The 57,671-nt window shown below is 49.9% G+C and carries 52 protein-coding genes and 2 tRNA genes (2 of these 54 running past the window's edge); 17 read left to right on the top strand and 37 right to left on the bottom strand.

What is annotated here, in order from left to right; all coding sequences use genetic code 11:
* Positions 1–302, bottom strand: partial view of a DNA polymerase IV gene (gene dinB / locus HMPREF0044_RS03910; RefSeq protein ID WP_006546813.1) — the 5' end (the start) only. The gene continues 910 nt to the left of window position 1, outside the view; only the first 302 of its 1,212 coding nucleotides appear in the window; its start codon is at positions 300–302; its stop codon lies beyond the left edge, outside the window.
* Between dinB and HMPREF0044_RS03905 the strand changes: the two genes are divergently transcribed.
* Positions 237–1,163: a spermidine synthase gene (locus tag HMPREF0044_RS03905; protein ID WP_169302911.1), complete on the top strand. Its 927-nt coding sequence runs from the start codon at positions 237–239 to the stop codon at positions 1,161–1,163. The two genes, dinB and HMPREF0044_RS03905, sit on opposite strands and share 66 nt — an antisense overlap.
* Position 1,164: 1 nt before the next feature.
* Here HMPREF0044_RS03905 and HMPREF0044_RS03900 read toward each other — a convergent pair whose 3' ends face one another.
* Positions 1,165–2,076: a PAC2 family protein gene (locus tag HMPREF0044_RS03900; RefSeq protein WP_050754347.1), complete on the bottom strand. Its 912-nt coding sequence runs from the start codon at positions 2,074–2,076 to the stop codon at positions 1,165–1,167.
* A gap of 184 nt (positions 2,077–2,260) precedes the next feature.
* On the opposite strand from HMPREF0044_RS03900, the gene HMPREF0044_RS03895 reads away from it, so the two are divergent.
* Together HMPREF0044_RS03895 and HMPREF0044_RS03890 are read left to right on the top strand one after the other, a co-directional pair.
* Entirely contained in the window at positions 2,261–4,492 is a 2,232-nt protein-coding gene (locus HMPREF0044_RS03895; protein WP_006546810.1) for a HelD family protein, read from the top strand.
* 35 nt (positions 4,493–4,527) lie between these two features.
* Positions 4,528–6,492, top strand: a complete 1,965-nt coding sequence (locus tag HMPREF0044_RS03890) for an AMP-binding protein (RefSeq protein ID WP_006546809.1) — start codon at positions 4,528–4,530, stop codon at positions 6,490–6,492.
* Positions 6,493–6,615: 123 nt separating this feature from the next.
* Here HMPREF0044_RS03890 and nrdR read toward each other — a convergent pair whose 3' ends face one another.
* Both nrdR and HMPREF0044_RS03880 read right to left on the bottom strand, forming a co-directional pair.
* Complete coding sequence (gene nrdR, locus HMPREF0044_RS03885; RefSeq protein WP_006546808.1) at positions 6,616–7,083, bottom strand: transcriptional regulator NrdR; 468 nt, start codon at positions 7,081–7,083, stop codon at positions 6,616–6,618.
* 78 nt (positions 7,084–7,161) lie between these two features.
* A complete protein-coding gene (locus HMPREF0044_RS03880) occupies positions 7,162–7,692 on the bottom strand; it encodes a LysM peptidoglycan-binding domain-containing protein (RefSeq protein WP_158027166.1) in 531 nt (176 codons plus the stop codon).
* Between the two features lie 208 nt (positions 7,693–7,900).
* On the opposite strand from HMPREF0044_RS03880, the gene lexA reads away from it, so the two are divergent.
* Together lexA and HMPREF0044_RS03870 are read left to right on the top strand one after the other, a co-directional pair.
* Positions 7,901–8,620 carry a transcriptional repressor LexA gene (gene lexA / locus HMPREF0044_RS03875; protein WP_006546806.1) on the top strand — a complete coding sequence of 240 codons (720 nt, stop codon included), beginning with the start codon at positions 7,901–7,903 and terminating at the stop codon, positions 8,618–8,620.
* A gap of 95 nt (positions 8,621–8,715) precedes the next feature.
* On the top strand, positions 8,716–9,708 hold the full coding sequence (locus HMPREF0044_RS03870; protein ID WP_006546805.1) for an L-lactate dehydrogenase: 993 nt from the start codon (positions 8,716–8,718) through the stop codon (positions 9,706–9,708).
* Between the two features lie 76 nt (positions 9,709–9,784).
* On the opposite strand, the gene HMPREF0044_RS03865 is transcribed toward HMPREF0044_RS03870, so the two are convergent.
* On the bottom strand, positions 9,785–11,707 hold the full coding sequence (locus HMPREF0044_RS03865; protein WP_006546804.1) for an ATP-dependent DNA helicase: 1,923 nt from the start codon (positions 11,705–11,707) through the stop codon (positions 9,785–9,787).
* On the bottom strand, positions 11,704–13,161 hold the full coding sequence (gene hflX / locus HMPREF0044_RS03860) for a GTPase HflX (protein ID WP_141553841.1): 1,458 nt from the start codon (positions 13,159–13,161) through the stop codon (positions 11,704–11,706). The genes HMPREF0044_RS03865 and hflX overlap by 4 nt, the downstream gene beginning before the upstream one ends.
* Before the next feature lie 278 nt (positions 13,162–13,439).
* Between hflX and HMPREF0044_RS03855 the strand changes: the two genes are divergently transcribed.
* Together HMPREF0044_RS03855 and HMPREF0044_RS03850 are read left to right on the top strand one after the other, a co-directional pair.
* Positions 13,440–14,096, top strand: a complete 657-nt coding sequence (locus HMPREF0044_RS03855) for a class I SAM-dependent methyltransferase (protein WP_006546802.1) — start codon at positions 13,440–13,442, stop codon at positions 14,094–14,096.
* Between the two features lie 40 nt (positions 14,097–14,136).
* Positions 14,137–14,676 carry a hypothetical protein gene (locus HMPREF0044_RS03850; RefSeq protein ID WP_040312786.1) on the top strand — a complete coding sequence of 180 codons (540 nt, stop codon included), beginning with the start codon at positions 14,137–14,139 and terminating at the stop codon, positions 14,674–14,676.
* On the opposite strand, the gene miaA is transcribed toward HMPREF0044_RS03850, so the two are convergent.
* Positions 14,664–15,572 (bottom strand): tRNA (adenosine(37)-N6)-dimethylallyltransferase MiaA, encoded by a 909-nt coding sequence (gene miaA / locus HMPREF0044_RS03845; RefSeq protein ID WP_006546799.1) that lies wholly within the window; start codon positions 15,570–15,572, stop codon positions 14,664–14,666. The genes HMPREF0044_RS03850 and miaA overlap by 13 nt on opposite strands.
* A 53-nt stretch (positions 15,573–15,625) precedes the next feature.
* On the opposite strand from miaA, the gene HMPREF0044_RS03840 reads away from it, so the two are divergent.
* Both HMPREF0044_RS03840 and HMPREF0044_RS03835 read left to right on the top strand, forming a co-directional pair.
* A complete protein-coding gene (locus HMPREF0044_RS03840; RefSeq protein ID WP_006546798.1) occupies positions 15,626–16,105 on the top strand; it encodes a hypothetical protein in 480 nt (159 codons plus the stop codon).
* Complete coding sequence (locus tag HMPREF0044_RS03835) at positions 16,098–16,652, top strand: YbjN domain-containing protein (protein ID WP_006546797.1); 555 nt, start codon at positions 16,098–16,100, stop codon at positions 16,650–16,652. Before HMPREF0044_RS03840 ends, HMPREF0044_RS03835 begins: the two co-directional genes overlap by 8 nt.
* Positions 16,653–16,717: 65 nt before the next feature.
* On the opposite strand, the gene miaB is transcribed toward HMPREF0044_RS03835, so the two are convergent.
* The 13 genes from miaB to HMPREF0044_RS03770 form a co-directional block, all read right to left on the bottom strand.
* Positions 16,718–18,232 carry a tRNA (N6-isopentenyl adenosine(37)-C2)-methylthiotransferase MiaB gene (gene miaB / locus HMPREF0044_RS03830; RefSeq protein ID WP_040312785.1) on the bottom strand — a complete coding sequence of 505 codons (1,515 nt, stop codon included), beginning with the start codon at positions 18,230–18,232 and terminating at the stop codon, positions 16,718–16,720.
* 27 nt (positions 18,233–18,259) lie between these two features.
* Entirely contained in the window at positions 18,260–18,751 is a 492-nt protein-coding gene (locus tag HMPREF0044_RS03825; RefSeq protein ID WP_050754346.1) for a CinA family protein, read from the bottom strand.
* Positions 18,729–19,343 (bottom strand): regulatory protein RecX, encoded by a 615-nt coding sequence (locus HMPREF0044_RS03820; protein WP_006546794.1) that lies wholly within the window; start codon positions 19,341–19,343, stop codon positions 18,729–18,731. Before HMPREF0044_RS03820 ends, HMPREF0044_RS03825 begins: the two co-directional genes overlap by 23 nt.
* Positions 19,343–20,455 (bottom strand): recombinase RecA, encoded by a 1,113-nt coding sequence (gene recA, locus HMPREF0044_RS03815; RefSeq protein WP_006546793.1) that lies wholly within the window; start codon positions 20,453–20,455, stop codon positions 19,343–19,345. Before recA ends, HMPREF0044_RS03820 begins: the two co-directional genes overlap by 1 nt.
* 227 nt (positions 20,456–20,682) lie before the next feature.
* Positions 20,683–21,741 (bottom strand): diacylglycerol/lipid kinase family protein, encoded by a 1,059-nt coding sequence (locus HMPREF0044_RS03810; protein WP_006546792.1) that lies wholly within the window; start codon positions 21,739–21,741, stop codon positions 20,683–20,685.
* Positions 21,742–21,756: 15 nt separating this feature from the next.
* Positions 21,757–21,981 carry a DUF3046 domain-containing protein gene (locus tag HMPREF0044_RS03805; RefSeq protein WP_040312783.1) on the bottom strand — a complete coding sequence of 75 codons (225 nt, stop codon included), beginning with the start codon at positions 21,979–21,981 and terminating at the stop codon, positions 21,757–21,759.
* Between the two features lie 15 nt (positions 21,982–21,996).
* The gene (locus HMPREF0044_RS03800) at positions 21,997–22,326 is read right to left on the bottom strand and encodes a helix-turn-helix domain-containing protein (RefSeq protein WP_006546790.1); all 330 of its coding nucleotides are present in this window, start codon (positions 22,324–22,326) and stop codon (positions 21,997–21,999) included.
* 152 nt (positions 22,327–22,478) lie between these two features.
* Positions 22,479–23,081 carry a CDP-diacylglycerol--glycerol-3-phosphate 3-phosphatidyltransferase gene (pgsA, locus tag HMPREF0044_RS03795; protein ID WP_006546789.1) on the bottom strand — a complete coding sequence of 201 codons (603 nt, stop codon included), beginning with the start codon at positions 23,079–23,081 and terminating at the stop codon, positions 22,479–22,481.
* Between the two features lie 43 nt (positions 23,082–23,124).
* Positions 23,125–25,758, bottom strand: coding sequence for a DNA translocase FtsK (locus HMPREF0044_RS03790; RefSeq protein ID WP_006546788.1), 2,634 nt, complete (start codon positions 25,756–25,758; stop codon positions 23,125–23,127).
* A gap of 95 nt (positions 25,759–25,853) precedes the next feature.
* A complete protein-coding gene (locus tag HMPREF0044_RS03785; RefSeq protein WP_040312782.1) occupies positions 25,854–26,777 on the bottom strand; it encodes a PfkB family carbohydrate kinase in 924 nt (307 codons plus the stop codon).
* A gap of 12 nt (positions 26,778–26,789) precedes the next feature.
* Positions 26,790–28,490 (bottom strand): ribonuclease J, encoded by a 1,701-nt coding sequence (locus tag HMPREF0044_RS03780; protein ID WP_006546786.1) that lies wholly within the window; start codon positions 28,488–28,490, stop codon positions 26,790–26,792.
* A gap of 114 nt (positions 28,491–28,604) precedes the next feature.
* The gene (locus HMPREF0044_RS03775; protein ID WP_006546785.1) at positions 28,605–29,156 is read right to left on the bottom strand and encodes a GNAT family N-acetyltransferase; all 552 of its coding nucleotides are present in this window, start codon (positions 29,154–29,156) and stop codon (positions 28,605–28,607) included.
* Positions 29,153–30,478 carry a M16 family metallopeptidase gene (locus tag HMPREF0044_RS03770; protein WP_006546784.1) on the bottom strand — a complete coding sequence of 442 codons (1,326 nt, stop codon included), beginning with the start codon at positions 30,476–30,478 and terminating at the stop codon, positions 29,153–29,155. Before HMPREF0044_RS03770 ends, HMPREF0044_RS03775 begins: the two co-directional genes overlap by 4 nt.
* A gap of 127 nt (positions 30,479–30,605) precedes the next feature.
* Here HMPREF0044_RS03770 and HMPREF0044_RS03765 point away from each other — a divergent pair, with 127 nt between their 5' ends.
* Positions 30,606–31,016 (top strand): rhodanese-like domain-containing protein, encoded by a 411-nt coding sequence (locus HMPREF0044_RS03765; RefSeq protein ID WP_006546783.1) that lies wholly within the window; start codon positions 30,606–30,608, stop codon positions 31,014–31,016.
* A 37-nt stretch (positions 31,017–31,053) separates the two neighbouring features.
* Positions 31,054–31,587 (top strand): GNAT family N-acetyltransferase, encoded by a 534-nt coding sequence (locus tag HMPREF0044_RS03760; protein WP_040312907.1) that lies wholly within the window; start codon positions 31,054–31,056, stop codon positions 31,585–31,587.
* 180 nt (positions 31,588–31,767) lie between these two features.
* Here HMPREF0044_RS03760 and HMPREF0044_RS03755 read toward each other — a convergent pair whose 3' ends face one another.
* The 10 genes from HMPREF0044_RS03755 to HMPREF0044_RS03710 all read right to left on the bottom strand — a co-directional run bounded on the left by HMPREF0044_RS03755 (position 31,768) and on the right by HMPREF0044_RS03710 (position 42,652).
* Positions 31,768–34,116, bottom strand: a complete 2,349-nt coding sequence (locus tag HMPREF0044_RS03755; RefSeq protein ID WP_006546781.1) for a polyribonucleotide nucleotidyltransferase — start codon at positions 34,114–34,116, stop codon at positions 31,768–31,770.
* 193 nt (positions 34,117–34,309) lie between these two features.
* Positions 34,310–34,579 (bottom strand): 30S ribosomal protein S15, encoded by a 270-nt coding sequence (gene rpsO / locus HMPREF0044_RS03750; protein ID WP_006546780.1) that lies wholly within the window; start codon positions 34,577–34,579, stop codon positions 34,310–34,312.
* 197 nt (positions 34,580–34,776) lie between these two features.
* Positions 34,777–35,757 (bottom strand): bifunctional riboflavin kinase/FAD synthetase, encoded by a 981-nt coding sequence (locus HMPREF0044_RS03745; protein ID WP_006546779.1) that lies wholly within the window; start codon positions 35,755–35,757, stop codon positions 34,777–34,779.
* Between the two features lie 8 nt (positions 35,758–35,765).
* Positions 35,766–36,044 carry a hypothetical protein gene (locus HMPREF0044_RS03740; protein WP_006546778.1) on the bottom strand — a complete coding sequence of 93 codons (279 nt, stop codon included), beginning with the start codon at positions 36,042–36,044 and terminating at the stop codon, positions 35,766–35,768.
* A gap of 74 nt (positions 36,045–36,118) precedes the next feature.
* Positions 36,119–37,138 (bottom strand): tRNA pseudouridine(55) synthase TruB, encoded by a 1,020-nt coding sequence (gene truB / locus HMPREF0044_RS03735; protein WP_006546777.1) that lies wholly within the window; start codon positions 37,136–37,138, stop codon positions 36,119–36,121.
* The gene (rbfA, locus tag HMPREF0044_RS03730) at positions 37,135–37,605 is read right to left on the bottom strand and encodes a 30S ribosome-binding factor RbfA (RefSeq protein WP_006546776.1); all 471 of its coding nucleotides are present in this window, start codon (positions 37,603–37,605) and stop codon (positions 37,135–37,137) included. The genes truB and rbfA overlap by 4 nt, the downstream gene beginning before the upstream one ends.
* 219 nt (positions 37,606–37,824) lie before the next feature.
* On the bottom strand, positions 37,825–40,608 hold the full coding sequence (gene infB / locus HMPREF0044_RS03725; RefSeq protein ID WP_006546775.1) for a translation initiation factor IF-2: 2,784 nt from the start codon (positions 40,606–40,608) through the stop codon (positions 37,825–37,827).
* 108 nt (positions 40,609–40,716) lie between these two features.
* Positions 40,717–41,025 carry a YlxR family protein gene (locus HMPREF0044_RS07860; RefSeq protein WP_006546774.1) on the bottom strand — a complete coding sequence of 103 codons (309 nt, stop codon included), beginning with the start codon at positions 41,023–41,025 and terminating at the stop codon, positions 40,717–40,719.
* Between the two features lie 68 nt (positions 41,026–41,093).
* Complete coding sequence (gene nusA / locus HMPREF0044_RS03715; RefSeq protein WP_040312780.1) at positions 41,094–42,137, bottom strand: transcription termination factor NusA; 1,044 nt, start codon at positions 42,135–42,137, stop codon at positions 41,094–41,096.
* Between the two features lie 8 nt (positions 42,138–42,145).
* The gene (locus HMPREF0044_RS03710) at positions 42,146–42,652 is read right to left on the bottom strand and encodes a ribosome maturation factor RimP (RefSeq protein WP_006546772.1); all 507 of its coding nucleotides are present in this window, start codon (positions 42,650–42,652) and stop codon (positions 42,146–42,148) included.
* Between the two features lie 70 nt (positions 42,653–42,722).
* Between HMPREF0044_RS03710 and HMPREF0044_RS07855 the strand changes: the two genes are divergently transcribed.
* Positions 42,723–43,793, top strand: a complete 1,071-nt coding sequence (locus tag HMPREF0044_RS07855; protein ID WP_141553827.1) for a hypothetical protein — start codon at positions 42,723–42,725, stop codon at positions 43,791–43,793.
* A 684-nt stretch (positions 43,794–44,477) separates the two neighbouring features.
* On the opposite strand, the gene HMPREF0044_RS03705 is transcribed toward HMPREF0044_RS07855, so the two are convergent.
* Together HMPREF0044_RS03705 and HMPREF0044_RS07850 are read right to left on the bottom strand one after the other, a co-directional pair.
* Positions 44,478–44,549, bottom strand: a tRNA-Asn gene (locus tag HMPREF0044_RS03705).
* Between the two features lie 150 nt (positions 44,550–44,699).
* A complete protein-coding gene (locus HMPREF0044_RS07850; protein WP_006546769.1) occupies positions 44,700–45,236 on the bottom strand; it encodes a hypothetical protein in 537 nt (178 codons plus the stop codon).
* Positions 45,237–45,315: 79 nt separating this feature from the next.
* Between HMPREF0044_RS07850 and HMPREF0044_RS03695 the strand changes: the two genes are divergently transcribed.
* Positions 45,316–45,389, top strand: a tRNA-Ile gene (locus HMPREF0044_RS03695).
* 99 nt (positions 45,390–45,488) lie between these two features.
* Positions 45,489–47,240, top strand: coding sequence for a TIGR03773 family transporter-associated surface protein (locus HMPREF0044_RS07845; protein ID WP_006546768.1), 1,752 nt, complete (start codon positions 45,489–45,491; stop codon positions 47,238–47,240).
* A gap of 102 nt (positions 47,241–47,342) precedes the next feature.
* Here HMPREF0044_RS07845 and dnaG read toward each other — a convergent pair whose 3' ends face one another.
* Both dnaG and HMPREF0044_RS03680 read right to left on the bottom strand, forming a co-directional pair.
* Entirely contained in the window at positions 47,343–49,334 is a 1,992-nt protein-coding gene (dnaG, locus tag HMPREF0044_RS03685) for a DNA primase (protein WP_006546767.1), read from the bottom strand.
* Between the two features lie 33 nt (positions 49,335–49,367).
* Positions 49,368–50,693, bottom strand: coding sequence for a deoxyguanosinetriphosphate triphosphohydrolase (locus HMPREF0044_RS03680; RefSeq protein ID WP_006546766.1), 1,326 nt, complete (start codon positions 50,691–50,693; stop codon positions 49,368–49,370).
* 70 nt (positions 50,694–50,763) lie between these two features.
* On the opposite strand from HMPREF0044_RS03680, the gene HMPREF0044_RS03675 reads away from it, so the two are divergent.
* Positions 50,764–52,059 carry an alpha-amylase family protein gene (locus HMPREF0044_RS03675; RefSeq protein WP_006546765.1) on the top strand — a complete coding sequence of 432 codons (1,296 nt, stop codon included), beginning with the start codon at positions 50,764–50,766 and terminating at the stop codon, positions 52,057–52,059.
* Positions 52,060–52,210: 151 nt separating this feature from the next.
* Here HMPREF0044_RS03675 and HMPREF0044_RS03670 read toward each other — a convergent pair whose 3' ends face one another.
* Genes HMPREF0044_RS03670 through HMPREF0044_RS03660 form a run of 3 tightly spaced genes read right to left on the bottom strand, consistent with a single transcriptional unit; the run spans position 52,211 to position 55,695 of the window.
* A complete protein-coding gene (locus HMPREF0044_RS03670) occupies positions 52,211–53,041 on the bottom strand; it encodes a type I 3-dehydroquinate dehydratase (RefSeq protein WP_006546764.1) in 831 nt (276 codons plus the stop codon).
* 3 nt (positions 53,042–53,044) lie between these two features.
* Positions 53,045–54,277, bottom strand: coding sequence for a tRNA dihydrouridine synthase DusB (gene dusB, locus HMPREF0044_RS03665; RefSeq protein ID WP_006546763.1), 1,233 nt, complete (start codon positions 54,275–54,277; stop codon positions 53,045–53,047).
* Positions 54,278–54,303: 26 nt separating this feature from the next.
* Positions 54,304–55,695 (bottom strand): glycine--tRNA ligase, encoded by a 1,392-nt coding sequence (locus HMPREF0044_RS03660; RefSeq protein ID WP_040312778.1) that lies wholly within the window; start codon positions 55,693–55,695, stop codon positions 54,304–54,306.
* A 264-nt stretch (positions 55,696–55,959) separates the two neighbouring features.
* On the opposite strand from HMPREF0044_RS03660, the gene HMPREF0044_RS03655 reads away from it, so the two are divergent.
* Positions 55,960–57,021: a metal ABC transporter substrate-binding protein gene (locus tag HMPREF0044_RS03655; protein WP_040312896.1), complete on the top strand. Its 1,062-nt coding sequence runs from the start codon at positions 55,960–55,962 to the stop codon at positions 57,019–57,021.
* Positions 57,009–57,671, top strand: the 5' portion of a protein-coding gene (locus tag HMPREF0044_RS03650) for a metal ABC transporter ATP-binding protein (protein ID WP_006546760.1). 33 nt of this gene lie beyond the right edge of the window; 663 of the gene's 696 nt are visible here — the first part of the coding sequence; it begins with the start codon at positions 57,009–57,011; the stop codon falls past the right edge of the window. The genes HMPREF0044_RS03655 and HMPREF0044_RS03650 overlap by 13 nt, the downstream gene beginning before the upstream one ends.

Here is a 57,671-nt window from a genome sequence, read left to right as displayed (position 1 = left end):
GAATATTTTAGGTAGGTACTGCGAGGGCTAGCACTGATAATCGCATGCGGGGCGATTCGTTTCGCCTGCTGTACGGGCATGCCTGCATAGATTCCCCGCACTTTCAGATCATAGGTAGCGGCAGTAACCACTGAACGTGGGGCATCATGACCAACGATGAGTGGTTTGCCACGGTATTGGGGGTTTTCAGCGATTTCTACCTGCGCGTAAAAAGAGTCCATATCAACGTGCAGAATATGGCAGTTTGTGTCATCGTCGCCCCAGTCGCGTTTGATTTGCTGGGCTCGCGGTGCGTTAGACATATTCTGACCTGTTTCTTCGGTAACGTCGTGACTATGGCTCGTAAAAACCGTGAGAAAAATACTGATACTACTCCTACTTTAGCGGATGGCTTCACCACTGTGGTGGGCGATGTAGAGTTTCGCCTGCGCGTCGACAACCAGCGAGTGACAGTATTTTTAGATGGTTTGGAATCCTCAGCTCTGAACTTGGTAGATGCTTCCGAATTAGAATTTGAGTACATGCAATACATGACTTGCGTGCTAAATGCATTCTATCCAGTACCTGCGCCTATTTCTGCCCTACATTTAGGTGCTTGTGCATGCGCACTGCCACGCGCCTGGCACGCGTTACGCCCTGGGTCCACGCAAACAGCAGTAGATTTGAATGCGCCTATGTTGGATTTAGTGCGTTCTCTTTTTGATTTACCGAAGTCTCCGGCGCTGCGTCTGCGTCACCAGGATGCGTGTGAATCATTAGCCGGGGTGAAGCCAGGTAAGTTTAATGTGATTGTGCGTGATGTTTTCGCCCAGGGCGTTACCCCTGCTCCATTACGTTCCCCCGGATTCTACGAACAAGCTGCTAACGCCTTAGAAGCCGGCGGAATATTACTGGTTAACTGTGGTCACGGAGATGGTGTGGATGCGCGGGAAGAAGTGCGTTACGCCCTCGAAAAATTCCCGCAAGTTAGGGTGATTGCGGAAGGCAAAACTTTAGCTGGAGGGCGACGTGGCAATGTGGTTTTGGCTGCGCGTTTCCCTTTTGCTTCCGAGGACGCAACCCAAACCGCCGCGTATTGGGATGAAGTCAGCCGCGGTTTACGCCGTTTGGCTTTCCCCGCCCGTTTCTTAGATGAGGCGGATACTAAGCGCTGGGCAAAGTAATTTAGTTTTCTTCTTCCTCAGCACGTTCTAAGAATTTCTCAATAGTTTCTGCCAGTGCGTCAACGTCAATGTCTTGTTCGTGTAAGAAAGTATCTGAGAGGCTAGCTAGAGTATCCGGGTTATCGAGCATGGCTGGGAAAACTTGCTCATCGTAGTGCTGTTCTAAAGAACGCAGAAGGGTAGCTAGTTCTTCTGTTTCAACGACGTTGCCGGGGATTTCTGCAATCGGGACGTCGTTGACTTCTTCTAAGTTACCGATTGGCAGTCGCACATCTAAAAGTTGCGCAACTCGATTAAGTAGTGCCAAACCGCCCTGCGTGTAGGTGGCTGCAGACAGATAGAACGGTACGGTCACTAAAAAACTTATGCTTTCAATCCCCTCCTGGTTCAATGCGTACGCTAAAAACGTGTTCATTGAAGCAGGGAAATCCATGGGACGTCCCATGGGTGGCTGATTTTTAACCAGTTCCGGGTCGGAGGCTTGTAAATGTACAAGTGGACCACGCGTGTGTGGAATCGAAGCTGGCATTCCTTTCATGGAAATAACCAGTTCTACTCCCGCGTTCTTAGCTAAGGCGGTAACTTCTTTAGTGAAAGTTTTCCACTTTAAGCTCGGTTCTGGACCGTGCAAAATCAGGATCGGTGTGCCTGAGTCATCGTGGATTAAGTCTAATACGATTTCTGGAGAGGAAACTTCCACAACTTGCCATTCGTCAATGGTGACTGTGGGACGTTGCGTGGAATAGTCGAGGAGCTCATCCGTGTTGAACGTGGCGATGCGTTTGCCCGGTAGGGATGCCAAAAGCTGGTCGATTGCGATGGAACCAGCTTTTCCGGCGTCAGTTCCGCCTACAAAATGAGTAATGAGGAGCGGAGCTTTTACCTCAGTTTCGGCTTCAAAGCTGTACAGCATTGTGTCTCCCCCTCCCAGTTTGTAGATTCTCCTCATTTAAGGTTAGCAATTTGAATGGGTTTTTTCTCTAGGGGGGGATGGAAGTCCATTATTCGGTTTTTAGAGACAACAGATGTCTAGGTTGGCATAATTGATAACTGGCTTCTCTGCTTCTCAGAGTTGTTTTCCTTAGAAAGGCACTTACTTGAACGAATCGCGTCAGCCGGTAAATAACAGCCGTGAAGCTGAAATTGCCCGCGAGCAGGTTTTCGTAGACTCCGCCTATTCCGTCTTAGAGAAACTGCGCGTCCTCTACCGTGAAAATCAACGTAGTGCTGAAGCTTCAGCCTGGCGTAATACACCCCAAGCATTGACTGAACGTGACGCCTTTGCAGCTCACTGGGGTGATGAAGCCAGCCGTTTAGAAAACGTTGGTGACCGCTTAGTTTTTGGTCGCCTGGATACGGTAGATGCAAAGACTATTTACATTGGTCGTATTGGGTTACGTACTGAAGCTGGCGATCAGATGCTAGTTGACTGGCGAGCTCCCGCGTCTCGTTCTTTCTACCAGGCTACGGGTGCGAACCCTCAGGGGGTTGTGCGTCGCCGGCATATTCAAACCCGCTTGCAGAAGGTAGTGGGTATTGAAGACGAAGTACTTGACACTCAGGAAGCATCTTCAGGCAAGTTAGTGTTCCAGGGCGAAGGCGCCTTAATGGAAGCACTCACTAAAGCCCGAGATGGTCACATGAGTGATATTGTGGCAACCATTCAGGCTGAACAGGATGAGATTATTCGTCGCGACGGCGATGGCCTGTTGGTTATCCAGGGAGGTCCAGGCACTGGTAAAACCGCGGTCGCGCTGCATCGAGCAGCTTTCTTGCTTTACGCTGAGCGAGCTCGTTTAGAAAACTCCGGGGTGCTGATTATCGGCCCTTCCCCTGTTTTCTTGAACTATATTGATAAAGTTTTACCTTCCTTGGGTGAAACTGGCGTAGTGTCTGCGACCATGGCAACGCTTTTACCAGGAGTGAAAGCTCATGGACGTGATTCTGAAGCTGTACGTGAAATCAAGGGACGTTTAGACTGGCTGCAGATTTGTGAAAATGCGGTGCGTTCATTCGAGCGGGTTCCGGATGACACGGATTTGAATATCGCTTCTTACCGAGTGAAATTATTTTCCGAGGACGTGCGAGTAGCGCGTAATAACGCCCGCCGTTCAGGCTTGCCTCATAATGAAGCGTGGGAAGGGTTTGCTCTGGAGTTGATGGGCAAACTGGCTGTGCAGATGCATCAGCAGAGCCAGTCTATGGGAGAAGACTTAGAGTGGTACCACGACTACATTCGTGGTTCTTTGCCGGCACAGCGTGCGATTAATCTCGCGTGGCTACCAATGAGTGGTATCCAGGTTCTTGAGAAACTATTTGTGAACCCGCAGTTCTTAGCTGAGTGCGCGCCTATGCTCACCGACGCTGAACGTAAGTTACTGTGGCGTCCACGTGGCAGTGCGCTCACTGAATCCGATGTGCCGATTCTAGATGAGCTAGAGGAACTTTTAGGAACTTTACCGGCACGTACTTCTTCTGCCCGTGATCGAGCGCATGCTCGCGAGCAAGAACTTGCCCGGGCAGGTGAAGCTATTGCCTCAATGGAACTCGGTGGGGGGATTGTTTCTGCCTCCATGCTGGCTAGTCGCGCGAACGCACAGGTAGAAGTTGAGTCTCTGGCACAGCGGGCTTCTAATGACCGTCAGTGGACTTACGGCCACATCATTGTTGACGAAGCCCAGGAGCTTAACCCACTTGCCTGGCATTCACTTTTGCGCCGTTGTCCAGCACGTTCATTCACTGTGACTGGTGACCTTGACCAGCGTTCCACTACCGCCCGCCCTCGGTCTTGGAAAGAACTTTTAGGACCAGCTGCACGTGCGCTGGTAGGTGAGGAAGTACTCCGTATCTCCTACCGAACTCCTGCAACTGTACTGAATCGTGCCAACGCTCTGATGGACGAACTCGGCTACCCAGCGGCTTTCCCGGTAGTTGCTGCCCGCGATTTAGAAAACTGCTATGCACTAACTTTCCTACCAGAAAACGCCAGTGCAACAGAAGCTTTAGAAACCGTAAAAACTGTTCTCACGAGCGAAGCAAAGTATTTAGATGACTTCGCGGGAGCTGGCAACGGACGAATCGCTGTCATTACTTCTTCTGAAAAAACATCCTACTGGCAACAGCAACTGGGGCTGAACTCTTCCTTAGAGGAACGTGTCTGCGTTATCAGTGTAATTCAGTCTAAAGGCTTGGAATTCGACTCAGTTATCGTGGTAGAACCGACCGAGTTAATTGCCCAAAACCCTGGTGATATATACGTTGCTATGACTCGTCCTACTCAGCGACTACACCTTATTTCCGGCACAGAACTACCTGCTGCGTTAAACTAGAATCACCTAAAATTTTATGAGAAAGCTGATGCCACTTGTCTGCTGAGTACACTGCCCTAACAGAGAAGCTACGCGCCTCCTATGCACCTGGAGTGCCCTACACTGTCTCTGTCGAAACGCTGCCTTTACCAACCGTATTCTTCCAAGTAGCCCAGCGTTATCCGCAACGCATCGCCTTAGATTTCATGGGGCAGCAAACCTCCTATAGTCAGCTGGCTCGTCAAATCAAACAAGCGGCGCGAGTACTCCACCAAGCAGGCGTTAAACCCGGTGACCGCGTTGGTTTGACTCTTCCCAACTGCCCACAGCATATCGTCGCCCTCTACGCAATCATGCAAGTTGGCGCAATCGCGGTGGAAACCAACCCACTTTCTCCACGTACGGAGCTCTCTGAAGAACTCAAACGCGCAGGGGCTAAAGTTTTAATCGTCTGGGAAAAGTCTCTTGATTCCATTGATCGTGAGCTTGTGGCCGCAGAAACGATTTTCTCTGTAGACCTAACTAAGGCGCTCCCCTGGTCTTCGCAGTTCATGCTGAACCTACCTATCCCACCGGCGCGGCAGAAGAAAGCCCAGCTACGTTCCCCACGACCAAAGTGGGCGCGCTCTTGGGACCGCGCAGTTGCAGCCTCCTCTCTCTGGCGTGGCACCTGCCCAGCTAATGCTGATGATGTCGCGATTTTACTCCATACGGGTGGTACTACAGGCACACCGAAAGGAGTTATGCTTACCCACGCAAACCTCGGTTCTAACGTGAATATGTCTGTTGCATGGGTTAATGAGCTACATGCCGGTGCAGAAACTTTCTACACAGTTTTGCCTCTCTTCCACGCTTTCGGCATGACTACTGCTCTTACTGCTGGTTTTAAACTCGGTGCTACGCTGGTGCTCTTCCCGAAGTTTGATGTGCCAATGATTCTGGCTGCGCAAAAACGCATCCCTTGTACGTTCTTTCCAGGCGTTGCTCCCATGTTCGATCGTATTTTGAAAGCAGTTACTGCTGAGGATGATCTTTCTTCGATTCGTTTCTCTCTGTCTGGCGCAATGCCACTTTCTGCTGAAATCGCAGCAAAATGGGAAGCAGCTACGGGCGGTTTACTTATTGAAGGCTACGGTATGACTGAAGCCTCTCCTGTTATCTTAGGGTCTCCGCTCTCGGAAAAGCGTCGACCCGGGACTCTGGGTTTGCCATTCCCCTCCGTTGATATCCGCATTGCTAACCCGGATGATTTAGATACAGACATGCCAGAGGGGGAAATTGGAGAGCTCCTTGCCAAAGGCCCAAATGTTTTCAAAGGATACTGGGATAATCCGAAAGAAACCGCTGAAGCATTCCATAATGGTTGGTTGCGAACCGGTGACTTAGTCCAGGTAGTAGGTGGCTTCGTGGTGATGGCTGACCGACGCAAAGAACTCATTATTTCTGGCGGTTTCAATATTTACCCAAGCCAAGTTGAAGATGCAGTGCGCTCTATGCCTGGGGTTACTGATGTTGCTGTGGTTGGACTTCCTGAGGACGTACGAGGCGAAGACGTAGTTGCGGCTCTTACCCTTGAAGCTGGAGCATCCGTAACTTTAGAAGAAGTCCGTGCTTGGGCAGAGAAATCGATTTCTCACTACGCTTTGCCACGCCAGATCTTTATTTTGCAAGACTTACCGCGTTCTCAGATTGGTAAGGTCATGCGCCGTAAAGTGCGTGATTCAATCATGGGAATTTCTGAGTCTTCAAGTGGTTTGCGCGATCAACTACGGGTAGCTTCCGAAAATGCTTTAGAACATTTAAAGGCTAGCTCTGAAGCTGCTAAAGAACAGTTGAAAGAACTTTCTGAGCAAGTCGGCGAAAAGACTGCTGCAGCAACTGCACAAGCGCAAGAAATGTTTAAGGAATTCCAGGCACGTCATGCGCGTGCTGGTGAAGAGACCGCCGGTGATTGCGCAGAATCAGAGCTTCCTGTAGAAACGGCTTGTGATACTTGTGAGCCAGTTGTAGAAGAGAAGTAGGCTTTGAAATTATTATCCCGGTGAGTGGTTTTAAAACTACTCACCGGGATTTTTATAAAGTTTAAATTCAGGGATGCAACTATTATTATCTGCGCTCTTTATACTTTAGTTGTTTCACTAAAATCAGTCGTGGTGTTCACGTTGAGCGCGGTCTGCCCGCAAACTAGCAATGGCTTCTTCAAAATCAGATAGCGATTGGAAACCTGAATACACCGATGCGAAACGCAGGTAAGCAACTTCATCTAACTCGCGCAAGAATGGTTGAATAGCTTTCCCGACTTCATCGGTAGATACTACTGAAGTACCGGCACTGCGTAATTGTTCCTCTACACGCTGTGCTAACACTGCCAGAGAGTGATCATCAACTGGGCGTCCTTGGCAAGCCTTACGCACGCCTGAAATAACTTTATCTTTTGAGAAAGGTTCCACTACCCCAGAGCGTTTCTCAACAGAGAAGCTACTAGTCTCAATGGTGGTGAAACGGCGTTTACAACTGACGCACTCACGACGACGACGAATAGATAAACCATCATCAGAAAGTCGAGTATCAACAACTCGTGAATCGTCATGGTGACAGAATGGACAGTGCACAATAATCCTTACGTACTACGAATATATTTCGATAGTACTACAAGCATTCTGCACGTAAAACTTAATAGGAAGTCTGATTTACTTAACCGGAACCAGTAACGACTGTCCGACCTGCAGTTCAGTAGAAGAAAGGTTATTTAGCTCTTTAATTTCTGAAACTACTTCTGAGACTTCATTATCACCTGCGATCTCAGCAGCAATAGACCATAAGGATTCACCTGCAGAAACCTGCGTAGTGGTGAAAGCTACCGTAGCTTCACTTGCTTGCCAGATATTGCCTACTAAAACACCTGCCAGCACAGCCAGCATAAAAATGACTAGCACCTGCTTCCAGCTGAAGTTAAACCCGGCGCGTAAATCCATATCTGGGAAGTCAGTATCTACGGTAAGAGTCTCTGAAGTTTTCTTGACTTCCACACCCCGCACAATCTTGGGGGAACGTACACGAGGTGTGGAAGCCAAAGGCTGAGTCTTACGCTGAGGTGAAGGCGCGTAAGTATCAGGCACAACGTACAAGTGTGGTTTTACAGAAGGCATAACAGTCGCAGACTTACGCATCCCCTGGGCTTGACCAGTCCCGTAAACCGGTGGAATAGTTAGTGCGCTCATTTTCATCTCCTTATCGAACACTTGTTCGTCGAACATATGTACGATATCGCATTTAAAAGTCAAATGCAAGACTTTTTCGAACATATGTTTCATTTTTCTGTTTTTCAACGTAAACTGAATACAGATTCATTAAAAACAAGTGCACTGACACGATCTTTAAAATAAGATCTTTAAGCCACTTAATGTCTGGCATTCAAAGGAAACACTAATGGCAAAAGAAACCTCTACCTCTGCAGCAGAACCTCGTCCTGCCCTTAGTGCTCGTCAAATCGCAATCTTAGAGATCCTGCAAACTAGCATCGGGCAAAAAGGCTTCGCCCCCTCAGTTCGTGAGATTGCAGAAGCAGTTGGACTCTCTTCTTCTTCCACGATTAAGCATCACCTCGACATCCTGGAAGAAAAAGGCTACATTCGACGTACTCGGGGAATCTCACGCGCCCTCGAAATCATTAACCCAGTATCGGAAAACGATTCTTCTTCCGAAACTCCTGGCGCAACTAATCCCCTGAAGACTGACTCTTACTTCATTCCGGTATCCCAAATCTCTGACGGTCATAATACCGATGCCCCACTGGTAGGCCGTATTGCCGCTGGCACCCCAATCACTGCAGAGCAATCCATTGAAGACGTTTTCACCCTACCTCAGCGTTTTACTGGCAAAGGGCAGCTATTCGTTTTGGAAGTCTTTGGTGATTCCATGATTGATGCAGCTATCTGCGACGGTGACTACGTCGTAATCCGCCAGCAAGAATCAGCAGAAGAAGGTGAAATCGTCGCTGCCATGCTTGATGGAGAAGCCACTGTAAAAGTCCTTTCTAAGAAAGGTGGCAACGTTTGGCTACTTCCCCGCAACGAAAACTACCTACCTATTCCCGGTAATGAAGCTCAGATTCTGGGCAAAGTAGTAACTGTAATCCGTTCTTTATAACGCAAACACAACATCTGACAGCTAACCGACGCAACTGCTCTTTTTCCGGTTAAAATAAAACGATAAGACCTATACACCACTGCTGAAGGAAAATAATGGCAAACCCAAAGACCCAAACCCTGTACCCAGGTAAGGCCACTGGCCGCCCATCTAAGATTGCAATCATTGGCGCTGGCGCAGTAGGCACTGCAACCGCATACGCCTGTGCAATGCGTGGCGACGCCCGCGACATTGTCCTCTACGACATCAACGGCTCCAAGGCCTCAGCTGAAGCTCTCGACATTGCCCATGGCATTCAGTTCACTCCCTGTGGCTCCGTAGAAGGCTCTGATGACATTGAAATCATCAAGGGTGCTGACCTGGTAATCGTCACCGCAGGCGCAAAGCAAAAACCAGGCCAGTCTCGCTTGGACCTGGCAGAATCCACGATCAACTTGATGCGTAAGATTACGCCACAGATTTGTGACGTAGCCCCAGACGCATTCCAGATGTACATCACTAACCCAGTGGACGTAGTTACCTACGCAGCATTAAAAATTTCCGGCATGCCACGTAACCAGGTTTTCGGTTCCGGTACCGTGCTGGATACTTCCCGTCTGCGTTACCTGGTGTCCAAGCACACTGGCGTAGCTACCCAAAATATCCACGCTTACATTGCTGGCGAGCACGGTGACTCCGAAGTTGCCCTGTGGTCATCTGCAGTTATTGGTAACGTCCCGCTACGTCACTGGGGTCTCACCGTAGATGGCCGCCTCTTTGACGCAGAGCTACGCGATCAAATTGCCGAAGAAGTTGTAAACTCTGCGTACAAGATTATCGATGGCAAGGGCGCAACTGATAAGGCTATCGGCCTAGCAGCTTCCTCTATCGCAGGTGCTATCCTGCGTGATGAAAACCGCGTCCTATCAGTCTGCTCCCTGCTAGAAGATTGGAATGGCATCTCTGACGTAGTTATGGCAGCTCCAACTCTAGTTGACCGCAACGGTGCTGGCCGCGTACTGGAACCACCGCTGACTTTGAAGGAACGTGACGGTTTGAATGAGTCTGCTCAGCGTCTGCGCGATGCGGCTCGTGCACTCGGTCTGTAAACCCTAGTTTTAATGTGGGCGACAAGGTATTCCTTGTCGCCCACATCTTTTATAAAGAGCTAAAAGCCTTATAGCCCTAAATGCCTTCTGCTAAACGCTTCATCGCACCAACAGCAACTTCTATGCTGGTCGTTGGCCAAAGTTGCGGCAGCGACTTCCGAATAAACATTCCATACGGTTTAGTCGCCAAACGTGAATCCAACACCGCAACCATTCCCTGGTCGTCTACTGAACGTAGTAAACGGCCAGCTCCCTGCGCCATCAACAGTGAAGCATGGCTAAGTGAAACCACTTGGAATGGATTCTGCCCCTTGCGGGCAGCCTCATCATTTCTAGCCTCAATTACCGGATCAGACGGAACGGGGAACGGAATACGGTCCATAACTACCAAACGACAGTTAGGTCCCTTAATATCGATTCCTTGCCAAAGCGACATAGTGCCCACTAAGCAGGTTTGAGAATCCTCACGGAACTCCTGCACCAAGTTAGAAAGCTGGTCTTCTCCCTGTAAGAGAACTGGCAAATCAGTGCTTTCCCGCAGGTAGTCAGCTGCCTGTTGCGCAGCTCGCTTTGAAGAAAACAACCCTAACATTCCCCCGCCACTTGCTTCAGTAAGTCGCAGTAAAGTCTGTAGCTGTTCTTCACTCACCCCAGAACGCGGAGGCGCTGGAAGTTCTGCTGCGACATAGAGGATGCCTTGTTTCGCAGGATCGAACGGACTACCCACGTCAACCATTTCTAGTTCACTTTCAACCCTATAGACACCGACCTCGGAAGCTAACGGACCAAAAGAACCCCCCAACTTAAGCGTTGCCGAAGTCAACACCACAGCTTTCTCAGAAAATAAATTAAACGCAATCGGAGCAGACACGTCCAATGGCACACAGTTAAGCACCGCCGGGTCCTCATCACGCTGCGTCACCCAAGTAATCATAGACTCAACGGGGCGATCCCAAGCGTCCAAAAACTCCGCTAATTCCGCAACTACCCCAGTCGCCAACTTCTTTTCCGCAGCATCTTTATCAGATGTGTTGATACTCGAAAGCACCAACCGCACTTCAGTATCTAGCAGACGCATCGCATCCTGTAATTCCTCAGGACGAGTTCGTAACAATCCTTCAGAAAAGCCTTCTAAAACCTTTTCCAACCCTTGTAGACTAGTTTCCACCGCAGTAGTAGCCACTCCCGCTAAGCGTCCAGCCCAACGCATCTTCGTAACCGCCGCCCCCGGGTGCAAACGCAATGTCGCCTGAGAATGTACGATCCGCATCAAATCATGCGCTTCATCTACCACTAAGGCATCAAACTCACCGCACATCTTATTCTCAGAAGTAGCGTGAATACCTAAAACCGCGTGGTTTGTAATCACCACATTAGCTTCTGTAGCCCGTTCCCGCGCTAAAGCCGGGAAACACTCATCGCGAAGCGGACAAGTAGAGCCCAAACACTCATTTGAAGGCACGCTGACCTGTCGCCAAACCTGATCACTAACCCCGGGTTTTAAATCATCGCGGTCGCCAGTATCAGTCTGCTTCGCCCACTCACGCACCCGCACAATCTCTTTACCCGTCGCAGATGAAGTTTTAGGTGCGAAATCAACTAAATCAGAGGGAAATAATGCGTATTCTTCAGCGTAACCACCCTCAACTTTATGCAGGCACAGATAGTTATTCCAACCTTTCAGGGCAGCCACTTTAACAGGTTTCGGCAAATGCTCATTTACGCAGGGAGCATCCTTTTCTAAAATCTGACGTTGCAAAGCTAAAGTTGCCGTCGCTACAATCACCCGTTCTTTAGTGTTAGCAACCCGCTGCATCACCGGAACCAAATATCCAAAGGACTTACCCGTGCCGGTTCCCGCTTGAATCAGGGCAATCTTATCCTCAGCTAAAGCAGAAGCAACCGTACGTACCATCTGTTGCTGACCAGCACGCGCACTTCCCCCGAAAGAACTAACCACCTCATCTAAAAGGTCAAGTTCTGAGGTTTCCTCACTCATTCTGCATTTCCGGAATCAGTTGCCACAGCAACCCGGTTGAGATCATACGCCAATGCTTGGCTCACTAAACCAACCAGGTGAGTACCCTCAGGAAGATATTCTTCCAACTCAATCTCGCCGTCATTATGGAACCGGTGGACTAAGTCCCCGTGTGCGTAAGGCACTACCACATCAACTTTCACGGATGGACGTGGCAACATCTGGGCAATTAGTTCCTGTAAATCCCCCATACCCGCACCCGTATGAGCTGAGACAGCTACAGAGTTTGGCAGCAAGGAACGCAGCACTGCTAAATCTGCTTCAGTTGCTAAATCCGCTTTATTCAAAGCAATGATTTCTGGGATTTCCATTGCTCCGTCAATAGTTTCAAATACTGCGTGTACTGCTTTAATCTGCCCCATTGGATCTGGGTGAGCCGCGTCAACGACGTGTACGATCAAGTCCGCGTCACCGACTTCTTCCAGAGTTGAACGGAAGGCTTCGACCAGCTGGGTTGGTAGGTTACGCACGAAACCAACTGTGTCGGTGAGAGTATAGAGACGACCATCATCAGTTTTAGTTTGCCGAACGGTAGGATCCAAGGTTGCGAAAAGCGCGTTCTGCACCATCACTTCAGCCCCGGTCAGGCGGTTCAGCAACGTAGATTTGCCAGCGTTAGTGTAGCCAGCGATTGCGACGGAGGGGATTTCTCCACTGCGGCGAGACTGGCGTTGGGTGTCGCGCGCCGGTTTCATAGCGGCAATCTCATTGCGAAGCTTCGACATACGCTTGCGAATACGACGACGATCAAGTTCAATCTTAGTTTCACCCGGACCGCGGGAGCCGATACCTTCACCACCGGCGACGCGCCCGCCGGCCTGACGAGACATTGATTCACCCCAACCACGCAAACGTGGCAGTAAGTACTCAAGTTGAGCTAATTCAACCTGGGCTTTGCCCTCACGAGACTGTGCGTGTTGGGCAAAAATATCCAAAATCAAAGCAGTCCGGTCAACTACTTTAACTTTCACAGCGTCTTCTAAACCACGGCGTTGGGAAGGCGCAAGTTCACCGTCAACAATTACAGTGTCTGCCCCACAGTCAGCTACGATTTCGGCAAGCTCTTTCGCTTTGCCCTTGCCCAGATAGGTAGCTGGGTCAGGCATATCGCGGCGCTGTAGCATACCATCCAGAACTTCAGAGCCAGCGGTTTCAGCTAGTGCTGCCAGTTCGTGTAGTGAGTTTTCCGCGTCTTCTACGTCAGTGGCGTAGATTCCTACGAGAACCACTTTTTCCAAACGAATCTGGCGGTATTCAACTTCTGAAACATCTTCAAGTTCCGTGCTCATGGAGGCAACACGGCGAGTTGCCTGACGAGCTTCACGTTCCATCGCACCCGCTGAGTTTTCTACCTGCCCTTGAGTAGACTGCAGGGAGGCAGCGCGGTTAGCGAATACTCCGCCACGTTTAGGCATGACCTGTCCACCCTCGAGATTTTCCGAGTGCGTTTCTGCCAGCCCCTCAATTAATGCGGAACTATCCGCAGTGTGAACTAGCTTCTTTACCCCCTGTTTTTGACGTTCGAGGACGCGATCAACCACTGCTTTAGCTTGATCAAGGTCTGCGTGTGGGTTCAGGTTTTCAGTCAAGTTGCGGTCCTCAGTTCAGGGATTTTTCACGTATCTTCCTATTATAATGGGCATTTCATGGATTGCAGATTGTTATCCACAGTTAGATGTTTTAGGGTTAAAGGGTGAGTAATAAAGAAGCACTTTCTGCACCTAACGTTAAAGAGATTTCGAAAGTCCACTACTTCACGGACGTACCTCCAGCTACCAAAGCTGAAATGAGCACCCTGGAGTTTTCTCTCCGCGGGTTTGACCTGCAAATGCAGGTGGCGGATCAGGTTTTCTCTGCTTCGCGTTTAGACCCGGGTACGAAAGTGCTACTAAAAGAAGTTCCTGAACCTCCGGCAAGTGGACGTTTCTTAGATGTTGGTTGCGGTTGGGGCGTTATTTCCACTCTCTTAGGCAAGTTCAGTCCAGACGCAAAAATCTGGGCAGTTGATGTTAATGGACGTGCCCTGGACTTAACCAAACGCAACGCTAATGCTAATGGGTGTACGAATGTGGAAACTTACTACGCTCATGAGGCGTTAGAAAAAGCCCGTGCCGAAGGCCTGCAGTTTGATTTGATTTGGTCAAATCCACCAATTCGCGTGGGCAAAGCTGAGACGCATCAAATTTTGCTAGATTGGCTTTCTCTACTAGCTGATGAAGGCGTTGCCTGGCTGATAGTTGCCAAGAATCTGGGCGCTGATTCTTTAACTACTTGGCTTAATGACCAAGGTTTCCAAGCTGAGAAAGCTGCTTCTAAGAAAGGTTTCCGCCTGCTGCGGGTAACTCGCTGAAACTATTGACATATCTTAACTTCCAGTAGGAGCATAAGATATGGGAACTAAAAATCTTTCACTATTTTGCGGGTTAGTAGCCTTAGCATTTTTCATATCATCTTGTGCACAAACCACTGGCCCAAGCTCCGATTCTTCGGTTACTCCGGTTCCTATTAGTGAAGAACCCAGTTCCAATAGCATGGATGGAGCACCCGTGAGTTTGCAAGAGCTCTACGCAAATCTACAACCAGGTGCTTTGGAAAACTACTTGAATAAAAACCCAGGCGCTTTTCAGATTGAAACTGATCCTGGTTTTAAGTTCACCGCTATTGTGAAACCGAGTGAGGACTTTCAGGCTGACTATTCTTTAGGAGAAATTGTCAAAATCATCCCCGTCTGCAAAGGGGACAATGTTGCGGTCACCATGTTCATGAATGGTAAAGAAAGTGGGTCTGGTGAGTGTAGTACCCCGTCCATTGCATGGACGATACCGGCAGATTTCGAGTTAAAAAACCCAGTGTTTAGGTTTGAAACCCCAGGTGCTGACTACGCTGAAATCGCAATTTTTCAAAAAAGCGACGGCACCTACTGCTGGTAAGCCGCTAGAATATTTTTCGCCTCAGCAAAAATCTCCGCGTTGCTTTTGCCCGTCGCGTCAATCCAATGAATCCGTGGGTCACGTTTAAACCACTTCATCTGGCGTCGCACTAACTGACGAGTAGATTGCGCAACTGCTTCAACAGCTTCAACCTCTGTAATCTCACCCGCCAGAAGCTGAATAACCTCCCCATAGCCGGTGGCCTTTCGAGCAGTACGAGTATGTGCCAAACCCTGCTCTAAAAGTCCCTCAACCTCAGCTACGAGCCCTTCAGCAAACATCGCTTCCGTACGCTTCTGAATTCGTACGTCAATATCCTCATACTCACGACGCAAACCGATAAAAACAGTTGGAATCTCAGTTTCATAAGAAGGCAGTGTCGCAGAATACGGCTGGCCAGTGAGTTCAATAACTTCCAACGCGCGAATAACTCTACGCGCATTATTCCAATGCATATTCTGTGCAGCAACCGGATCTAACTTAGCCAAACGCCGGTAGAGTTCCAACGAACCTACTTCAGCGCATTCTGCCTCTAAACGCTCGCGGATCGTATTATCAGTTCCGGGGAAACTTATCTTGTCACACAGAGCACGCACGTAAAGACCTGAACCACCTACAGCAAAGACCGGCTTATTACGACTCTGAATATCTTTCACGGCTTCACGAGCTGCCTCCTGATAGTCGGCTACCGTGGCGCCCTCGTGAATATCCAAAATGTCAATCAAGTGATGACGTACCCGCTTCTGTTCCGCCAACGTAGGTTTTGCGGTGCCAATATCCATTCCCCGGTACAAGGCGTAGGCATCCATGTTAATAATCTCGCCGCCAGCTTCTGCAGCTAGTTCCAATGCCAGCCCAGTTTTCCCTGAAGCCGTGGGCCCAATAATCGCAATCATCACACCACAACCTTACACGCTTGTCCGCTTCCTTTTCACCTATACTTAAATGCATGAGCAAGTTAGAAGTCGAACTGCGTCCCATCACCGGGGAACGTATCGAAGCGGAACTCAAAAAATTGGGAATCCGCTTTGCGGTTAATGCCGCTGACTCTAGTATTTTGCTCCCCTACCCAAATTTCACGGCTTTTATTGCACGGATTGACGATGACCGAAATGGAAAGTGCCTGGTTTTCCTGGGGCAGTGGGGACGTCGCCTGAATGTAGCCTATATTGCGTTGGCGAAGAATATTGTGCAGTCTGCGGCTTCTTCTACTTACGCTCCGCGTATGGCGTTTAAAGTAACTGATGACGGCTACATTGTGTTCAGCACGTCGTGGCGTTTCCAGTGGGATTCCCAAAACGTCACTGACCTTCAGCTTCGTGAGGAACTGCGCATGGCAATCGCAGCGACTGCCCAGGCTATGGATCGTTTAGAACACGAGTTTGCTGATCCGTGGATGAATCCTCCAGAGGAGCCGAAAGTTGATTAAGCGTTTACTTTCTAACGTGTGGACAGCTCTGCAGCCGGAAACTTACGAAAAACCAGTTACTGAGCCAGTGGCGCCGATTGAGCATCTTTACCAGGATTTATCTGCTTCCAGATTAAAAGATTTGGCTGCGGATGCTCAGATTGAGTTGTCTGAAATTTCCGAGGGCGTTTTCCAAACTGTTTACGAAGACGTTGTCTTACGCCTATCCACTGACCCTGAACGCGTATGGCTTCTGGTTAAAGCCGAGTTTCCAGTAACTCAGCCCGGGGTTAACCCGGAAGTTCCTGCTAATGCTTTAAGCGACGAGGAAAACGATAAGGTTTTACACCTGCTAATTGACGCTACTAATGAGTGGAATGCGCGTTGGTTCTTACCAACCGCCTACGTTGATAAAGTGGACGCACAGTGGATGATTCGTTTAGACTGCACTTTCTTTGTAGCTGAGGGCGCCACGCCTTCGCAGTTTAAGACGCTGTTACATAATGCTGCCCAGGGGGTTCGCACCGCGATTCGCGAGCTTCCGAAACTTATCCCGCCTGGCTTTTAATCTGTTTAAAGTATTTGCCTGTCTAAGAATCGAGGTTCTTAGACAGGCAAATACTTTTAGCTATTTCAGCGACGGATGATTGGAATCCCAAGAGTCACCTTATTATCTGGAACTGGACAGGCTTGTTTTTCAGCCCACATATCGCCTGCACGGGTTTTACGGTGACTAAATAGACCGCCGGTAACACCAGAGTCAGCAACCAAGTGGTGAGGTGCTGCATGAGTTACTACTGCAGTAACCATGTCACCGGGGCGAATGTCTCTACCATATTCAAATCCAGCTGGTAAACCTACGTGAACCAAGCGGTTATCGCGGGCACGACCAGAAATACGACGAGTCGCTAAATCTTTTCGCCCCTCAGTTTCTGCAATCAAAACTTCCACAGTAGTGCCTTCCAGCTTCTGCATTTCCTCGAAGGAGATTTTTTCTTGCAAGGCTAACAGGCGCTTGTAGCGTTCAGCGGCTACATCGTCAGGCACTTGGTCTTCCATATCTGCTGCCGGTGTACCCGGACGTGGTGAGTACAGGAAGGTGAAGGCCGAGGCAAAACGCGCTTTTTCTACAACTTCCAAGGTTTGTTGGAAGTCTTCTTCCGTTTCTCCGGGGAAGCCCACGATAATGTCAGTGGTAATAGCCGCATCTGGGATTAGTTCGCGTACACGTTCTAAAATGCCTTCAAACTTAGCTCGTCGATATGAGCGACGCATCATGCGTAGAATCCGGTCAGATCCGGACTGCAATGGCATATGCAGGCTTGGCATCACTGTGGGGGTTTCCGCCATGGCGCGGATTACATCATCAGAGAAAGCCGCTGGGTGAGGGCTGGTAAAACGCAAGCGTTCCAAACCTTCAATATTTCCGGCAGCACGCAAAAGTTTCGCGAATGCGTCACGTTCACCGAAGCTAACTCCATACGAGTTTACGTTTTGCCCCAATAAGGTAACCTCAACAGCACCTTCAGATACTACAGCTTCAATTTCAGCAAGTACTTCACCAGGGCGACGGTCACGTTCTTTACCACGCAGGTGTGGAACGATGCAGAAAGTACAAGTGTTGTTACAGCCCACGGAAATGGAAACCCAGGCTGCGTAGGAAGAGTCGGCTTTCTTTGGCAACGTAGATGGGAATACTTTTAAGGATTCTTCGATTTCTACGGCTGCATCGCGGTTATGACGAGCACGCTTCAACAATACTGGTAGTACGTCAATATTGTGGGTACCAAATACGACGTCTACGAACGGAGCTTTCTTAACAATATCGGCACGCATCTGTTGAGCTAGACATCCACCAACTGCGATTTGCATATCCGGGCGGTTCTTTTTCACAGAGGCTAACTGTCCCAAGTTACCGAAAAGACGGTTTGCAGCATTTTCACGAACCGAACAGGTGTTAATAACTACGACGTCTGCGCCGCCGTCACCAGCTTCAGTGGCTCGAGCTGCGGCTTCTGGTACTTGTTCTACTGGGACGTAACCATCGGCGGCTAGTAACCCTGCCATACGTTCAGAGTCATGAACGTTCATCTGGCAACCGAGGGTTCGAACAAGGTAAGTGCGTGGAAGATTAGTATTAGTGCTCATCGTTAAATGATTTTAGTGGTTCAGCCTTTAGATGTCACCTGAAATAAATTCAAGTAGTAGTTTCAAGGTTTCAGACACCGTTTGAGTGCGGATTTCGTCTCTATTTCCGCTAAGGTGAAGTTGCTTAACTACCGTATCAGTTTCATTTGCAACTGCAATGTAGACTTCTCCAACAGGATGCCCATCTTGCTCGCTTGGCCCAGCAACGCCGGTAGTTGCTATCCCCCAGTCTGTGTCAAAAAGCTCTCGCACGTTCTCAGCCATTTGTTGTGCTACTTCAGGATCAACAGGACCGTAGGTTTTCAACCTCGGTAAGTCAACCGCTAATACGCTATGTTTAGTTTCTGTTGCATAGGTGGTAACTCCCCCGCGCATTACTTGGGAGGCACCGGGAACTGCAACCAGGGCGGCACTTACTAAGCCTCCTGTTAGGGACTCTGCCACGGCAACTGTTTCCGGACTACACGATAATCTATGAATAACATTTGTTGCGATTTCAAATGTCTGCATCGAAGTCATAGTCGAATTCCTCAGTTTCAGCTTGTAAAGCAGCATTTATAACTTGACTTGCTACAGCTCCAGAGTAACCTTTGCGAGCAAGCATGCCTAGTAAACGCCGGTACTTCACGTCTCGAGGTAGTGCGCGCATACTACGCATTTTCTTTTCAACTAGCCCCTGGGCTGCCTCATAAATAGTTTCACCGTCAAGCTCCCCCATCACTTGAGAAATAATCTCTGCAGAAAGCTTTTTACGAGACAGTTCTTGACGCAAAGCCTGTCCGACTAAACCACGTTCCGCGTTGCGAGTCCGAGCTAACATTTGCGCATAACGCAGATCATTTAACAGATTAACTTCTACTAAACGTGCCAGAGCAGCCTCTACTGCTTCGGGGCTAAATCCCTTTTCTAAAAGTTTTGCCCGACATTCCCCTACGGAACGATCACATCTATCTAAAAGTCGCAGAGCAGCTTCTTTCGCACGCCGCTGAGCTTCCTCAAGTTCCAGCCCGGCCGCCCATTCCTTACGTTTTTGAATTTTTGCAGCACGCGCCGCCAGATCAACCCGGCGGCGCGGCTTAAAATCAGACTCAGGGTCGAAGTACTCAACCATTAGAAGCCAGCGTCTTCAGCTGGATCAGTTGCTTTCTTCTTTCCCCGTGCAGTTGGTTTAGGCTTTTCTTCTACAGCAGGTTCTGCACCTGGCAAAGCAGGCATTTCGCTATCTTCAGCGCGGATTCCCATAGCCACCAAAATCTTATGTTCGATTTCATTAGCGAGCTCAGGATTATCCTTTAAGAAATTACGGACGTTTTCCTTACCCTGTCCTAACTGATCAGAGCCATAAGTGAACCAGGAACCCGATTTCTTAATCACATTAGTTTCCACACCCATATCGATAATGGAACCTTCACGAGAAATACCCTGGCCATAAAGAATGTCGAATTCCGCCTGCTTGAAAGGTGGAGCCATCTTATTCTTCACAACCTTAACGCGAGTACGGTTACCAACAGGGTTAGAGCCCTCTTTCAAAGTCTCAATGCGTCGTACGTCCAAACGCACAGAAGCATAGAACTTCAAAGCCTTACCGCCAGTGGTGGTTTCTGGAGAACCAAAGAAAACACCAATTTTTTCACGCAGCTGGTTAATGAAAATAGCGGTAGTACCAGTTGCAGATAGTGCGCCAGTAAGCTTACGGAGCGCTTGCGACATTAGGCGTGCTTGTAGACCCACGTGAGAGTCCCCCATATCGCCTTCAATTTCAGCCTTAGGCACCAACGCGGCAACAGAGTCAATGACGATAATGTCAATACCGCCAGAGCGAATCAGCATATCCGCGATTTCTAAAGCCTGTTCGCCAGTATCCGGCTGAGATACTAGCAGTTCATCAGTATTAACCCCCAGCTTTTTAGCATATTCTGGGTCGAGTGCGTGTTCAGCATCAATGAAGGCAGCATTTCCACCCTGGCGTTGCGCGGAAGCAACTGCATGAAGGGCTACCGTGGTCTTACCTGATGATTCTGGACCGTAAACTTCGATAATGCGCCCTCGGGGAAAACCACCAACACCAAGTGCCACGTCTAATGCCAAAGAACCCGTTGGAATAACTTGAATTGCGGGACGATTTTCGTCGCCAAGACGCATAACTGAACCTTTGCCGAACTGCTTATCAATCTGGCTAAGTGCAAGTTCAAGAGACTTATTACGATCTGGGGTTACTGCCATCAGATTCTCCTTGAGTTGGTGAGCTCTCCGCTCAATGAATAAGGCTGGTCGAAGAAAGACGTCTAACTCCCTCTCCGGGTACGTCTATAATGCTATGCCTGACCACTGACATAATTTTTCGCATAAGCAAGTTGTGGAAAACTAAGGTTTCAAAACCTGCCTGTGCACAACTCTACTACGAACAAGTGTTCGATAAAAATCGACACGCAGAAAAATCTCCACGCAACTCACAAATCCGAATAAGAAACTGCTCCCGCAGGCAAAACCACCTGTAAAACATCCGCCTGCACCTTAACCTGCAAACTGGCTGCGTGGAACACTTCCCCATCAATATTGAAAATAAAGTTATCCCCACTGGTATCCGACATAGTCAAAGAATCAGCTTGGAAAGAACGCGCATACTTCGTTGGAATCGGCTGCCCCGAACGGAACTTACCCACCACATTAGTAATATCCACGCGCGACAACGGGCGGGCTAAAACCACATCCACCTTGCCATCCGTTAAACGCCCCTGCGGATTAGGCTGAAAACCTCCCCCGTAATAGCGAGCATTCGACATCACACACAAGAAATACTCTTCATCCAAATCCTGCACCAATTCCCGTTCCAAAAACGCTTGAAAACGCATTGCAAAAGACGGAAGTTTACGCAGATTACGCAGTACTGCCAACACGTAGCTGCCCGACCCAATCCAAGGGATACAACGAATAATCCGATGCGCAGTCTTAGCCACCAGGGAATCAAACCCCACTGAAATAGCATTAAAAGCATAGCGGCTAAAATCCGGGATACTTTGATTAAAACAATCTCGTGCTCGCTGGGCATGAATCTGCACGCCATCAACACCGAAAACCTGTAGTGAACCCGTTTCCAGCGCAGAGGTTTTAAAAGCTTCTAAAACCTCACTCACCCCATGAAACTGAGGCTTCTCAGACAGTCCCAGATAAAGAGAACGCGTCAAATCATTACCAGTGCCAGCTGGAAGAACTAATAATGGCATCCCGGTATTAGCCAAACCATTCGCGGTTTCTGAAACTGTTCCATCTCCACCAGCGATAACCACAACCGCAGACCGACCGGCTGCTGAGGAAACGAAATCAGCCGCTAATTCAGTAGCGTGACCAACATATTCGGTAGCGTGCAGAATAACTTCAGCCTGCGGGAAAATCGCCTCTAAAGCTTGCTGATAGACAGTGGCTTTCTGCGCGTTCTCATGCTGACCGGAAACTGGGTTATAGAGGAAAAAGACCAGCTCAACTTCAGCTACTTTAAGTTCGTAGTTCATGCGTGCAGTATTCGCTTACTTCTTTGCAGGAGCTGGCTGGCGGTGTACCCAAAGAGCATCTTCGCCCATTTCAGTCTCAGCAATCAATTCCGCCCAAATAAGTTCAGGAGCAATCCCCTGCTTTAAAGATTGTTCAGCGGTACCACCTAGTTTTGGAAGGTATAAGTCACCTACCAGGGACCGTCCGTAGCAAGATCCAAAGACCGCTTCCAGGTTATTCCAGAAGTCTGAAATAGTCATTGCCATTCCTTAGGCTCAGCTGAGCAGAGTAATTTCGTCTTTGCCAAGCGCTTTCGCATACTGCGGAGCTTTAGAAGTTGCCATCACGTGCTCAATTTTCGCTAGACGTATGGAAACTTCGCGCAGTACCAGGGACTGTGGCACACCCAGCGCGGTGCAGATTGACAGCAGCATTTCCGAGGACGCTTCCTTCTGGCCTCTTTCAATTTCTGAGAGGTAGCCAAGGGAAACCTGGGCTTTAGCAGATACCTCTCGCAGAGTGCTTCCCTGGGCACGACGAATCTGGCGAAGGACTTCGCCAATGTGTTCGCGCACAGACATGGTAGAGGTATTCTGACTATTCATACTTCAACTGTATGGCAAAAGCAGAGTAAAGTTCTCTTTTATCCACTATTTAACCCGCCACATTTTCTCATAGGTAGCCCCTACATAATGCCAGACATCAAAAAAGTTGTGGGCAGAACACTAAGTGCTCCACCCCAACTTTAAAAGCCTATTCAGTTCTTCTTAAACAGAGGCATCAGATAACCGACGCCTGAGTACAGGGTCATAAAGAGGGTGATTCCCACTAGAGCCCAGTAGGTTACTGAATACCAAGTACCGGACACATCTGTGAATGAAGCCCATGGAACCACCAGGAAAGCAATCAACATCATTTGGAAAGTGGTCTTTAACTTTCCGCTGAAGTTAGCTGCTACGACAATCCCTCGTTCCAGTAAACGCTTACGCATATAAGTAATGCCAAACTCACGGACAGCAACGATAATGGTAAACCACCAAGGAAGCCACCCCAAGTATGAAAGAGTTGCAAAAGCACCCAAAGTTAGCGCTTTATCTGCAATCGGATCCCAGATTTTCCCGAAGTCAGTAATCAACGCCCACCGACGAGCGATTTCACCATCGACATAGTCAGTCATACTTGCTAAAGCAAATACGACGAAAGCAATCCAAAGGCTACGAGTATCGGTTTGCAAAAGGTAGTAGATGAAAACCGGAATCAGAACGAGGCGGATAATCGTTAATACGTTCGGAACATTGAAAATAACTTCCTGGGCTTTACGCTTAGAAACGTTATTGTCCATTTCTTTGATGCTTTGCATGCTCACCTCGCTCCTTCGCTTCTATTCACTGACGTTTTGAAAACTACTCTCGCCCAGTTAGTTCCCAGGCGTCTTCGCTTTCTTCTTCATCCCAGTTTCCATTGAACTCTATTCCATCATACCTGTCTGCACCAGCATTCGGCGCAGTATAGGTTCCGGAAGGCACTGCAGAGGCTGGAATCGGTTGTTCTGATGCTACCGGTGCTTCACTGATACCATCAGATTCCCCACGTAGCATCGCTAGTACCTGCGGCAGATCTTCTGGACGCACCAGCACCTGACGTGGTTTAGAACCTTCTGATGGTCCTACTACCCCGCGTGACTCCAATAGGTCCATCAAGCGCCCTGCCTTAGCGAAACCAATACGCAGTTTACGCTGCAGCATAGAAGTCGAACCCAACTGGGTAGAAACTACCTGCTCGGCAGCTTCCAACAAGTCATCCAGATCCTTACCAATATCTTCAGCTACCGCAGCTTGTGCTGCTGGAGCGGTAACATCCTCACGGTAGACAGGGTTCATCTGTGCTTTAACGTGTTCGACGATTTGATGGATTTCCGCTTCCGTCACCCAAGCACCCTGTACTCGCTGCGGCTTGCCCGCCCCTGAAGGCAGGTAGAGAGCGTCACCTTGGCCGATTAGTTTTTCTGCACCCGGGTGATCGAGGATAACTCGAGAGTCCGCTAAAGAAGACGTAGCGAATGCCAGGCGGGATGGAATATTTGACTTAATCAAACCGGTAACAACATCAACGGAAGGACGCTGGGTTGCCAGTACTAAGTGAATACCTGCTGCACGCGCCAGCTGGGTAATACGCTGAATGGAAGCTTCAACGTCACGTGGGGCGACCATCATCAAGTCTGCAAGTTCGTCGACGACTACCAACAGATAAGGGTATGGTGCTAGCACGCGGTTAGATCCCGGAGGCGCAACTAACTTACCGGAAGTAATGGCTGCGTTAAAATCATCGACGTGCTTATAGCCGAAGTTAGCCAGGTCGTCGTAGCGATTATCCATCTCTTTAACTACCCATTCCAAGGCTTCAGCAGCCTTCTTAGGGTTAGTAATGATTGGAGTAATCAAGTGTGGAATACCTTCATAGATGGTGAGTTCCACGCGCTTTGGGTCTACCAAAATCATGCGTACCTGCATTGGGGTGGCACGCATCATCACTGATGTAATCATCGAGTTCACGAATGATGACTTACCGGAACCCGTTGCACCTGCAACCAGCAGGTGTGGTGTTTTCGCAATATTAGTTACGACATAACCGCCCTCGACGTCCTTGCCGACGCCCACCAAAAGCGGGTGTGGGTTGGAAACTGCCGGTCCCGAACGTAGTACGTCACCCAACGCGACGGTTTCGCGGTCGGTATTTGGAATTTCCACGCCAATCGCAGACTTACCTGGAATTGGGGAAATAATGCGAACGTCAGCTGATTTCACCGCATAAGCGATGTTGTTAGAAAGCTGCGTAATACGTTCAACTTTAACGCCCGCGCCAAGTTGAATTTCGTAGCGGGTAACTGTTGGTCCACGCGTAAAACCGATTACTTGCGCATCGACGTTAAATTCATTCAGTACCGTCTGCAGTGCTTCAACTACTTCATCATTCGCTGCGGAACGAGTCTTATGGGGTGCTCCACGTACCAGGAGTTCTTCAGAGGGAAGCTCGTAAACGCGTTCTTCTTCACCTGGGTTTCCAGGAATGGTGGTTGGGAAAACAATCGTGTCTTCTGCGTCAGTGGTTTCTTCTTCCAGGGGTTCTGGCAAAGTTGGTAGAACAGTGGTTTCTGCTTGCGCAGCAGGGCGAGGACGCAGCGTGCGAGTTGGCATTACCGGGCGCTTTTCAACCGGTTCTGGTTCAACATCCCAGTTTTCAGGGTAGTTATTTTCTTCCTCGAGGGCGTCCCATGCAGGCTCAACTTCTTGATAAACAGGTTCAACTACCGTGGACTTTCGGTAAGGCTCATCAGCCTCATACTCATCCAAAAGTTCAGGTTTCTCTACCTGAGTTTTTGGCTCACGCTGCAGGTAACGTTGTGTGAGGGCTTCAATACGTTGTGGAATCTCGCTAATCGGAGTCCGCGTCAGAACCAGTAGTGAATACCCCAGGAGCAAAACTAAAACTACGATTGCTCCCGCTGCAGAAAGCAAAGTATGCAATGGGGATCCCAAGAGCCAGCCCAGTGCACCGCCACCTTTAAGTAACCCATCGGTGTTCTTAAAAGCTGGGTTTCCAGCAGACACATGCGCTAAGCCCGTTAAAGCAACCGCAATACCTAAGCTACCAGCAACGCGATGAGGAATCGCATAGTTGGTGCGTGCTTGGAATAGGGTTACAGCCAGTGCAAGCAAACCGATTGGGACGAGGAAAGAAAATACCCCCACCGCCCCAGCGGCGAAAAGGTGAATGTAGTCCCCTGCGGCTCCGGAAACTCCAAACCATTCTCGCAGTGCAATCACTAATGATAACGCGATTAAGAATACGGCTAAACCGTCGCGCTTCAACTGGTCATCAAGCTGGACGAATGCACGCCAAATAGCGGCAATACCCCTGCCGATGGCTTTAAAGATACTAACGAGTGGTGAAGACTGGGATTCAACTTCAGTCTGCAACTCAGCTTTTGTAGATTTCGAGCTCTTTGAAGAGCGACCTGAGGACGTAGTTTTAGCCATAATACCCACAGAATACCGCTAAAATCCGCCAAATTTTAAGCGGCGCGCCGCTTTAACAGGGCACGCCGCTTAGTTCACAAACTCTGCTTCAGCAATTACATTCCGGTCAGCAAATACAGCATCTGATCCAAACTTGGGGGTGGGAAGGAATGCGCATGGGACACCATACAGGCACCTGCTGCATTAGCAACTTTCAAAGCGTAATCAAGTTCCATTCCCTGCGCTAAAACCGCGCACATTACTGAAACGTGAGTATCTCCGACACCAGACGTATCTACGGCCTGAGTTTCAAACGGATCAACCCATTGGGAGGCAGACCCATCATGCTTCCAATACTCACAGCCAGTATCGCCACGGCGCACCACCACAGTAGATTCTGGGCGCATCAGAGACGCAAAGGTAGCGCCCTCATAAAAGTCTGCCAAGATCTGCTGCAGTAAGTTAAACTCGCGATTATTCATAGTTAAATAATCAGCTCGTTGCAAAAGTGCCTGCCAGTAAACAGGATTAACCTGATTTAAGATTGGGGACGGAGCTACCACTACCTTCACTTCGGCAGGAATCTCACTTACCCAACGTAAGTAAGCCTTCGCAACTGGTTCATTAGCAAGGCAAGAACCATGTGCTAAAACGACGTCTCCTGCGCGTAGCTCAACCTGACGGTAATGTTCCATATCAGGCTCATATTCAACTCCCGGAGATACAATCACCGTAGTGTGACCATCAGACTCCACTAGCGAAATTGCAAGCCCAATATCGCCAATAACTTCATCGGTCAAAATCTTAATATTGCGTGAAAGAATCTCACGACGCGCCACATAAGAGTTAGGGCCAGTCCCCAGTACTGAAAGCATACAGGTTTCTACACCTAGTTCAGCAGCTGCAGCCATGCCGATGAAACCACCACCCGGGTAAGACAGAATACTTTCTGCCTTAATCATTTCACCCTTTGTTGGCAGAGCATCAATTAACGTAGGGAGGTTCAAAACCACCGGCTGCGTTGAAATAAAACGACCCACAGTAACCCCAAACTATACTTCCGCAGCGTCGACAACCAGTGGCACAATCATTGGCCGACGACGGAGTTTACGAGCTACCCAGTTGCCAATAGCGCGACGCATAGCCTGTTGACAACGATAAGTATTTGGCTCATCCACGCCCAAAGACTCTAGCAACGCCGTTTCCACAGCTGGGAAGATTTCTGTAAATACTGAGTCATCTTCAGCCATACCAACTGCCTTAATGGTTGGTCCAGAAACCACCGTCTTAGATTCCAAATCAACCACGGCGTAGAGTGAAATGAAACCTTCAGAACCCAGAACCCGACGGCTTTCCAACTCATCTTCTGACAAGTCGCCCACAGACTTACCATCTACGTAAATGTAGTCGCACGGTGTTGCCCCGACGATAGTAGCTTCACCATCATACAAATCTACACTAACCCCATCAAGGGCAAGAATCACGTTGCGCTTTGGAACACCGGTGAGTTCTGCTAGCTTTCCGTTAGCTACCAGGTGACGGACTTCGCCGTGGATTGGCATCACGTTCTCAGGCTGCAAAATGTTGTAGCAGTACAGTAGCTCACCAGCAGATGCGTGGCCCGATACGTGTACCTTTGCATTCGCCTGGTGTACTACCTTAGCACCCAATAGTGTTAGCCCGTTGATTACGCGGTAAACTGAATGCTCGTTACCTGGAATCAAAGAAGAAGCAAAAATAACCGTGTCGTTTTCACCTACGGATACGAAGCGGTGTTCACCAGCTGCGATGCGTCCCAAAGCGGCCATTGGTTCGCCCTGTGAACCGGTAGCCATGAAAACACGTTGATTGTCAGGAAGCTGTATGATTTCCTTAGCCGAGACAATCACGTCCTCGGGAATATCTAAGTACCCCAATTCCTGCGCAATCCGCATATTGCGTTCCATAGAACGACCAATCAGCGCTACCTTACGCCCCGTCAGCAATGCCGCGTCAAAAACCTGCTGGACGCGGTGAACGTGGGAGGCGAATGAGGCAACCACAATCTGGCCTTGCGACTGCTGGAAGACATTATCTAAAACTGGGCCGATTTCTCGTTCCGGAGTTACAAAGCCCGGGACTTCCGCGTTAGTAGAATCAACTAGGAAAAGGTCAACGCCTTCTTCACCGAAACGCGCGAAAGCCCGCAAGTCAGTAAGACGACCGTCCAAGGGAAGCTGGTCCATCTTAAAGTCGCCGGTAATCAGCGCATTACCAGCAACAGTGCGGATGAAAATAGCCATGGCGTCAGGAATCGAGTGGGTTACGGAAACAAACTCACAATCGAAACCGCCCAGGGTAATGCGGTCACCTTCGGCAATCACATTCAAGTTAGCGTTCTTAATGCGGTGTTCATCCAACTTTGGTTCTACGAACGCGATAGTGAGTTCACAACCGTAGATTGGAATGTCCTCGCGTAGCTTCAACAAGTATGGGACTGCTCCAATGTGGTCCTCATGCCCGTGGGTAAGAATTAAGCCGACCACGTCATCTAGGCGATCTTCAATCGCCGTGAAATCAGGGAGGATTAAATCAACTCCCGGATGCTTTTCCTGTGGGAAAAGTACCCCGCAGTCAACAAGCAACAGTTGCCCGTTGATTTCAAAAACCGTCATATTACGCCCGATGTCCCCCAAGCCGCCAAGCGGGGTTACACGGAGGACATTTTTCTCGAGGGCGGGTGGTGCAGGTAATTCTGAAACGTTAGGCATCATAGTTCTAATTGTGCCACGAATAACTAGTTTTTAGGTAACGAGCCGCCATAAAAATCTGTCCGAGTTCTTAAAACTCGGACAGATGATATTTAAAACCTGCACGCGCCAAAACAATTAGTAAAGCGCCCACCACAAATGTTGAATAACAGTGTTCTCGCCTACTTGTAGACGACGTTGGATACCAGCGGGAGCAAACCCCGCGCTTTGAAAGAACCTTACGCGAGGTTTATCCCCAGGCATAATCCACGTATTCACATGATGAGCTTGCCCTTTAAAAACATCACTCAACGCCGCAAGTAAACGTGAACCATGCCCCTGCCGAGATTCCTCAGCAGACACTTCAAACCCAGCAATTTCTACACCCAACTGACTTAGGTGTTCGTGAGTATCATCTGCTTTAGACAAGATACCTAACGCATAACCACATGGTTTAGCGCCCTCGACCGCAACTAAAATCGCCACCTCAGAACGCGCCGGAGCACGCAAAGTCTCTTGCCAAGCCAACTCCACCTGCGGGTTCTCAACCAACGCGCGCACCGCAGCAGGTAGCTCAGCTTCCAAAGTTGCCTCTAAGGAAGCCATCATTCCCGCAACCTGCATCTGGGCAATAAACTCCGCGTCCCCAACTAACGCAGGACGCACTGAACGATCCGGCTGAATCATCATGCTGGTTTCACCACAGAACGACACCACGGCTGCGCTAACAGTTCAGAAGCCAACGACGCAACATCTGCAACCGTCACATCCAGCAACCGAGAAATCGTCAAATCCAAAGGAGTGAAACGCCCCTGCGAAATCTCCGCACGCCCCAAACGAGCCATCCGCGCAGCAGAATCCTCCAAGCCCAGCGCAATACCACCACGCAACTGCCCCTTAACGCGACGCAACTCAACCTCAGTAGGCCCGTTCGCAGCCAAATCTTCAAGCTCGGCCTGCATCAACGCTTCAACCTCATGCAAATGCTTAGGCGCGCAACCAGCATACATACCGAAAGAACCAGCATCCGTGTAAGCAGAATCAAAAGCATAAGTCGTATACGCCAAACCCCGCTTTTCACGAATCTCTTGGAACAAACGAGACGACATTGAACCGCCAAGAACACTCAATAACACAGACATCGCTGCACGACGCTCATCCGTAGTGTTAATACCCTTGCCACCCACAACAATATGAGCCTGCTCAGCCACTTTAAGCGTTTCTAAATCACGAGCCTCATACACAGGTAGGTCAGTCTCCCCGGCACTGACCCGCGGAGTATTCGGCACTGCTTGAGGATCTAACTGCCACTGGGCAGCATCCATTGCCTGCAGCACCATTTCACAAAGCTGCTCATGACGAACCGCACCCGCGGCTACGAAAACCAGCGTATCCGGGCGGTAGCGTTCCTGATAGTATTCAAAAACCGTGTCACGCTGCGCAGCATTAATGGAATCATAATCCCCACCGATTGGGCGCCCCAACGGGTGGTCACCAAAAACAGCTTTAGAAAATCCCTCATGAACCACGTCGGTTGGGTCATCTGCCCCCATAGCTAGTTCATCTAAAATAACGCCTCGTTCACGTTCAAACTCCAACGGATCAATTACCGAAGAAGTCACCATATCCGCAAGTACGCGCACAGCCATAGGCAAGTCTTCTTGCAGGATACGCGCCCAGTAATACGTATATTCTTTCGTAGTACCGGCATTAGATTCACCGCCGACCTCGTCAAAAGCGTTCGCAATATCCTGCGAAGAACGCGTCTTCGTTCCTTTGAAAAGTAAGTGTTCCAAGAAGTGGGTGGAACCAGCTGATTCAATATGCTCATCGCGAGAGCCCACCGGACACCAAATGGACATACTTACTGAACGTTGCGCGGGAATCTCATGAGTGAGTACCCGGATACCGCCTGGCAAAATAGTACGTTTAATAGTCGATTCGCCCTCTGAGAGGGTCATGGTTGCAAGTGCATCAGTTGAGGCAACCAGAGGAAGTGGCAAAGTATTCATCAGATACGAGTTTACTTGGTTGTATTGAAAATAGCCTAGCGGTGTTCATTTAAACTCAGCAGACTTTCAGTTTCCATTATTGATATAATAGCCAAAACCTTTTATCTTAGCCCGGAGGAAGATTACTATGAAAACTCCCCTACGCCCACTTTCCGTCATTGTTGCTGCAGCTTTCGCATTAAGCGCTTGTGGTGGAACCACTCAGCCGGCTGCTTCCACTGGTAATGAAATGAACTCTAACTCGAAAGCAAAACAATCAGTGGTGGTAGGTGACGCTACAATCATTGACGTGCGCACCCCCGAAGAATACGCCGAAGGACACGTCGATCAAGCTGTAAATATTGATGTTAAGTCCGCGGATTTCGCTCAGCAGGTTTCTGAACTAGATCCCAATGTCCAGTATTATGTGTACTGCCGTTCAGGAAACCGTTCTGCTGTCGCCGCACAGTACATGCTTGAGAATGGTTTCACAAATGTTACTGACCTGGGGTCTGTAACTGATGCAGCTGAAGCTTTGAGTCTGCCAATCGTACCGTAGATAGGTTTTAGCGAGCTTGTGCCCTAGTATGGGCAATATGCGTAATCTTAAACTCGTGAAACTATCTGCCCAGTACCAGTCTCTGCTGGTAGAGATGCTAGATGAATGGCAAGCAGATATCACTACCAATGGTGGTGACCCGTCACCGCGTATGGTTTTTCGAAACGACTGGCATGATTTTGACTCTTATCTTAAGAATCTTGAGGTGAAGCCTGGTAATCAGGATGGCTGGGTTCCGGACTCAATGTTCTTTCTCTACGATGCAGATAACGATAGGTTCTTAGGAGCAGTCAATATTCGACATGAGTTGAATGAGTTTTTAGAGTTTTCGATTGGGCATATTGGGGATGGGATTCGCCCCAGCCAACGGAGGCGTGGCTACGGCACGATTTTGGTGGGTTTAGCGTTAGAAGAGTGCCGCAAGCTGGGGATTCCGAAGGCGTTGCTTTGCTGTCGAAGTGAAAATATTGCCTCTGCGAAAACGATTGTCCGCAATGGTGGGATTTTAGAAAATGTTGTGGTTGATGGTGAGGGACGCAGTATTCAACGTTATTGGGTAGATTTAAGCTAGCTACCTGCGCGCGAGTTGCGATTCCCACGCAGCCAAAACGCGAGAACGAGAGTTCCGACGCAACCAAAACGCGGGAGCTCAAGTTCCGACGCAACCAAAACGCGCGAACGCGAGTTCGCGCGCAAATATAAAAGTGGTGGGCTGTCAATGACAGCCCACCACTTTAGTTTAAGCGATTACTCACTCTTCGCTTTCGCCGGATTCTTCCTGGCCACGACGGGAACGAGTACGCTGACGGCGTGGACGTTCGCCACGTTCACGACGTGGGCGGCGTGGACGACGTTCAGTTTCTTCGCCTTCAACTACGGTTTCTTCAACCTGAGCTTCAGCTTCTGTTGCCAGCTGTTCTTCAGTCAGAACTGCGTGTAGGCTCAGCTTGCCACGAGCGTCGATTTCAGCGATTTCAACTTCAACCTGCTGGCCAACGCCCAAAACATCTTCAACAGATTCGATGCGCTTGCCACCTACCAGACGACGTACCTGGCTGATGTGCAGCAGACCGTCCTTGCCTGGGGTGAGGGATACGAATGCGCCGAAGGAAGTAGTCTTAACAACGGTACCTACGTAGCGTTCACCAACTTCTGGAAGCTGTGGGTTAGCGATCGCATTAACCATTGCACGAGCAGCTTCTGCTGCTTCACCGGTTTCAGCACCGATGTAAACAGTACCGTCATCTTCGATGGTCAGTTCTGCGCCAGTGTCTTCCTGAATCTGGTTGATCATCTTGCCCTTTGGACCGATAACTTCACCAATCTTATCCACTGGAATCTGTACGGAGATGATGCGTGGAGCGTACTTGGACATTTCGTCTGGTTCAGAGATTGCCTGGTTAATCAGGTCCAGGATTGCGAAACGAGCGTCGCGTGCCTGTGCCAGTGCGCCAGCCAGAACTTCAGAGTCGATGCCGTCGAGCTTGGTGTCGAGCTGCAGAGCGGTGATGTATTCGCGGGTACCTGCAACCTTGAAGTCCATGTCGCCGAAGCCATCTTCGATGCCGAGGATGTCGGTCAGGGTAACTGCCTTCTGTACGCCATCAACTTCACCGGTCATCAGACCCATTGCAATGCCGGCAACTGGTGCGCGCAGTGGCACACCTGCCTGCAGCAGGGACAGAGTAGATGCACAAACGGAGCCCATGGAGGTAGAACCGTTGGAACCCAGTGCTTCAGATACCTGACGGATTGCGTATGGGAAGTCTTCGCGAGCTGGGATTACTGGTACCAGCGCGCGTTCTGCCAAGGCACCGTGACCGATTTCGCGACGCTTTGGAGAGCCTACGCGACCGGTTTCACCGGTGGAGAATGGTGGGAAGTTGTACTGGTGCATGTAACGCTTTGCAGTTACTGGAGACAGGTTGTCCAACTGCTGTTCCATGCGCAGCATGTTCAGGGTGGTTACGCCCAGAATCTGGGTTTCACCACGCTGGAACAGTGCGGAGCCGTGTACGCGTGGCAGAACTTCAACTTCTGCAGAGAGGGAACGAATATCGGTTGGTTTACGACCGTCGATACGTACGCCGTCACGCAGAACGCGGTTACGGATAAGGGACTTTTCGATGGAGCGGAATGCTGCCTTGAGGTCCTTTTCCTGTTCTGGGAATTCTTCTTCCAGGCTTGCCAGCATAGCTTCCTGGATTTCGTCGATACGAGCTTCACGAGGCAGTTTCGCTGCGATGGTGATTGCTTCAGAGAGGTCTGCGGTAACAGCCTTTTCAACTGCTGCGTACTGTTCGTCGGTGTAATCGAAGTACAGTGGGAATTCAACGGTTTCCTTAGAAGCGTGCTTTGCTACTTCCAGCTGTGCTTCACAGAGCTGGCGAATGATTGGCTTCGCTGCTTCCAGACCGTCTGCTACAACTTCTTCAGTTGGTACGGTGCCGCCGGCTGCCATGAGGTCAACCATATCGTCGCCGCCACCTGCTTCTACCATCATGATAGCTACGTCGTCGCCAACTACGCGACCAGCTACTACGATGTTGAAGGTGGAGCGTTCCATTTCAGAGTAGCGTGGGAATGCTACCCACTGGCCGTCGATGAGAGCCAGTCGAGTACCACCGATTGGGCCAGAGAATGGCAGACCTGCAATCTGGGTGGACATGGATGCTGCGTTGATTGCCAGTACGTCGTATGCGTCGTCTGGGTGGATTGCCAGTACGGTGCCAACTACCTGGACTTCGTTGCGCAGACCCTTTACGAATGCTGGGCGCAGTGGGCGGTCCATGAGGCGGCATGCGAGAATCGCTTCGGTACCTGGACGGCCTTCACGACGGAAGAAGGAACCTGGAATCTTACCTGCTGCGTATTGGCGTTCTTCAACGTCTACGGTCAGTGGGAAGAAGTCGAACTGGTCTTTAGGGTGCTTACCTACGGTGGTAGCTGAGAGGATTGCGGTCTCATCATCCAGGTAAGCCATTGCGGAACCTGCTGCTTGGCGTGCCAGGCGGCCGGTTTCAAAGCGGATCACACGCTTGCCGAATTTACCATTGTCAATAATGGTTTCTGCTGCGGTGATGTCATCGCCTTCCATCATCTGGAAGTCTCCATTTCTGTGAGGGACAGTTTGGCGTGCCGGCCTTCGATTGAGACCCACGGACAACCACGTTCCGTAAGCCACTACCGAGGACCGCAGGAAACGCCTTAACTGTCGGTTTTACTTGTGGTTTATTTAGTTTTTTACGTAGAAGTGGCTCGGCTCCAGATTCGGAGCCGAGCCTCTCACACGATTATCGACGCAGACCCAGGCGAGCGATCAGTGAACGGTAACGTTCAATGTCGATGTCAGCCAGGTAACCCAGCAGACGACGACGGCGACCAACCAGCAGCATCAAACCACGACGGGAGTGGTGATCGTGCTTGTGCATCTTGAAGTGCTCGGTCAGGTCCTTAATACGCTGGGTGAGCAGTGCAATCTGCACTTCTGGGGACCCGGTGTCACCTTCGTGAGTTGCGTACTCTTTGATGATCTGGTCTTTAACTTCTTTAGCAAGAGCCATTACGGATCTCCTTCTACTCGTTGCACGGAGCTCCGGGGCATGTTCTCCCGGGCATAACAAGTCCGTGGCCGATATTTACGGCAATTCTCAGTTTAGCATGGGATTTCAAGATTTTTCCCGAGGGCGGTGCGTTAAGCCCGCTTTTTCAGGTGATTTAAGCCACCAGCTGTGTGAACTAGTTTTATGTGAAGTGAAGTTTAAACTCCCGCAGTGACTTCTGCGGGGTTAACTCGACAAGCCGGAGCTACTTCTAAAATTTCAGAAGCCTTCAATAAATCAGCATCCATTTGCAACAGTAACTCATCCAGAGAGTCAAAACACTGCATTCCACGGAGACGTTCTACGAAATGAACGACAATGGTTTTGCCGTATAAATCTAAATCACTGCGCCCCAGCACGTGAGTTTCAATAGTTCGCTTTTGTCCAGCAAACTGCGGGTTAGACCCCACTGAGATTGCTGCGGGTAGTTTTTCAGCAGAATCATTTAACTGAAGCCAACCGGCATAGACACCGTCTGCAGGAATGATTCCTGAACAAGAGTCATCAAGGTTTGCGGTTGGGAATCCCAGTTCCCGCCCTCGTTTAAAACCATGTTGGACTACCCCACGGATGGTATGTGCCGCTCCCAAAATTTCTGCCGCACCACTCACATCACCTGTAGCTAAAAGTTCCCGCGCCCAGGTAGAGGACCAGCGGCGACCAGACTCCCCTAGCCGGTCAGCTACAACTTTCACTTGAAACCCTAGTTCTCTTCCGAGTTCATTCAATAAATCAACGTTTCCGGTTTTTCCAGCTCCAAAATGCGCGTCTTGACCAAGCACTACCGCTTTGACGTGGAAAATTTTTACCAGAATTTCCGTCACGAATTCGCTAGCTGTGAGGGTGTAAAGAGAGGGGACGTACTCTAAAACAGCAGTTACATCAAGACCTGTGTTTTCTAAAGCGATGAGGCGGTCTGATAAAGAGGTGATTAACTCTACTGGGGTCTGTGGACAGTGCACTAAAAGCGGATGCGGGTCAAAGGTAATTGCTACGCTGGATACGCCCAGTTCGAGTGCCATTTTTCGGCACTCTTCAAGCACTACTTGATGCCCACGGTGTACTCCATCAAAGTTACCGATGGTGACTACCGTACCGTCACCTGCTGAGACGGAGCTAAGTCCTCTCCAAATCTGCATAAAACTGCTTACGCTTCCAGGTCAGTAGCGGCAGCGGGATTTTCAGGCAGTTCAACACCCAGTTCAGCAGCAAGTTTCGCAGCTTCTGCTGCAGCAGCTGCGCGCGTTGAGTCAGTGGCTAGCTGAGCTGCTTGCGCGTGTCGATGCCGACGTCCTCCACAACCGCAACCTCGTTTTTGTCCAGCGGATTCACCGTGGCGACCACAACCACAGCCACTTCCTGGAGCTTTACCTGGTGCATCTTTGGCGCGCAGACCTAGATTCAAGCGTTCTGGAACGTCACTCATGTTATTTCCTCTCACATTCTTTCACTACTATTTTGCCTGGATTAAAAATCATCTGCCAATCCAGGCACGAACGTTCAAGCTGGCATTTCCGTTTCGAAAATAACGAGCGGACGATACCCGTTACCGTCTCTTTCAAGCAATCCTCTAACCTGCCCGTTATAGAGGGCGGCAACAATCGGAGACTTGGTGGCATCAGCGGTTAATCGAGTTGTATTGCCGTTGCACAGGGCGATAGCTTGCACCTCGTTTAGTTCCAGACCATCATATTCTTGCAAGCAAGCGTCGGTTAAGCTGATTACTTGTACTTGACCGTTTTCTGCTACTTCCGCAGAAATATCAGTTAGTTCCCGCATTTGCGACGCTGTCCAAGATCCCACGCGATAACGGTGCAGATGCGTTAAGTGGGCACCAAGTCCAAGCGCAGCCCCCAAGTCACGTGCCAGAGCCCGCACGTAGGTTCCTGAAGAGCACTCTACAACGACATCAAATTCGGCGAAAGTATAGGGTTCATCGTCGAGGGTTACTTCAACAAACTCGACTTCACTCATGCGAGCAAACTTAGCGACGTGCACGGGACGGGCAGCTAACTCAATTTCTTCCCCGGCCCGATGCAGTGCGTGTGCTCGTTTCCCGTTGACTTTAATCGCAGATACTGTCGTAGGGCGTTGCATAATATCGCCCACGAAGTACCGCATTTGCGCGTCGATTTCTTTAGTTAATCCAAACAGCCGGGTCCCGGGGATAGAGTTTACTGCAGTAATTTCACCGTCGGCGTCATCTGAATCTGTGGATACCCCCAGTTGTATGCGTGCTAGGTATCCTTTGTCTGCGCCGGTGATGTAGTGCAGCAGGCGGGTTGCTTTGCCTACGCCGATAATCAGCATGCCGGTTGCCATGGGGTCTAGAGTTCCGGCGTGTCCGACTTTGCGGGTGGCGCTCAAGCGCCGAGAGGCTGAGACTACGTCGTGGCTGGTCACGCCCGCTGGCTTATTAATGATGATTAGTCCGTCGGCAGCGGTGGTTTCGGCGCGGGGTACTTCTAGGCGTGGCCCGTGACCCCGTCGCTGTGGGGTTTGTTCTTCAGTTTCGGTCACTGAAAGTCGTCTTCTTCGTTTTCGTCTAAGTCGTCAGAGTCGTCGCCTGCTTCTTCATGCTTATATGGGTCGGCTTCGCCTGCATATTCAGCATTAGCGGCAAGGTCGGCTACACGTTGGTCTGCTGCCTGTGCGCGAGCCAGTGCGTCTTCAAGGCGAGCTGCGGACTGTGGCAGCGCGTCGGCAACAAATTCGATGGTTGGGGTGAGGCGGATTCCCAGGGCTTTACCTACTTCAGAACGAATCATACCTTTAGCAGAGTTGAGGGCTTTCTGAGTGCGTTCCGCATCAGAGGCTTTCCCGAATACGGTGTAGAAAATGGTGGCGTGCTGTAGGTCGCCGGTGACGGATACGTCGGTGATGGTGACGAAGCCTAAACGGGGGTCTTTAATGCGTCGTTCCAGCAGGCGCGCAACGGTTTGCTGAATCCGGTCAGCTACCTTACGTTGGCGGTTAATATCTGCCATTTATAAAGTCCTTTTCAGTTTCCTGGGGAAGGGTTTTACAGTTTGCTTCCCGAGGGCGGTGATTTTACTGTCTGCTTCTAACATACCGCATCTGCTGGTGCAGAGCGATTCTGGGGCATTAGTTTTCCTAGTGCTTTCGCTAAATACCTTGGGGCTTGGTCCTGCCGTCTGGCAAGACCAAGCCCCAAGGTTCACTTTTTAAGTGAGATGACTTTCAGGTCAGTCGCGTGGCTTTTCGCGCATTTCCCAGGTTTCGATGATGTCGCCTTCGGCGATATCCTTCCAGCCTAGGGTCATACCACATTCGTAGCCTTCACGGACTTCAGTTACATCGTCCTTTTCGCGGCGCAGGGACTTGATTTCCAAGTTTTCCTGCAGCACAACGCCATCACGGATGAGGCGGGCGTTAGTGCCACGCTTGATGGTGCCCTTACGGATAATACAGCCAGCGATGTTACCGAACTTACCAGAGCGGAATACCTGACGGATTTCTGCAGTACCCAGCTGGACTTCTTCGTAGATTGGCTTCAGCATGCCCTTCATGGCGGCTTCCACTTCTTCCAACGCAGAGTAGATAACTGAGTAGTACTTGATTTCAACGCCTTCATCTTCAGCCAGTCGTGCAACCTGTTCTGCAGGTCGTACGTTAAAGCCGATGATAACTGCATTGTCAACGGTTGCCAGGTTAACGTCGTTCTGGGTGATTGCGCCAACACCGCGGTGGATGATACGCAACTGTACTTCGTCGCCGACGTCGATCTTGAGCAGGGAATCTTCCAATGCTTCCACAGCACCGGAAACGTCACCCTTGATGATGAGGTTGAGGGTATCAACCTTACCTTCCTTGAGGACCTTATCAAAGTCTTCCAGGGAAACGCGCTTACGACGGCGAGCCAGCTGTGCCTGACGTTCAGCAGTTTCACGCTTGTCAGCAATCTGACGGGCAGTACGATCGTCTTCAGCTACCAGGAAGCCGTCACCTGCACGTGGGACAGAGGTTAAGCCCAGAACCTGGACTGGTCGGGATGGACCAGCTTCGTTCACAACTTCGCCCCATTCGTCGAACATTGCACGTACACGACCGTGAGATGAACCAGCTACGATTGCGTCACCGACGCGCAAGGTACCGCGCTGCACCAGCATGGTTGCTACGGAACCACGACCGCGGTCCAGGTTAGCTTCAATCGCCACACCACGTGCCAGTGAATCTGGGTTTGCGGTTAGGTTCAGAGCAGCGTCTGCGGTAAGCAGAACTGCTTCGAGCAAGTCGTTGATGCCTTGTCGTTGCTTTGCAGATACGTCAACGAACATTACGTCGCCGCCGTATTCTTCAGCTACCAAACCGTATTCGGTTAGCTGTGCGCGAATCTTACCTGGGTTAGCTTCTGGCTTATCAACCTTGTTTACAGCGACAACGATTGGCACGTCAGCTGCCTGCGCGTGGTTGATTGCTTCAACAGTCTGTGGCATAACGCCGTCATCTGCTGCGACAACCAGAATCGCAATGTCGGTCACCTGTGCACCACGAGCACGCATTGCGGTGAACGCTTCGTGACCTGGGGTGTCGATGAAGGTAATCAGACGGGATTCGTCATCGTGGGTTACGTGTACCTGGTATGCACCAATGTGCTGGGTAATGCCACCGTGTTCGGTATCTACCACGTCGGTAGAGCGAATGGCATCAAGCAGCTTAGTCTTACCGTGGTCAACGTGACCCATAACGGTTACTACTGGTGGGCGAGACTGGAGGTGTTCTACATCGTCCAGTTCTTCTGCCTCAAGGTCGATAGAGAAGGATTCCAGCAGTTCACGGTCTTCATCTTCTGGGGAAACTACCTGCACGTCGTAGCCCAGTTCAGAGCCCAACAGTGCGAAGGTGTCTTCATCCAGGGACTGGGTTGCGGTAGCCATTTCACCGAGGTGGAACAGTACGGTAACCAAAGATGCTGGGTTTACTTCAATACGTTCTGCGAAGTCAGCCAGGGACGCACCTTGACGGATACGTACGGTTGCGCCATTTCCGCGTGGAATCTGGACACCACCGATTACTGGTGCATTCTGCTGTTCGTATTCTTGACGCTTTGCGCGCTTAGACTTGCGTCCCTTCTTGCCGGTGCCGGTACCGCGACCGAATGCACCCTGAGTAGAGCCACGGCCACCGCGTCCACCGCGTGGAGCTGGACCGTTGTTGGCTGGTGCGCCACCACCAAAGCCTGCACCTGGGCGTGGAGCTGCAGAGCCACCTGCTGCTGGACGTGGACCACGGCCACCGCCGCGACGTTCGTTGTTAGCTGCAGTTGCTTCTGAGTTTTCTACGTTTCCAGCTGGGCGTGGTGCGCGTGGCTTATCGCCTGCGCCACCTGGGCGTGGACCACGGCCACGACCCTTTTCACCTGCACCAGCAGCCGCGTTTGCACCGCGTCCTGCGCCACCTGGGCGTGGTCCACGTGGCTTTTCACCAGCTGCGCCGGTACCACCTGGACGTGGCATCCCCTGGGAGGAAGCAAATGGGTTATTGCCTGGGCGTGGCCCCGGACGAGGTCCTGGACGTGGACCGCCCGTGCCACCTGGACGTGGCATCCCCTGTGCAGATGCGAATGGGTTATTGCCTGGGCGTGGCCCCGGACGGGAAGCTGGCTTCTCTTCAGCTTCAACTGGTTTTTCAGCCTTTTCAATCTTCTTTGCCGCTGGCTTCGGAGCTGGCTTAGCAGCAGCTGGTTTTGGCGCTGCTTCTGGCTTTTCTTCAGCTTCAACTGGCTTTTCAGTCTTAGCAGCCTTTAGCTTTGCAGCTGGTTTTTCAGCGGCTGGCTTTTCAGCCTTTGCCTTAGGCGCCTTTGCTACGCCCTCAGCTTCAAGCTTTTCACGTACTTTACGTACTACTGGAGCTTCGATAGTCGAGGATGCCGACTTAACGAATTCTCCGTTTTCCTTTAAAAATGCGAGCAAATCTTTACTCGTAATTCCGAGCTCTTTCGCAAGCTCGTGAACACGCAACTTTGCCACTTTTCTCCTGTCTGAGGTCCATCCCTCAAACAGGACAGACCGTTAATATTGCTGGCAGCTCATCGCTGGGTACTCATCGGGTGCCCATCAGCTTCCAACCCGCTTCCATTAACTCTGCTGCAGTACACACCGTGCGTACTGGAGTACATCCGCTGCTAGCTTCTGCATTGCTTCCACCGTACAGGCAGATGTTTTGCTTAAATCCATAAGTTTTAAAGTTCGCGTAAATCCGCGGGAGCGGATGCCTTTTTGCAAACATTTTGGATCAGCATGCACCCAGACTCCACGTCCAGGTAGCTGGTGGGACAGTCCAACTTCAATCGCGTCAGTTTCTGCGTTATACGCACAGCGAACTAACTCAGTTCGGTCAGTAACCTTATGACACCCCACGCATTGACGCATAACTGGGTTCGCCATGGTTTCCTTTCCGTTTTTAGACACAGTTCAGCAAAGAACTGTCCCAACCATCTAGTTTACCTAGAAAATCAGTAAAGGTCTTCTTCGTTTAGTGAAGCGTTGCTCACGTCTGGGCGGGAAACGTCAGACGCCATCACGCCGTAACCTGATTCAGTGTCAGAGTGAATATCGATGTGGAATCCACACAAACGTGCAGCCAAACGTGCGTTCTGACCTTCACGGCCGATAGCCAGTGAGAACTGGAAGTCAGGCACGATTACGGTAGCTTTCTTTTCTGGCAGGCTATCGATGGTTACAGTAGACACACGTGCTGGGGAAAGAGAGTTTGCAATGAAACGTGCTGGATCGGTGGAATAATCCACAATATCGATTTTCTCTCCCTGCAGTTCAGTCATTACTGCACGAACGCGACGCCCCATTGGACCAATGCAAGCCCCCTTAGCGTTAATACCTTCTTCAGTTGCTGCCACAGCAATCTTTGAACGGTGTCCAGCTTCACGAGCAACGGACTTGATCTCTACCAGCCCCTGGGCAATTTCTGGAACTTCACGAGCAAACAGCGCTTCCACGAAGTTAGGGTGGGAACGAGACACAGTAATACGAGCCCCACGTTCACCGCGAGTTACTTCCAAAACGTAAGCGCGGATAACCTTACCGTGTTCGTAGGTTTCGCCAGGGACCTTTTCAGATTCAGGCAAAATTGCTTCAAATTCACCGACGCGAAGTAGCGTAAAGTGTGGGTTGGTGTGGGCTTCAACAGTACCGACTACGACGGTTCCAGTCTTATTGCGGAACTCGCCCAATACCTTAGAGTCATCAGCTTCGCGGATGCGCTGGGTAATGATTGAACGCGCAGTTGCAGTTGCGATGCGTCCAAATTCTTTTGGAGTGTCGTCGAATTCGCCGATTGGGTTATCGTCGTCATCGAATTCGGTTGCCATTACAGCTACCTTACCGGTCTTACGGTCGATTTCAATGCGAGCTTCTTTAATGGAACCGGGCATCTTGTGGTAGACCTTCAAAAGCGCATCTTCAATGGCTTTTACAAGGGTAATCCCGTCAATTTCTAGAGTGCTTTCGACTTCGCGCAAAGCTGACATATCGATTTCCACAATGACTCCTAATCTTTCAGAGATCCAAAGTCTACGCGAACGCGGGCTTTAGAAATATTTTCAAAACTTACAGTCACCAGCTTGCCTGGCTTTGGCTTCATACCTGGTTTAGGTGCTTTAGCTTCTTCTTCCAGGGTGAGTTCAGATTCACCGACCTCGCGAATAAAACCGCGTAACTCGCTCTTATCTGCCAGCTTGATTTCTACCAAGCGGTTCAGGGAACGGCGGTAGTGGCGAGGGGTATGTAGCTTACGTTCCGCCCCCGGGGTGGAAATTTCCAGAGTGTATGCCTGTTCAATGGGGTCAGCCGCATCCAATGCTTCAGAAATTTTCCAAGAAACTTCCTGAAGGTCATCAGAGCTTACTAGGTATGTTCCTTCTTCCAGGTCGACAATAATCCGAACGACCGTTTCGGACCGTTCGGATACTTTCACATCTTCAAGAAATAGCCCCTGTGCCTTAACAACGGGCTCTACGCAGTCGAGTACTTTTTCTTCGATTGCTGTTCTGCTCACATCTGCTCCTCAATGTCGCCATTTTCCGTAACTTATGGAATCATCGTAAATGGTGACTAGGTTTCCTATTATGCCTAAAAAATCCGCAGTTTCATACCCGCAACCAGCGTTTAGTGGAGATAACCTCATGTTTTTGCGTATCTCACGTTCTTTTCCAGCTTTCCTAGCTGGCACTGCCGTGTCTTTATCACTTGCGGGTTGCAGTGTTCACTGGGATTACGGTCACCCGATTTTGCCTGAAACTGCACCGGAAACCTTGGTTTTACAAGATATTATTTTTGATGATCAACGGTTTACGACCAGCGCGACAGAAGTTACTCAATCTGGATCTTGCCCAGAGTGTAATAAATGGTTAACTGCTTACACTTCCACTTCCGAAGCGCGGATTAAAACCCTTGGCGGAGCTTGGAATCCGTGGCCCAATGGTGTACCTGCCGACGCTGAGGACCCGGCTAATAAGCTACCTAAACCCAGCGTAGAACCAGCTACGTTAGCTGAAGAAATGGTTATGGATGCGCTCGCTGATTTCCACGCTTTAGGTAACGTTACGGATGAAAACGTACGTTTGCTGGGTACTTCCACGGTACTTGAAAAGTTCCGCACTGGCGTACATTTAGCGCAGGCAGCGGGTTCATTAGATAAGTTGATGGCAGTTTTAAATAAATCCGAGTTGGCTGTTTCCACTGCTCAAGATTTTCCCGAGGGCGATGAGCCTAGTGCCAACATGGTTACTGACTGGGATTGTGCGGTTCAGATTTTACCAGTTTTAGAGACACAAATGTCTGCTGCGGATTCTGATGTTTATGCGCCTTTGATACGCCAAATGGTGTTGGGTTTGGAAAAGGACGCGATTACAGCTTGGAGTGCTGGCGTTGCTGATCACCGGACTGGTTCTTGTCTGGGGGCTTTTGAAGTTGCCGCTACCGGTTCTACTCCATCGGTTGCTTTACATAAGATTAATGATCAACTTCTGTTGTCTACGGCCTTAGCGTATGTTTCACAGCCTACGGCGGGCCTGAGTGTATCCGCAGAAATTCCGCAGACCGGTTTAGCGTTTTCGGCTTTGTTTAAGTTGTCTATAGCTAATGAGTTTGTGGGTGCTTCGCCACTTCCAGGTGTGGTAACCGTGCCTGCTGAGTAATGTGAAGCCTACTAACATCATTCCTGCGGGTGAGTGCAGGTTTCTTACTACCACTATTTTTACTCACATTACCAAGTTGCATTGTCTCAGAAAATCACTAGTATCTCTAAAAATCCTGCTTGGGGTAATAATGGGGCTTTACTGTTTTACTTTGGTTTTTCACTAGTGCTATTTCGAATGCATCTTTCCTCGTGATAGTTAAAACATGCTAGGTATTGGGAAGGTGACTTGGCTACTTAATGCGAAACTGAGTAACACTGTCCTAAGTACCGTAGGAAACTGTCTGCACTTAGCCTTCGGTAGCCGAGTTAACACACCTAGCTTTTCTGAATATGGGGTTAGAGTCCAAATTGTGTTGCTTGTGTCCTAAAAAATCCACGTTTGGGGTAGGTTTTTTGGAAAAACCTACCCCAACACATGCATCTACGATTTTCCTTAAACTTCAGGGTATCTTTTTTGAAATAACTTACCCCAAACATAGCTAACCCGCTTCCTCACCTATATTGAGCACAGGCCCAAACAAAAACCCGACTTCCCCCAGCACTAACAACGAAAAGTTGGTTACCTAGCAACACCACATGTCGTATAACCCTGACTCTGTCCAATAAGCCTAACCCCGTTACCCACCGTTGTATCTACACAAACTAAGAACCCCGCCTCAATGAGGCGGGGTTCTTACTTTAGCTCCCACGGCTGGACTCGAACCAGCAACCTGCCGATTAACAGTCGGACGCTCTGCCATTGAGCTACGCGGGATTGCTTCAACACGTATTACTTTAGCAGGTTTTCCTCAGAGTTTCCAAATCGACAGAGAAAAAGCATTTTTTGGCTTTATTTTGAGGATTATTAGCGTCATATAACGCCCTCGAAAATAAAAACCCGAACGTGACGCTCACCACTTACCCGTTATTCGGGGGTTAAACCAACCGAATCTCGCAGACTCCTCTCCAATTGAGAAGCCATTTTTTGCCCAGTTGGAGTTAGGCAGCCATCAACTACCAGGGCAGAAAACAGTCCACCATCTGCGCGCCGACGAATCGAAGCAACAATATTAGTGCCATTTTCAGCTTTTCGGCGCACAACCGAAACAATCGTTGCTGCAACTCTTTCGTCAAAAGCGCGCATAAAGTCTATTTGTTCATGATCTGCAAGATTAATAGTGAGCGGTTGCCTCTGTGGATCCACCCATCGAATCACCAATCGTTTCGACTCCCCTGCCCAGATTGCCTGCTGCACTTCAAACCAGTCACAAATCTGTTTTGGCGCTTCGGTTCCCGTTACCTCCAGAAGCCCGGCGTTTGCAATGAAATAATATTTCTGATCTTTGCCTTTCGCGAAGGGCCGTTGCTGTTCGGTTTTCGCTAAGTACCTGCGCACAACTGAGGAAATTTCGGTAGGTAAGTAGGGCGAATCAGGTTTAAATAGCTTGGATATGAAACTCATACTTTCTACCTTAGTTGATTTGCTTGGCCGATATTGCGATACTTAGAAATGTGGAACATGCTTTATGGTTATGTTCCGTGCCCCAATAGCTCAGTCGGTTAGAGCAGTGGACTCATAATCCATCGGTCGCGGGTTCAAGTCCTGCTTGGGGCACTTTTTTATTGCCACAACACTCCCTGTATGGATTTTGCTTATTTCACCCCCAACCCCTACTATTGATAATAGTTCTCATTAGCATTAAAAGGAGTTGGGATGAACCCACTAACGCGAAACAAAAAAACCAGCGCACTGATAGCCAGCGCACTGATAGTAGGCTCAATCAGCATTCCCGCAACCGCACAGGCTGAAACCACCAACCTCGCTGTAGAAGACATCACTACCTTCCACATCAGCACCACCCCAGAAAACCTCAGCCTCAGCATCAACAACTACGACGAAAACACAGACCCTGCGAACACCAACCTCACCATCCCAGACTCAGCACTTTCAGACAAACCCACTAACTTCAACGGCATTGAAACACCCGGATACCACCTTCCATTATTTGCTGACGACTTCCTATCAGTAACCGGTGCAGACGCCACCACACCACAGGTAGGACTCCATTTCATTAAAGTTGCAGGACCGGGCAAAATCTACCTAGGTAGCGGACACAATGACCAATCCTTCGCGCCAGTTCTCAATACCAAACAGGCTGAGTTGAAAGCACCCGCTACCCTACCAGCGAACGCGTTTGGCGACAACTTAGCCCAGCTCATTTTTGAAAAACCTGGAAAATACAAGGTTTTAGCTCAGGCAGTTGAAGTTAATGACTCTGCAGATTTAACTAACGAAACAGTTACCCCAGCGAAGTTTAAGCGCAGTTCCGCTCCGCAGGTTTACACGTTCTTAGTTGGCAAAGCCGGGCTAGCTGACACTTCAGACCCTTTCGCAGGTATGGATTTAACCACCCCTGCAGAAACTCCACAGGAGACCGCGACCGAAGCTACCGGTAAGGATACTCCAGTAACCGAACCAGCTGGTGATCCGCTGGCAAAGGACGAAGAAATCACAGAAAAACCAGCTGAAACCACTGACGCTGCCACAACTCAGCCCCAGGACGTTGAGAAAAAGTCTGACAAACCACTGCCTACACCAAACGCCCCAGTTCCCGCTGGCAAGGCTCCAGCTGCCCCTACCGGCGGTATTTCCGGCGCGATTAGCAACCTGCTGGGCAGTGCAAAGTGCTTCCCTTCTTTCGAAGGCGGACAGGGAGAACTAACCATTCGCCCGAAAGTAAAGGACGATCGCCAGTCCCCATCCAAGTGGTACAACTTCAACGAAATCTCTTTCACTATCGGTGATGCCGGTAAAGCAAAACTACCTGCAGCTGTAGGAGCTATCCCAGCTGGTTCCAACGTGTGGATGATTGGCTCCACCCAGGTTAAGGATGTTCCATGGGTAGGCGCGAATACAATGAGCGACACCGTACTATCCCAAACTACAGGCGAAGTAACCTGGACGCTTTCATCTTTCGAAGGCCCCGGAGCTTTGGAAGTCTTCACTTCTGGAAACTTCGGCACTTTGGTTGGTAATAAGTGGTTCTCTGGGAATGGAAACTCCGGTTCAGGTTCAGTAACTATTCCTAAAAACACTCACGTTCACCCTAACTGGGTATTCTCAGCCCCAGGGGTCTACAAGGTAGGTATTACCCAGACCGCTACTTTGAAGAACGGCAAACAGGTTAGCGGCACCGATGTCCTATTCTTCCAAGTAGGTGGCGGAAACGGCGCTCGCGATGGCCACTTTGACGTTGGTTCCGAAGTTGCGCAAGCAGGCGCTAAACGAGTTTGGAAGGATTCTAACGGTAAACCTTGTACTCCTTCCCAAGTTGACCTGCAAGCTGCTGGTCTGGGTAGCCTGGCAGCTACTGGTTCTGGAACCCTCACGTTCCCACTGCTCGTCTTTGGTGTTGGTATGGGCGTACTTGGTTTAGGAATGCGAGTCCGTACTCGTCAAGACTAAGCGTTTTAGATACTAAGCAGCGCTGGTAGATGTTTTCCTGAGTGGCATCTACCAGCGCTAACTAAATTCAGTCTGAAGCCTTCCTTTAAGTGAAAGGCAAGATTAAACATCCGCCTCATCCAGCGCCCGGCGACGCTCTTCTAAAGTCAGCATCTTACGAAACTCCGCCGAAGAATCCTGCCCCAAAGCGTCTAAACGCCCAATCTCAAAACGAAGTTGTTCAATCGACCGAGCAATCGAAGTTTTAACCAAGCTGATCGTTACTGAACGCGCAAAATACCCCAACTTTTCTGCTTCATCCTGAGGTAACACCACTACTAAAAGCGCATGCAGAACCTGCTTAACAGGGTTAGAAGCGCGGTCAAAAAGCTCTCGATTCCACCCCTCAGTAGCTTTAGCAACTGCTACAGCAGGATCAGGGATAGCTCGCTCAGCAGCCTGCAAATGGGCTTCAAAACGCGCTAACCCTCCACAAGTCTGCAAAAGCTTATGAACTTCCCTGAAAGCTGGACTGGTAAACGTCAGCAAATCAATCTCATCAAAGCCTGTTCCCAAACAGTCCACAGGACATTGTAAGACAGAAGCTAACGCCTGCGATTCTAGTTTGAACCGCGGACTACGCATATCCCCATAAGCTAAAGGAGCTTCAGATTCAGCTTCAGTCGGCGACGTAACTTTCGCTGTCTCTGACTGCGGTTTTACCTGCGCCTGCGGCTGAGTTTCAGCGTAAGCAGCCATTTTCGCAGCCCGAGCAACCTCACTTGCCACATCCCGGGCTTCCATCCCCAACCAGCCAGATAACAGACGCACGTATTCTTTCTGTAACGCCCGATCACGAATAGAAGAAACCACTGGCGCAGCAGCTCTTAAACCAGCCACACGCCCTTCTGGAGTAGACAAATCCACAGCAGTTAAAGTAGTGCGCAAAACAAACTCAAATAGAGGAATCCGCGCCGCAACCAGCTTCCGAATCGCCTCGTCCCCCTCATGAATACGCAAATCACAAGGATCCATACCGCGTTTTTCAATCGCCACGAAAGTCTGCAACGCAAAATTCTGGTCCTCACCATAAGCTTTCAACGCAGCCTTTTGCCCAGCAGCATCACCATCAAAAGTGAAAATCACTTCCCCACCCCGGGATTCCCCCGAAGCCAGTTGTAAACCCATCGAAGGATCAGCAATATCGCCCAATAAACGACGCACAATCTTCACATGTTCCGAACCAAAAGCCGTACCACAAGAAGCCACTGCCGTATCAATACCCGCCAAGTGAGCAGCCATCACATCCGTATAGCCCTCAACAATCACCACCTGGCGTTTCGCAGCAATACTACGTTTAGCTAAATCCAGCCCATACAAAACCTTAGACTTGTGGTAAATCGGGGTTTCCGGCGTATTCAAATACTTCGGACCATTATCATCTGGCAGCAGACGCCGCGCCCCAAAACCAATCGTCGCCCCCGTTAAATCACGGATAGGCCACATCAGCCGCCCTCGGAAACGATCATAAACACCACGCGACCCCTGGGATGCCAACCCACCAGTAATCAACTCCTGGTCAGTGAACCCCTGCGCGCGCAACACATTCGACAAACCATTCCACCCAGAAGGGGCAAAACCCACACCAAAATGCTTCGCAGCCTCAGCAGAAAAACCCCGCTCACTTAAAAACTGACGCCCCGGTAAAGCCTCTGGAGAATGCAACTGCGCCTGATAGTACTCTTCTGCCACGCGATGCATATCCAACAGACGCTGACGCTTCCCATAATCCTGAGTCGGTGCTTTCCCCTCCTCATACCGCAAAGTAATCCCATACTTGCCAGCCAAATGCTCCACTGCATCCGTAAACGATAAATGGTCAATCTTTTGCAAGAAACTAATAGCGTCGCCACCCTCGCCGCAACCAAAACAATGCCAGAACCCGCGAGCGGTATTCACATTGAAAGAGGGGGTGTTTTCATCGTGGAATGGGCAAAGCCCCTTGAAAGTGTTAATACCAGCTGGACGAAGCGTCACGTAGTTACTGACGATTTCTTCCAAATCAACCGTGTCTTTAACTTTTTCAATATCGGCTTTAATGATTAAACCACTCACAGTCCCCTCCTCTCTCTAATCCAGCTTGTATTCTCAGTAAGCTTCTGAGAATAACCCACATAAGCTAGCGTGCCAACGAGCTGCAGAAGTATCCGTAAGAGACGCTACCTGGTCGATTACCGCGCGCAAACGATTCGCATCTGAAGTATCCGCCTGCCACTGGGTTTTAAAAGGTTCCTCCAGATCACGGCCCTGATTTTCCATCAGTACATGCACCAGGTCAGCAAGCAAAGTGCGCTGCTGTAAATAGATTGGTTCAACTTCGCGTGGTGCCATCACGTAATGCACGGCAATGCCTTTAAGAAGTTGGATTTCTGCCCGCGTTTGAGCAGGCACAATCAAATCACAGGCGTAGCGCCCCAGACCAGGAGTCTCTAAGCTATCTACAGCAGCAAGAAGGTCACCCGCACCTTCAGCATAACCGGTCTTCGTAGCCGCCACCGTAGCCAAAGAAAAACGCCCAATCAGTTCAGAAGTGAGATCTTTCAAAGCTGCCCGGGAACGGTAGGAGCCGTCATATTCACGTGGCCAAGCTGGCGAATCCAGCAACCGGCGACGAGCATTCTCGAGGGCGTTCTCAGAAACGCCTTTACCGTACCAATCCATAATGTCAGCAACAATCCCACTAAACTGCACGTCATCAGTCAGTAAAGCTGGATTAAACTTACGCGTAGCCACCGCATCTTCAATATCATGCACAGAGTAGGCAATATCATCAGACAGATCCATGATCTGGGCCTCTAAACAACGCTTAGATGCCGGTAGCGTAGTGAGTGCATTCTTACGCATCCAGTGGAATACAGCAGCATCTTCAGCGTAAACAGAGAACTTCGTCTGCGATTTAACTGGATCCGGGCCAGCTCCCTTAATCCACGGATACTTGCATACTGCATCTAAAGTTGCGCGGGTAAGATTAAGCCCAGCAGGTAAACCATGAGTATCTAAAACCTTTGGTTCCAGATTCACTACCAGACGGAAAGTCTGCGCATTACCTTCAAAACCACCACAGTCTTGAGCCAAGCTATCTAAAGCCTTCTCACCGTTATGACCAAAAGGTGGGTGTCCTAAATCGTGAGCCAGACACGCAGCATCAACAATATCAGGGTCAGCTCCTAGACTTTTCGCCAGCTCACGTCCAATCTGAGCGACTTCTAAAGAGTGGGTTAAACGAGTCCGAATAAAGTCATCTGAATTTGGTCCCAATACCTGGGTTTTCGACCCTAACCGTCGGAAAGCTGCCGAATGGAAAATACGCGCGCGGTCGCGTTCAAAATCAGTTCGCTGCGAAGTTTTAGCAGGCTCAAGTACGTAGCGCTCGCGGTCAGTTTCAGAATATTCATATGCTTTAGTTTCACTCACTCTTATATTCTATCGAGGTTTTCAGCCTGCTACTCTCACAATCCACAGATAATTAGTACACAATAGAAGTATGATTGATACCCCGATGGCTTCTTCTGCGAAGCAGTACCGCACTTTAGATCCTGGTTATATCCGCACTGAAGTGTTACAGCGCCGTTATACGAAACGCACTCCTTGGTGGCGGGATGCGGTTATTAACGAGATTCCGGGGATCATAGATGAAGAGGGAGCGCGTCTTTTAGAAGATTGTGTTTTCTTTATTGCACGCATGGGGTTCACGGCGGTTACTTTCCGTCCTGCATCCATTGATTTAGAAAAAGACTGCTCAATACTGCGGTCTTTAATTGAGGCGATTCACCGCGTTGGGTTAAAGGCAATTGTCCGGATTGCGGGGGCTGAATACCGTGACTGGGGTCCAGCAGCAGAGTTTTCAGCTTTCTATGGTTTTGAACGCGATGCGGATACAATCATCAAACGCGCAAAAATAGCTTTAAAAAATGGTGCTGACGGTATTGATTTAGGGCGTATTGAAGATACTCCAGAGGCCTCTGATGAGGTTGAACGGGCTGTTAGTTTTACTCAGCTAACCCGCGTTTTGCTGGCTGAGCTAGCTGAATACTCTGAGGATCATATTTTAACCGCTGAAGCGTCGATTTTTAATACGGAGGCTTACCGTCGCCATTTTGAGGAAGAATGGTTACATTTACTGTGTGATGATCGTCTGCAGCGGGTTGGTTTTAACGCTAGTCAGATTGAGACTCAGATTCGTGAAAAGATTCAAGCTCACGAACGTCAGGGTAGCGTGTGCTCCTGGCAAGCTACGTTGCCGCGTTTAAATACTGCTTTAGGCACTGAGAATTTCTTCCTTGGCTCGTGGGAAGAAAACGCAAATGAGTTTCGTCGTGCTGCTTTGCGGATGCTGGTGGCAGCCCTCCCCGGCTCGGTTTTCCTACCATTTGGGTTCAGTGGTGGCCATCTTGATTTCGAGGGCGCGCATATCCGGCCTTATCCTCCGCAGTCTGAGGTTGAGAAAGAGCGGGTTGCTCACACAACCATGGTTTTGCGTTTACGCGCCCAGCATCAGCTGGCAACCTGTGCTTTCGGTATCGTAAAAAATTTGCCTTGGGCTAACCCGGGTTGTTTGGCTCTTACCTGTGGCCCGCTCATGGCAGTGTTAAATACTGGTGACACGGCGGTTGAGGTTCCCTCAGAACATGAGTTACTGTTACGTTCAGAATCAACCAAGCAAGAGGATTCACCAATTTCTAAGGTAATTTTCGGTGGTCAAGAATTAACTGTTACTCATTCGAATCAGGGGTCTTCAACTGTGATTCCAGCTGGCGCGTGTGCTTGGTTCCTCTGCTAGTCAGTAAGAAATCTTGGATATAACCCCAGTTTCGCATTTTCCTGGTTGTGTTCTTTTCGAGGGCGGTGAGTTTATCTTTCCGCCCTCGAAAAATCCAAAAATCATATGCGAACGCTCACTCGCATATGACTTTTTGTTGTAGCTCCAGGTTCTAAAGTGCTTTAACCTGTGCAGCAAGCTGCGCTACCGCACCAAAAGACACTTGCCCAGGAGCCGTGTAAGCACCAGGTAAACCAACGAAAGTCGCTGCTGAACCACTGGTACTTGGAAACATTCGAGTCACCTGCCCAGAAACTCCCATGCTTAAAGCAATTACCGGAACGGTAGCTAACGAATCCACGAAGTGACGGGTAGCTAACATAAGTTTCAAAGCATCCATGGAATCTTGCGCAGACACCACGTATTTAACGATTCCGTTTCCCACCTGCTTCGGGTCATCAGCACCCAACTGCAAACGAGTCTCAGCCACTACAGAAGTAACCAATACCTGCAGCCCACGTAATTCCTCAACCATCTCTTCAACACGAGGAGTCCCCGCTGAATTATGCTTAGAAAGCACCACTGCAACCCCACGAATCGTAGCTTTCGCAAGCAAATCACTGGCCTTAGGATGAGAAGCCTCAACATCTAAAGCATCCACACCAACATCCAACAACGTAGAAAGCACCCGATAATAAGCAGATACATCTCCAGTACCGCCCTCGGAAATAGTACGGAAGGTAGCCAAAATCGGAACTGGACATTCACGACGCACCACCCGGGAAACGCCTTGAATAATCGCATTATCAAAAGAAGCCAAAGAATCTACGCGCCACTCAACCAAATCAACCTGCGTGAAATCAACCGCACGCAACGCAGCTGCCAACTGAGCCGCATTTGCTCCAGCGACGGAACAAATCACCAGCGCTTTCCCATTTCCAACCTCAACTGGTTTAGCAACCGGATGCACCGCTTTACCAGTACCCAAAGCTACGATTTCCAAGGCTCAGCCTCCGTCTCCATCGCATTCATTCGCAGCCACCATTTCACGCTGCTCTGAATCCACATAACGTGAATCCAACCAGCCATGCGGTAAATGAGGTTTCTTCTGACCACCCGCGCGCCCACGCTTACCATGCGCAGCCATTGGATACTCAGCAGTCGGATCAAGAGAAAGCAACAACTCTTCCAACTCAACGTAAGTCGAAACTCGCGCGAAAGCCATGCGCAAATCTCCACCCAACTTAAAACCACGCAAATACCAGCCAATATGCTTACGCATATTCCGCAACGCCTCATTCTCACTGCGAGAATTCGCAATCATCATCTGCGCATGCTGCAAAATAATCTGCGCCACCCGCCCCTGATTCGGCTCAAGCTCAACAACACTCTCCCCCGTCAAAGTTGCCACCAAATCATGGAACAACCAAGGACGTCCCTGCGCGCCACGGCCAACCACCACCGCGTCACAGCCCGTATGCGCCATCACATCTTTAGCATCTTGGGCGCTGAAAATATCACCGTTACCTAAAACTGGAACAGTTAAATCCTGCTTCAACTGGGCAATAGTATCCCAATCCGCATGCCCCGAATAATACTGCGCTTGCGTGCGACCATGTAACGCTACCGCGGCAATCCCCGCGTCTTCAGCGATACGCCCGGCATCACGGAAAGTATGGTGAGCGTCATCAATACCCACGCGCATCTTAATCGTCACCGGTACGTCTTTACCTGTTTCTGTTACAGCACGCACCACGGAATTAACGATGTCGTCAAAGAGGTCTAGTTTCCAAGGCAGAGCCGCGCCCCCACCTTTTTTAGTCACCTTTGGAACCGGGCAACCAAAATTTAAGTCAATATGATCTACAAAGTCTTCTTCCAACAAAATATGAGTTGCTTTGTAGAGGTTTACGGGGTCAGTCCCATACAACTGGAGGCTGCGGACCCGATCCTGTGGATCAGGTTTAGCCATGTGCATGGTCTTTTCATTCTTTTCCACCAGGGCACGTGCAGTAATCATTTCACATACGTAAAGCCCTGCTGGCGCGTCAATACCAGGAGTAGCCTGGTTAAGTTTCTCTTGCTGAGATTCTGGTAATCCGGCTTCACCGAACTCTCTAGAGAGACGGCGGAAGGGAACGTCAGTAACTCCAGCCATGGGTGCCAAAACCACCGGAGCCCACAGTTTGATTGGACCAATCTGTAGGGCTCCGGTGGTTTGGTTTACGTTTTCAGCCAACGTCTTCCTTTATTAGGGTAGGTTGCTCAGACCAGTGGCAGACGTTCGTTCAGGTAGGAAACTACCTCATCCAGCTTCACGCGTACCTGTTCCATAGTGTCGCGGTCACGAATGGTGACAGCGCCGTCTTCCAAGGAATCAAAGTCGTAGGTGATGCAGAACGGGGTGCCGATTTCGTCCTGACGACGGTAACGACGACCCACTGCGCCAGCTTCATCGTATTCAACGTTCCAACGCTTACGCAGTTCTGCAGCCAGTTCCTTAGCTGGGGTGGCAAGTTCTTCCTTCTTAGACAGTGGCAGAACAGCTACCTTAACTGGTGCCAGGCGAGGATCGAGCTTCAGGACGACGCGGGTATCGATACCACCCTTAGCGTTTGGAGCTTCATCTTCACAGTATGCTTCGATGAGGAATGCCATTAGGGAACGGGTTAGACCTGCGGATGGTTCAATCACGTATGGGGTCCAGCGTTCGTTCTTTTCCTGGTCGAAGTAGTCCAGCTTAGAGCCGGATGCTTCTGCGTGGGTGCTCAGGTCGTAGTCGGTACGGTTTGCAATACCTTCTAGTTCGCCCCATTCAGAGCCCTGGAAACCAAAGGTGTATTCGATATCCACGGTGCGCTTAGAGTAGTGGGATAGTTTTTCCTGAGGGTGTTCGTAAAGGCGCAGGTGTTCTGGGTCGATGCCCAGGTCGGTGTACCATGCCAAACGTTCGTCAATCCAGTACTGGTGCCATTCTTCATCGGTGCCTGGGGCTACGAAGAATTCCAGTTCCATCTGTTCGAATTCACGGGTACGGAAGATGAAGTTACCTGGGGTGATTTCGTTACGGAAGGACTTGCCGATCTGGCCGATGCCGAATGGTGGCTTGCGGCGTGCAGAGGTCATTACGTTTGCGAAGTTCACGAAGATGCCCTGTGCGGTTTCTGGTCGCATGTAGTGCAGGCCGGATTCGTCGTCTACTGGTCCCAGGAAGGTCTTTAGCAGGCCGGAGAATGCGCGTGGTTCGGTCCATTGTCCGCGGTTACCACAGTTGGGGCAGGCGATTACGTCCATGGTGACGTCTTCTTCAGCTACACCCTTTTTTTCTGCGTATTCTTCTACCAGGTTGTCCTGGCGCAGGCGCTTGTGGCAGGAGAGGCATTCGATTAGTGGGTCGGTGAATGCGGTTACGTGACCAGAGGCTTCCCATACCTGGCGTGGGAGGATTACCGAGGAGTCCAGGCCGACTACGTCTTCACGCTGACGGACAACGCGTGACCACCATGCCTTCTTGATGTTTTCTTTCAGTTCTACGCCCAGTGGCCCGTAGTCCCATGCGGACCTGGTACCGCCGTAGATTTCGCCACATGGGTAGACAAAGCCGCGACGCTTGGCCAGGCTGATTACGGATTCGAGGCGAGATGGTGAACCTGCCACTTTTCTTCTCCTTATTTGATTTTCTTGCCGCATCTGGCTGATGCAGACTTTTCCTCTCAAGTTTACCAGTTTACGGGGTTTTTCTAGAGTTTGGGCGGGTGTGGTCTTCCGCTCGGCTTTTCCGAGGGCGTTGCGTATCAGGTAATCGCGATTTTCCCAGGTTGGATAAGGTTTTTCTTATTGTGTGTGCGTAGTGCATCTCTATTTTAGTTTGGGGCTCTTTTCCAATTGCCTTTCCCTCACCTATCGACAATGATTGTCATTATGAAGAATGCAAAGTTAATGATTTCCGCACTAGCTGCATCTGCACTAATTCTGTCTGCCTGTAGCTCCTCTCATTCCGAGGCTGAACACACTCATGAATTCACTGTTGAGAATGCAAAGCCAATCGAAAACCGTGAGGCTTCTCAGCCACTAAACATTAAGACTTCCATTTACCCACTGCAGTACCTGGTAGAAAAAATTGCCGGCGATAAGGCAATGGTCGAATCCCTAACCGGCCCTGGCATAGATGCACACAGCCTGGAATTGTCTCCAAAGACCGTGGCTGAGCTGACTCAAGCTGATGCGATTATTTTCCTAGACGGCTTCCAGGGAGCTGTCGACGACGCTGTTGAACAGTCCGAAAACCCACGCATCCTTGATATCTCTCACATTGCTGAATTGGCTGATACGGGTGCACACCACCATCATCACGACCATGAAGGTCATGACCACGACCACGCGGATGAGCACAAGCATGAGGAAAGCGAAGCTGGCCACGATCACGAAGGTCATGACCATGAGGGACACGATCACGAGCATGGTAACCTCGATCCTCATTTCTGGCTGGACGCTAACCGCATGGCAAATGCCGCTCACGAAGTAGGTCATTTCCTCAGCAAGATTGACCCTCAGAATGCTGCCGAATACGAAGCCAACGCTGAAGCCCTAAAAGCTGAACTTAACGCCCTGGGTGAAGAAATGAAGTTGGGGCTGGCAAAGTGTGAAATCAACACTTTCGTGGTTTCCCATGAGGCGTTCGGTTACCTGGCTAAGCAGACTGGTTTGAAGCAGGTGGGTGTTTCTGGACTGGATCCGGAAGCTACCCCTTCCCCAGCTCGTATTGAAGAAATCTCTCACGTAGTAAAGGACTTGGGAGTTAAAACCCTCTACGTTGAAGTAAACGTCTCTCCTAAGGTTTTAGAAGCTGCGGCTAAAGACCTGGGTATAACAGTTGATGTTCTGGACCCAATTGCTACTCAGAACGATCCGGCATTAGACTACCAGCAGATGATGCGCAAAAATCTGCAGACTTTACAAAAGGGACAAAATTGCCAGATGTAGCACTTAAAGTGCAGGAACTATCTGTCCGGTATGGGAATCACGAAGTAGTCCATGGACTTACCTTCGCTTTCCCTGCCGGGCAGATTGTTGCTATCACCGGAACAAACGGTTCCGGCAAATCTTCACTGATTAAAGGTATCCTCGGGATAGTAAACGCCAGTGGTGAACGCGAAATCCATGCTTTACCACCACACAAGTGGGAATGGAATCGGATTGGCTACGTCCCCCAACGTATCGCCATCCAACCCGGCGTACAGTCAACAGTTTTAGAAGTAGTGAGTTCTGGTGCACTTTCTAAAGGGAAACTCTTCTACTCGCGGAAAGTGAAGCAAACCTCCCTCGAGAAACTCAAGGAAGTGGGAATGGATCATCGCCTCCACTCTCCTTTCAACCAGCTTTCCGGTGGCCAGCAGCAACGCGTCTTGATTGCCCGCGCCCTGGTGAAGAATCCCGACCTGCTGATTATGGACGAACCGCTATCTGGCATTGATACTCAATCCGCACAGACCCTCGCTAACATGGTCAGCTTGTTAAAAAACCAAGGAAAAACTGTAGTCATGGTTCTGCATGAACTAGGTCCCCTCGAAGTTCACTTAGACCGTGTTATCACCCTACAGCAAGGCGAAATCTTGGCTGATTCCACTAACCCC

The organism is Gleimia coleocanis DSM 15436 (assembly GCF_000159015.1).
In the GTDB taxonomy this organism is placed as follows: domain Bacteria; phylum Actinomycetota; class Actinomycetes; order Actinomycetales; family Actinomycetaceae; genus Gleimia; species Gleimia coleocanis.
This window is presented reverse-complemented; position numbering and strand designations above follow the sequence as displayed.

Coding starts and splice junctions, on each gene's coding strand:
- lexA (WP_006546806.1), top strand. CDS start 7,901: ATGGCAAAAGAAACCTCTACCTCTGCAGCAGAACCTCGTCCTGCCCTT.
- HMPREF0044_RS07845 (WP_006546768.1), top strand. CDS start 45,489: ATGAACCCACTAACGCGAAACAAAAAAACCAGCGCACTGATAGCCAGC.
- rpsO (WP_006546780.1), bottom strand. CDS start 34,579: ATGGCTCTTGCTAAAGAAGTTAAAGACCAGATCATCAAAGAGTACGCA.
- HMPREF0044_RS03745 (WP_006546779.1), bottom strand. CDS start 35,757: ATGCAGATTTGGAGAGGACTTAGCTCCGTCTCAGCAGGTGACGGTACG.
- HMPREF0044_RS03780 (WP_006546786.1), bottom strand. CDS start 28,490: ATGATGCCTAACGTTTCAGAATTACCTGCACCACCCGCCCTCGAGAAA.
- recA (WP_006546793.1), bottom strand. CDS start 20,455: ATGGCAGTAACCCCAGATCGTAATAAGTCTCTTGAACTTGCACTTAGC.
- HMPREF0044_RS03825 (WP_050754346.1), bottom strand. CDS start 18,751: ATGACTTCGATGCAGACATTTGAAATCGCAACAAATGTTATTCATAGA.
- HMPREF0044_RS03675 (WP_006546765.1), top strand. CDS start 50,764: ATGATTGATACCCCGATGGCTTCTTCTGCGAAGCAGTACCGCACTTTA.
- HMPREF0044_RS07855 (WP_141553827.1), top strand. CDS start 42,723: ATGCCTAAAAAATCCGCAGTTTCATACCCGCAACCAGCGTTTAGTGGA.
- HMPREF0044_RS03740 (WP_006546778.1), bottom strand. CDS start 36,044: ATGAGTGACGTTCCAGAACGCTTGAATCTAGGTCTGCGCGCCAAAGAT.
- miaA (WP_006546799.1), bottom strand. CDS start 15,572: ATGATTGCGATTATTGGGCCCACGGCTTCAGGGAAAACTGGGCTGGCA.
- HMPREF0044_RS07860 (WP_006546774.1), bottom strand. CDS start 41,025: ATGGCGAACCCAGTTATGCGTCAATGCGTGGGGTGTCATAAGGTTACT.
- pgsA (WP_006546789.1), bottom strand. CDS start 23,081: ATGCAAAGCATCAAAGAAATGGACAATAACGTTTCTAAGCGTAAAGCC.
- HMPREF0044_RS03865 (WP_006546804.1), bottom strand. CDS start 11,707: ATGAGTGAGGAAACCTCAGAACTTGACCTTTTAGATGAGGTGGTTAGT.
- HMPREF0044_RS03810 (WP_006546792.1), bottom strand. CDS start 21,741: ATGAACTACGAACTTAAAGTAGCTGAAGTTGAGCTGGTCTTTTTCCTC.
- HMPREF0044_RS03805 (WP_040312783.1), bottom strand. CDS start 21,981: ATGACTATTTCAGACTTCTGGAATAACCTGGAAGCGGTCTTTGGATCT.
- HMPREF0044_RS03765 (WP_006546783.1), top strand. CDS start 30,606: ATGAAAACTCCCCTACGCCCACTTTCCGTCATTGTTGCTGCAGCTTTC.
- HMPREF0044_RS03755 (WP_006546781.1), bottom strand. CDS start 34,116: ATGATGGAAGGCGATGACATCACCGCAGCAGAAACCATTATTGACAAT.
- HMPREF0044_RS03760 (WP_040312907.1), top strand. CDS start 31,054: ATGCGTAATCTTAAACTCGTGAAACTATCTGCCCAGTACCAGTCTCTG.
- HMPREF0044_RS03775 (WP_006546785.1), bottom strand. CDS start 29,156: ATGATGATTCAGCCGGATCGTTCAGTGCGTCCTGCGTTAGTTGGGGAC.
- HMPREF0044_RS03900 (WP_050754347.1), bottom strand. CDS start 2,076: ATGCTGTACAGCTTTGAAGCCGAAACTGAGGTAAAAGCTCCGCTCCTC.
- HMPREF0044_RS03790 (WP_006546788.1), bottom strand. CDS start 25,758: ATGGCTAAAACTACGTCCTCAGGTCGCTCTTCAAAGAGCTCGAAATCT.
- HMPREF0044_RS03870 (WP_006546805.1), top strand. CDS start 8,716: ATGGCAAACCCAAAGACCCAAACCCTGTACCCAGGTAAGGCCACTGGC.
- HMPREF0044_RS03655 (WP_040312896.1), top strand. CDS start 55,960: ATGAAGAATGCAAAGTTAATGATTTCCGCACTAGCTGCATCTGCACTA.
- HMPREF0044_RS03800 (WP_006546790.1), bottom strand. CDS start 22,326: ATGAATAGTCAGAATACCTCTACCATGTCTGTGCGCGAACACATTGGC.
- HMPREF0044_RS03840 (WP_006546798.1), top strand. CDS start 15,626: ATGAGCAAGTTAGAAGTCGAACTGCGTCCCATCACCGGGGAACGTATC.
- rbfA (WP_006546776.1), bottom strand. CDS start 37,605: ATGGCAGATATTAACCGCCAACGTAAGGTAGCTGACCGGATTCAGCAA.
- HMPREF0044_RS03770 (WP_006546784.1), bottom strand. CDS start 30,478: ATGAATACTTTGCCACTTCCTCTGGTTGCCTCAACTGATGCACTTGCA.
- HMPREF0044_RS03850 (WP_040312786.1), top strand. CDS start 14,137: ATGGGAACTAAAAATCTTTCACTATTTTGCGGGTTAGTAGCCTTAGCA.
- HMPREF0044_RS03905 (WP_169302911.1), top strand. CDS start 237: ATGGCAGTTTGTGTCATCGTCGCCCCAGTCGCGTTTGATTTGCTGGGC.
- HMPREF0044_RS03820 (WP_006546794.1), bottom strand. CDS start 19,343: ATGGTTGAGTACTTCGACCCTGAGTCTGATTTTAAGCCGCGCCGCCGG.
- hflX (WP_141553841.1), bottom strand. CDS start 13,161: ATGCCTAAACGTGGCGGAGTATTCGCTAACCGCGCTGCCTCCCTGCAG.
- miaB (WP_040312785.1), bottom strand. CDS start 18,232: ATGAGCACTAATACTAATCTTCCACGCACTTACCTTGTTCGAACCCTC.
- HMPREF0044_RS03880 (WP_158027166.1), bottom strand. CDS start 7,692: ATGAGCGCACTAACTATTCCACCGGTTTACGGGACTGGTCAAGCCCAG.
- HMPREF0044_RS07850 (WP_006546769.1), bottom strand. CDS start 45,236: ATGAGTTTCATATCCAAGCTATTTAAACCTGATTCGCCCTACTTACCT.